Origin of the sequence: Gardnerella sp. DNF00753, assembly GCF_049244275.1 — a bacterium.
GTDB lineage: Bacteria > Actinomycetota > Actinomycetes > Actinomycetales > Bifidobacteriaceae > Bifidobacterium > Bifidobacterium greenwoodii.
Window position 1 is genome coordinate 1153081 of record NZ_CP058393.1, and the last position, 57671, is coordinate 1210751.

A 57671-nucleotide genomic window follows, 5' to 3' on the forward strand; every position below is an offset into this window, starting at 1 on the left:
TTGCACAGCTTCTTCAATATTGTGCGTAACAATAAGCACAGACTTAATATCGCGCTCCTCGCTAGACCAAAGCTTAAGCACTTCCTGACGCAAGTTTTCTGCAGTAAGAACATCGAGTGCGGAGAACGGCTCATCCATAAAAAGCGCATCCGGTCGCAAAACCAACGCACGCGCAATACCTACGCGCTGACGCATACCGCCGGAAAGCTCCTTTGGATAAGCTGTTTCAAAGCCGTCCAAACCGATTGCATCAATTGCAGCGAGCGCAAGTTCAGTGCGCTTTTCTTTGCTAACACCTCTAGCTCGCAAACCAAGCTCCACATTGTCTTGCACGGTAAGCCACGGCATAAGAGCAAAGGTTTGAAATACGATTGCAACCCCCGGGTTTGGGCCTGTAAGCTCACGACCACGATACGTTACTGTGCCTTCTGTTGGCTGCACAAGACCAGCCATTGTGCGAAGGAAAGTTGATTTTCCAGCACCGGAACGTCCCAAAATTGCTACGATTTCGCCTTCTCGAAGAGTGAAAGAAATATCGTGCAAAACATGCTGAGTTGTGCCGCTGTCGGAAGTGAAGCTTTGACTGATGTGCTTTGCGTCGATAATATCGCTTGTAATTGAGGATTGCACTGTTTTTGCATTGCTTTTCAAAGTATTCATAATTTTGCCAATCTGTTTTATAAAATTTGTTATTTTAGCTGATTCAGTTAGATGATTTAATTAGTTGATTTAATTCAGCTAATTCAATACGTAGCGTTTTTCGGAAATACGTTGTAGAGGCGACCAGAATAGTCGATTACTTAAAACAACAATTAAGCTCATGACAGTTACGCCAACCAGAGTGCGAGCAGTATCTCCCATAGTAGTTGCGTTGGTAATATAAGCACCCAAACCTGCAGTAGACATATGATGCTTACCGTATTCAACGATTTCCGACACAATCGAAGCGTTCCAAGCGCCGCCTGCAGCTGTAATACCGCCAGTGCACCAAGAACCGAAAATAGAAGGCAAAATAAGCGTCTTCCAACGTAAAACTCGAGCCAGCCTAAAGCTGCGTGTCATTTCACGCAAATCATCTGGAATAGCGCTAGCGCCAGCAATAACATTGAAAAGAATGTACCATTGCGTGCCAAGAGCCATCAAAATAATACTTCCCCAACCCAAGTCAATGTGCCAAGCCATAAACAAAGCCATTGCAAATGGGAATATAAAGTTTGCTGGGAAGCTGGCAAGAATCTGCACAATAGGCTGCATAATTCTAGAAATCTTTGGATTCATGCCAATTAAAACACCAACTGGAACCCAAATAAGCGAGCTAATAAGAATCAAAACAGCAACTCGCACAAAAGTAATTCCGCCAAGCATGCCTGCTGTAATAAACTCTTGCAACCCTGCAGTTGTATGCACAAAGTAAAGCATATGCACTACACCTGCTGCAACAATAAGGAACATTAAAACGTTAAACGCCCAGTCTCCAAACTTGCGCTGCGAAGCTTTATGAGGCCACTTAGCTCCTGTGCAGCCAAGCGGACGAGTAATCTTTTCTAGCCACTCTCTAATTGGCAAGAAAAGCTTGCTAATAACCTCATCCGCGTGAGAATGACGAATAAGCGTCAAAATAGCGCTGTGACGCTCATCGTCCGAAGCACTCTGCGTAATGCGGAAACGCTCAGCCCATGCAGTAAGCGGCTTCCACAAGAAGAAGTCAAGCGCCAAAACAACCACAACCATAGAAGCAATAGCCCACCAAATATTCCCGAGCTTATTATCTGCAGCAGATTGCGCAACAAAGCTACCGATACCAGGAAGAGCGTAAGTGTGGTTATTTACGGAAATCATTTCCGAAGCGGTAAGGAAGAACCATCCGCCACCAACAGACATCATGCAGTTCCAAAGCAGCGGAATCATTGCGTTTGGCATATCTAGCACCCAGAAGCGCTGCCAATGCGTAAGTTGCAAGCTGCGCACAGCCTCGTCCAGCTCCTTAGGCTCACTTAAAAGCGAGCGGTGGAACGAGAAAGTCATATTCCATGCTTGGCTTGTAAAAATAGCGAAAATCGAAGCCGCTTCAACGCCGAGCATCGATCCAGGGAAAATCACCAACCAAATGGTAACAGTCGCCGAAAGGAAGCCCAGAATTGGCACGGACTGCAAAATATCCAAAAGCGGAATAAGCACCTTGCCAAGTCTTCGACTTCGAGCTGCAAGAGAGCCATAAACAATAGTAAAAATAAGAGATGCCACTAGCGCAAGAAGCATACGAAATACTGAGCGCAAAGTGTAGTAAGGAAGATTAATTAAGTCGGTAGACACTTTAGAAGGAATACCGCTTGGGCCAATCGGCTGATTTATGCGCTGAATAAGGAAAGCAGTTACGCCAAAAACAGCAATAATGCCTACGCACACAATAATATCGGACCAGAAGCGAGTGTTCTCGTCAACCTGTGCGCCTGCGCCTTCCTTGCGCGAAGTTGTGAATACGGTCATAATAAAGTCCTCTGATAGGAGCTAAAGGTTTATTGCCTTTACTTATATTTTCTTAAATCTTTTTCAGATTTAGTTGCAGATCTATTTTCAGATCTATTTTCAGATTGATTTATGTAGCCGTATCACCATTGATTGCTTTTTAGGCTCAAAAAATTGCAGCTTACTTTTTATTTTTGCAAGTTTCCAAGTAAGTTTTGCAGATTTCGTAAGTTTTATTTTTGCAATCTTTGCAACCTAAATGCGGTGATTGCCGGCTTCATATATTCAGGAGGAACGTCCGAACTACTACTGCCAATAGTGTCAGAACCTTCACTCGTAGTGCGAGTACTAGAATTATGACTGTTACTGTCATGTTTCACGGCAAATCACCTCCTTAACGCCGTGCCAATTATAAATAACGATTAAACCTGTGTCAAGGCACGCTACGCACAGAGGAATCTTAAACAAAGCTATTTATTCTGTAATAAACAAAGCTTGTAATTCAGGCAACAAAGCTCGCAAAGCGTGGCCGCGGTGAGAAATACTATTCTTCTCTTCCTGAGTAAGCTCAGCGCTAGTTAAACCTTCCATTTGAACGCCGTTACGAATAGGCTGCTCGTCTGGAACAAAAATAGGATCGTAACCAAAACCGTTATTTCCACGCTCTTCGCGAAGAAGATGACCAATCATCTCCCCCATTCTAACCGTTTCAAAACCGTGAGTGTGCAGCATAACACTGCCTTCAGGAACTTCGCTACAAGCATCTGGAATAGCAAGAGCAGCAGCACAACGAAAACGCGCTGTTAAGAATCGATCCGGAATATCCGAAAGCTGCTTAAGAAGAAGAGCATTATTAGCTTTATCGTCACCATGAACTCCGCTCCAACGAGCAGACAAAATTCCAGGAGCGCCGCCCAAAATATCAACAATAATACCGGAATCATCCGCAATAGCAGGCAAGCCAGTTCTTGAAGCAACATCTCTAGCTTTAAGCAACGCATTCTGCTCAAAAGTAACTCCTGTTTCCACAGGATCTGGCAAACCAAGAGAACCAGCAGTAATCAGTTCGAACCTATCTGCTAGTTGAGCTAACTGTTCAGCTAAAATACGCTTAATTTCAACGAGTTTTCCCTCATTATGTGTTGCCACAACAAGTTTCACGCCCGCTCTCCTTCAATCTGTTTACTATTTGGCTAAAGCAGCTTTTTGCGCTTTCTGCAGCTCACGATTACCTTTTGTTGCTAAATCAAGCAAAGTATTTAATTCGTCGCGATTAAACGGACGATGCTCAGCAGTTCCCTGAATTTCAATAAACGTGCCAGAACCAGTCATAGCAACGTTCATATCTGTCATAGCCTGACTGTCTTCAACATAAGGCAAATCAAGCATAGGCGTGCCATTAATAACGCCAACCGAAACTGCCGAAACAGCATCTTTAAGAACGCTTGCAGCGGAACGAATATGACCATTCTTTTCCGCCCAATTAAGCGCATCTACCAATGCTACGTAAGCTCCAGTTACGGAAGCTGTGCGAGTTCCACCATCTGCCTGTAAAACATCGCAGTCGATTTGAATCTGGCACTCGCCCATTGCTTTCATATCGACAACTCCGCGCAAGCAGCGACCAATAAGACGGCTAATTTCATGCGTGCGACCGCCAATTTTTCCGCGCACAGATTCGCGGTCGGTACGCTCAGCAGTAGCTCGAGGAAGCATAGAATATTCGGCAGTTACCCAGCCTAAGCCGGAATCCCTGCGCCAACGAGGAACACCAACAGTAAAAGTTGCAGTGCACATAACGCGCGTATTTCCGCACTCAATAAGCACAGAGCCTTCAGGAACATCAGTAAATTTACGCGTAATTCGCACAGGGCGAAGCTCGTCAACTTCACGACCGTCTACGCGAATTGGTTTTACAGATTCCAGCATATCCTTGATTTGAGCCATAACTCACAAATTTAGCACGTGGCTGTTATCTTCTAATCACTGCAGCTGCTCAGAAAGTTCCATCCACTCTTCTTCAAGATCGCTAGTTTCTTGCGCATTCTGCTGCAATTCTTCGTTAAGAGCTTGAAGACCTACGAAGTCACTTGGATCGTGAGAAGCCATTTGAGACTCAATATTTGATTTTTGATCTTCAAGTTTTGTAAGTTTTCGCTCAATTGCTGCCACGCGTCTTGTGGCATCGTGATAGGCTTTGCCGGTAAGTTTGGGCTCAATTACTGTACTTTCTGAACTTTCTTTAGTTGTAGAATTTGCAGCACTCGAAGCATTCGCAGTACTTGAAGCGCCAACAGTACCAGTAGTACCACTACTATTTTCGTGATCGCGTTGCAATTTTTCTACAATTTGCAAATACTCGTCTACACCGCCAGGAAGATGACGGATTTTGCCGTCAATAAGCGCAAACTGCTGGTCAGTTACGCGCTCAAGCAAGTAGCGATCGTGCGAAACCACAATCAGCGTGCCAGGCCACGTGTCAAGCAAATCTTCCATAACAGCGAGCATATCGGTGTCAAGATCGTTTCCAGGCTCGTCCATAATCAGCACATTTGGCTCGTTTAGAAGAATCAAAAGCAGTTGCATGCGTCGCTTTTGACCGCCCGAAAGATCCGCAATCGGCGTCATAAGCTGCTCAGGCTTAAAACCAAGACGCTCCATAAGCTGACCGGGAGTAACTTCTTTCCCGTCAATAATGTAGCTCGGTTTATAGCGGCTTAAAACTTCCTTAACCTTATATTTTCCAAGCTTTTCAAGCTCTTCAAGGCGCTGCGAAAGCACAGCAAATTTTACAGTTTTGCCAATGTTTACGCGGCCAACCGTAGGTTTTAGCGAACCGTCAATAATGCTTAATAGCGTTGATTTTCCAGCACCGTTTGCGCCAACAATTCCGAAACGATCTCCAGGGCCGATTAGCCATGTTGCATCGTCGAGAATCATGCGGCCGGTAATAGTTTTTCGTTCTGCTGCAGCAGTTTCCGGATTTTCTTCAGAAAGATTTTCTTGATTTTCGTCGACTGCAATCGTAACGCTTCCTACGTGAGTTGGTTGCGCAAAAGCAGATTCTACAATGTCAACTTTATTTGATTTTTCTGAAGTAGCAGCGCTTTCTGCAATATCTGGATCAATATTTTTTAGCTGATTAGCATCGTCAAAAATTTGCGTAACATCAATCAAATCAACAACTTGCTTGCCAAGACGAGAAGTTGCCATTTTCTTTAATTCCAAAGTATCGCGCATTGGAGGCACGTCTGCAATAAGCTCGCGAGCCTGCTTTACGTGGAACTTCTGCTTAGTAGAACGCGCACGAGCACCGCGCGAAAGCCACGCCAACTCTTTTCTGGCCAAATTTCTGCGACGCTCCTCGCGCACATCAGCCTGACGCTCCCTTTCAACTCGCTGAAGCATGTACGCGCTGTAGCCGCCTTCAAACGGATCTATTACGCCGTCGTGAACTTCCCACATCGAAGTGCAAACCTCATCTAAGAACCAGCGATCGTGAGTCACAATTAAAAGAGCACCCTGGCCGTCCTGCCAGCGGTGAAGAAGATGCTCTGCAAGCCAGTGAATTGTCACAACATCCAAATGGTTCGTAGGCTCATCCAAAGCCAAAATATCCCAGTCATGAAGAAGCAATCTTGCCAAATCAGCTCGCCTGCGCTGACCGCCAGAAAGCGTACCAACTTTTGCTTCCAAATTGATTCCGCCAAGAAGAGCTTCCACGATTTCGCGAGAGCGCGGGTCTGCAGCCCACTCGTAATCCTCGCGATTTTCCAAAGCAGCCTTACGCACAGTTGCGTTATCATCTAAAGGATCGCGCTGGTCTAGCATGCCAAAAGTAAGCCCTCCGCGCTTAGTTACGCGACCGGAATCAGGCTGCATTTTACCGGCAAGCATTCGAAGTAGCGTTGACTTTCCGTCGCCATTTCGACCAACAATACCAATCCTGTCGCCTTCAAAAACACCTTGAGTTACATCAGTAAAAATCGTTTTTGTAGCAAACTCTAGCGAAACTCGTTCTAATCCCAAATCATACGTAGGCATAATGCATAAATATAGCTGCAGACTTCTACGAACAGATTTAATCTAACTTAATCTAAAAGCGTGCGTGTTGGCAATGTGGACTATAATAGTACTGTTATGAAGACTCAAAATAATCAAGAAAATCAGCACGATACGAAGAGTGCGCATAAAGCAAGTGGAGTTTTAAGATTAGACGACGGAGAGGCTCGCTCTGGGGATCCAACTCAGGAGCTTTTAGACGCTTTAGGCACAACTATTTCGCCGGATCTTTTGGTAGAAGCGCTTACGCATCGCTCGTTTTCGCACGAGCATCCAGGTACGCGAAATTATGAGCGACTTGAGTTTTTGGGAGATGCTGTTTTAGAGCTCGTATCTACAGAAACGCTATTTTCTGCGCATCCAGACATGACTGAAGGTCAACTTGCGAAGATGCGAGCGAAAGCTGTGTCTGAATGGGCGCTTTCTGCTGTTGCGCGCGAAAAGCTGCATGTTGGACCATATATTCTGCTCGGCCGCGGCGAAATGGAGCAGGGCGGAAATAATAAAGATTCGATTCTTTGCGATATTGTTGAGGCGCTTATTGGCGCAACTTTTGTTGAACACGGTATTGATGAGGCGCGCGCTGTTGTGCATCGTTTGATTGATGACACTTTGGCGGAAGTTTTGACCGAAGGTCCAGCACTTGATTGGAAGACTTCACTTACGGTTAAGGCGCACGATATGGGCTTGGAAGATCCGGAGTATCGTATGGCTGTTTCTGGACCTGAATATGCTCCAGTTTTTGAGGCGCGCGCAGTTCTTGCACACAAGGACGGCGACGAAGTTCTTGGCGTTGGAAGCGGATCTAGCAAACGTAAAGCGCAACTTGCGGCTGCAGAAGTCGCTTGGCACGCGCTCGACGCGCGTAAGTAACACCCAACCTCACAGCCATATAAACTAAAACAATACGAAAGAAAAAAAGAAAACCCTGCCACCCGTCGATGGCAGGGTTTTTCAATACAACCTAGTTGTTGTGCGCCGAGCGAATAGCTTCGCGGTACACACGACCGCGGAAGGTTCCGCAGGATGGGCAAGCCATGTGTGGGAATGCCTCAGAACCGCAGTTCGGGCAAGTCACAGTCTGCACGGCAGACGCCTTCCAATTAGCGCGACGCGAATGCGTATTAGCACGCGAGGTCTTGTATTTAGGCAGTGCCATAGTTTTTCCTCTATTTCGTTCAAACGATTGAGCTTAAGCGTTCTGTATATTACAGCACGCACCGTACAATTGCGTAATTTGCTCGCAATCTAGCGCGGCATAAACTACTCACGCGAGTAAAATTAATGCCGTTTTTCAGCATTCTCAAGTTGCGCTTTTAATCCTTCCAAAGCCGCGAATCGAATATCAGTAACATCGTGATGATGCTCCGGATGCTCGTTAAGATTTTCGCCACACTGAGAGCAAAGTCCGCGGCAATCTGGCTCACACAACGGCTGCAAAGGAAGCTCGCTTACCATCGTGTCGCGAATAAGCGCCTCAATATCAGCAAAATCGCCGCCACCAACCAGCGGATACACGTTTCCCGACTCGTCATTATCTTCCCAAATTTGAGATTCGTCTTCGTCAACATCTTTGCGATTCTTGCGATTATCCGCATGTTGCGAGCGCTCATCTACATAAGGGAAGAAAACGCACACATCTACTTTCCAATCACGACGAAGCGGCATCAAGCAACGCGTGCACTCGGCGTGCACTGGAGCTGTAATACTTCCCTGGAACATTAGGCCGTCAACAACAGCATCAAAGTCACCATCAACATGCACATCGCTGCCTGGCTTTACACCAATAACGTAATCTCCAATGCCTTCCGGAGCTGGAAATACGCGGTGTAACGCCATGCTGCTACCAGCGCGCGCAGCCATTTGCGCTACTGGAATCGCCCATGGTGATTGGGAAGGATGCGAAGTCATTTAATCATTCCTTTCGTCTTCGTCGTTATTATCGTATAAAGATTCTTTAATCTCGTCTTGTGCTCGCTTTGCAGACCTGCGTCGCTCTTCCAACACTCTGCGACCAGCTTGCACGTCTTGTTCCAACTTATCGAGCTGCGTCTTTAAGCCTTCCATAACATTAGCGCAATACTGATCTGCACCCTGGGTAAGCTTGTCTGACTTAGCTTGAGCAGTATCGAGAATATCGCGAGCTTTCTGCTTTGCCAAAGCTGTAACGTTTTCTTGACCTGCCAAGAATTGCGCACGCTCCTGAGCTTCTTCAATAATTTCTGCAGACTGCGACTGAGCAGAAGAAACAATGGAATTTGCTTGAGCTTGAGCCGTGCGCAAGCGTCGTTCCGCTTCACGCATTAATGCAGACGCGCGTTCCAACTGAACTGGGAGCATATCTTTCAAACGAGCTAACTGATCAACAAATTCGTCGCGATCAATTTTTACCATTCCAGCAGCAAATAACACGTTTTTTGCTTCCGAAAGCGTTGTTTCCATGGAGTCAATAATGTCGTAAACAGTAGTAAATTCTGCACGACTCTTTGAACGTACTTCTTCACTTACTTTAGTTGTTTGCGCAGCTAAAGGAGCTTCATCTTCTTCAAAATCTATTGCACCACCGTCTTCACGCTCTCGCAAATCCGGTAGAGGAAAAGCAGAAAATGCCGATGCTGCAGAAGCTTTTTTGTCACTTTTATCTTTACTTGCCTTATCTGCTGCAACGTCACGAACATCATTCGCATCAGAAACATTTCCAACTGCTGCAACAGATGAAGTTTCTGTGTTATCAGCATCTAAATCAACTAGTAAATCACCTTTAGGAAGATTCTGCTCTTCAGCAGCTGTTGTATTTATAACCTCATCTTGTGCATCTTCTTCGTCGGCAAGAATAGGATGAAGCGGAAGTTTTGCGTTATCTTCAGCGCGATTGTCCTCTGCTTGCTCGCTCACAATGCTGGATAATCCAGAGGTTTCAGTGTTAAGTTCATCTTTATTTGTCATTTCTACTCTCCTGTCTCAATTGTTCAGCGTAACTGAATTATTGTTTTGATCTGACGATTGTTCAGCAAAAAGCTTTTGTAATAAGGGTATTACGTTATCTGGAACCATGCCAGTAACATTTCCTCCGTGACGCGCAACGTCTTTAACTACGGAGCTTGAAACATGCTCAAGTATTGGATCTGCCGGCAAGAAAAGCGTTTCAATTCCAGCTAATTTGCGATTCACTAAAGCCATTCCAAGTTCAGCTTCATAGTCGCCGTTTTGACGCAAGCCTTTGACGATTGCCGTTGCACCTACTTTTTTGCAATAGTCGGTGATTAAGCCTGTTGTTGAGGAAACAACTATTTTTCCTGCGTTATTGCAGGAACAAGTATCAGCGCTAGTATCAGCGCAATTACTATGCGTATTACGCAAATTTTTCACAGCTTCGCGAATAATCTGCACACGCTCAGACTCTGAAAACAACGGTGTTTTTGCGGCGTTCACCGCAACAAGCACGTGTACTTCATCAAATAGATGCGTACAGCGTTGTATTACGTCTAAATGGCCGGCAGTGACTGGATCATACGAGCCGGGGCACACAGCTATAGTCATGCTTTTAGATTATCACCCACATAGCTCATAGTGAAACGCATACAACAATACAGTGCGGAAGTTTTCGTGCGTTTGTTGCAATAATGCTTTATGCTAGTTAATACTGACGTTTGATTGAGTCTGATTGAATTTAGTTTGATTAGGTTTGATTAGGTTTGATTTTATTAGATTTAGTCAGGCATGATTATAGAAAGGGATGCGCAATGCTTTCAACGTTATTAGCAGATAGCACACTTAATGCAATTATGGAAGCCGATTCGCAATCCTCTAATCCAGATTCCGGTTCAGGTACATCTACTTCCGTACTTGAGCGTCCGGAAGTAGATGAAGATGCTCGTTTAGACGACGGTGGAAATGCGGACCGATTTGCACACTACGTTTCTAAAGATCGCGTTGAAGAGTCGCGCTTAACAGGGCGACCGGTAGTCGCGTTATGCGGAAAAGTGTGGATTCCTCGCCACGAAGCAAACGACTATCCGGTATGCCCTGAGTGCAAGCGCATTTATGACGAAATGGGCAAGCTCAACTTCTAGCAATCAGCGCTACTAGTAAACGATACTAGCAAACTACTAACAAACTCTGCTGCTAAGCTGCTTTTCGCAAATGCGCAATTTATAAAACGCGTACTTCAGTTGGGATTGCAGGATCTCCACGCATCAAACTTTGCGCAGCCAACGGCAATCGGCTTAAAGCAGAAGCACAATAATCCTGGGCGCGCATAATCGCATCGTGACCCATAAACTGTTCGTCAGCTTCACCATCAACCATGTAATCAACCAGCAGATTCTCCCACGAATCCTCAGGCTTAAACTGAGCGAGTGCAACTTCCGAACCGGAAATCACGCGTTCGCAATCTGCCACTCCGCAAGAATCACTGCTGTAATCGTATGAACGATACGCCAACTTACGTCCAGGCACAGTCGCTTTATTCTTAGACCTCTTAGCAACAGGCTGCATTACACCGTCCGCTCCTTCGCGCTCAGTAAGCTTATAAACCATTGCGCAAGTAGGAGCGCCAGAGCCGGTTACAAGCATTGTGCCGATGCCGTAAGAATCCACAGGAGCGGTTTGTAAGGAAGCCAAAGCATACTCGTCCAAATCATTCGTCACTGTAATCTTTGTGTTTTTAGCACCCAACTCGTCAAGCTGATTTCTAACGCGACGAGCCAAAGCGCACAAATCTCCAGAATCAATACGAATTCCGCCAAGATCAGGTCCCGCAACTTCCACGGCTGTCTTTACAGCTTCCTCAATATTGTATGTGTCAACAAGAAGCGTAGTGCCTTTGCCGAGAGCTGCAATTTGAGAAGTAAAAGCGTCGCGCTCAGTGTCGTGAACAAGAGTGAAGCAGTGAGCCGCGGTACCAATTGCCTTCAATCCGTAAAGTTTCGCCGCAAGCAGGTTTGCAGTTCCCTTAAAACCGCCAATTACAGCGGCGCGAGACGCAGCAACTGCAGAATATTCGTTCGTACGACGGCCGCCCATATCCATGCAAGGACGTCCTGCGGAGGCAGAAACCATGCGAGCTGCGGCAGACGCAACCGCGCAATCGTAATTAAGAACAGAAAGCAGCAAAGTTTCAAGCAAAGTACATTCACCAAAAGTGCCTTCTACCTGCAAAATTGGCGAATTCGGGAAGAACATCTCCCCCTCACGATAACCGGAAATTTTACCGTGGAATCGGAAATTTTCCAGCCATTTAATAGTTTCAGCGCTAACAATTTTACGATCACTTAAGAAACGCAAATCATCTTCCGAAAGATGGAATTTTTGCAGCTCTTCCAAAATGCGACCCGTTCCGGCAACAACGCCATAGCGACGACCCTGAGGCAAATGGCGAGTAAAAATTTCAAAAACGCACTTACGATTTGCAGTGCCGTCCTTAAGAGCAGCGTCAAGCATAGTGTATTCATACATGTCCGTCATAAGAGCAGATGAAATCTCAGCCATGATATTCCTTTCAGTAACGAACAAAATAAAAACAGCTAGGTAATAGATTGGTTCAATAAAGCTAAATCTAAAACCAAATCGCAATAATTGTATCGCTAACTAAAGAGCCTGGGCACGAAATGCAACTTCTCAAGTCGCTCTGAGTATGAAGAAGCATTTATAATGGCAATTATGCTTAATAAGACTTTGAATGAAGAGACTGCAAAACTTAGTGAAGCCGCGCAAAACTTGCGCTTATACAACACAGCTTCACACAAAACAAGCGTGTTTAAGCCTGCAAAACCTGGGCAAGTTGGCATGTATGTTTGCGGCGCTACAGTGCAAAGCTCACCGCATATTGGACACATTCGCGCGGCAATCGCATTCGACGTAGTACGCCGATGGATGTTGCGTCTTGGCTACAAAGTTACGTTCGTTAGAAACGTCACAGACATTGACGACAAAATCATGAAAAAAGCTAGCGAAGCCGGACAAACTTGGTGGGAGCGCGCATACATTTATGAGCGCGAATTTACTGAAGCTTACAACACTTTGGGAGTTTTGCCACCAACGGTTGAGCCGCGCGCTACCGGCCATATTACGGATATGGTTGAGCTGATTGAGCGCTTAATTGAACGCGGTCACGCATATGTTATTAAAGACAGCGCCGGGAATCCTACTGGAAACGTCTATTTTGATGTGCCAAGCTGGGAGCATTACGGTGAGCTTACGCACCAAAATCAAAATCGTAATGAAATTGATGGTGACGAAGCTTCCGCAATTGCAGACGAAAAAGGCCCAAGTGTTGACTCAGCAGGAAACGATATTTACAACCCAACCGACCCCGCAGACGCTTCCCCAGACAAGCACGACCCTAGGGATTTTGCGCTTTGGAAAGCACCTTGCGATTTCGACCAGCCGGATGCGCGCTGGAAAACACCTTTTGGCGAAGGACGCCCAGGTTGGCATATTGAATGCTCGGCTATGAGCCACCGCTATCTTGGCGACGATTTTGATATTCACGGCGGCGGATTAGATTTGCGATTCCCACATCACGAAAACGAGATGGCACAAACAACTGCCGCAGGCTGGAAAAGCGCAAATGTGTGGATGCATTCCGCGTGGGTTACAGCCAAGGGTGAAAAAATGTCTAAATCTTTAGGAAATGGCCTCTCCGTACCAGTTGTTTTAGCGAATAATTCAGCTTGGGTTGTGCGTTACGCACTTGGAGCCGTGCAATACCGCGCAATGTTGGAATGGTCCGACCAGGCTTTAGTAGAAGCAAAATCTGCTTACGATCGCATTACAAACTTCCTTGAGCGAGCTGGCAGATTGCTTGAAAATACGCCAACTCGAGAAGAAGTGCAATCTGTAGATGCAGACTTGCTTCCGGAAGATTTTACGCGCGCAATGAACGACGATATTAACGTCTCTGGCGCAAACGCGGCAATCTTTACAGCAATCCGTCAAGGTAATGCAATTCTTGACGACTGCGCACAAGCACAAAACAGTAGCACGCAAAAACTGCTATATACAGCCGTTTTACAAGTGCGCGCTATGCTAGACGCGCTTGGATTGGACCCTTATGCAGATCCTTGGACTTCTAACGCAAATAAATCTTCTGCAACCGGAGCAAACGGAGAAAGCAGTAAGGAATGCGCGGCTTTGGACGCTTTAATCGCTTTGCAGCTTCAGGCTAGAGCAGATGCTAGAAAGGCAAAAGATTTTTCTACAGCAGACGCAATTAGAGATGCACTGAATAACGCCGGAATCGTAATTGAAGACGGCGCTAAAGGATCTTCGTGGCATTTGCAGTAAAAACATCAACCAAACAACCACAAAGCTAAACGGATATACAAATACACAGCTACACAACCACACAACCACACAGCTACACAACGTTAGTAACAGCGGGTAGAATAGGAAAATTATGGCAGCATTTAGTTCGTTAACAGACCGCCTTTCTAGTGCTTTCAAGCATTTGCGTAGTAAAGGCAAGCTTTCAGAATCGGATATTGACGGCACAATCCGCGAGATTCGCCGTGCGCTTCTTGATGCCGACGTTGCTCTCGAAGTTGTACGCTCCTTTACAGCGCAGATTCGCGAGCGCGCTCTTGGCGAAGAAGTGTCTAAAGCGCTTAACCCTGCTCAGCAAGTTGTGAAAATTGTTAACGACGAGTTGACTAAAGTGCTTGGCTCTGGAGTTGATAGGCCACTTAATTTTGCGAAATACCCGCCTACTGTGATTATGCTTGCCGGTTTGCAAGGCGCTGGTAAGACTACTCTTGCCGGAAAACTTGGCTACTGGCTTAAAGATTCCGGACACACTCCTTTGCTTGTGGCTGCAGATTTGCAACGTCCTAACGCTGTTACGCAGCTGCAGGTTGTTGGCGAACGCGCGGGAGTTCCTGTTTTTGCGCCTGAAAAGGGCGTACAAAATGGCGGAAATGCAATTTCTTTGCCATGGTTTACTAAAGGCGATCCTGTTAAAGTTGCTCGCGATTCTATTGATTATGCGCGCGAAAAAATGTACGACACTGTGATTATTGATACCGCAGGTCGTTTGGGCGTGGATGAGGATTTGATGAAGCAGGCGCGCAATATTCGCGATGCTGTAAATCCTCAGGAAGTGCTGTTTGTTATTGACGCGATGATTGGCCAGGACGCTGTTCGCACAGCTCAGGCTTTTAACGACGGCGTTAACTTTACTGGCGTTGTACTTTCTAAGCTCGACGGCGATGCTCGAGGCGGTGCTGCACTTTCGGTAGCAAGCGTTACTGGAAAGCCAATTTTGTTCGCTTCTACAGGCGAAGGTTTGAAGGATTTTGAGATTTTCCATCCGGACCGAATGGCTTCCAGAATCCTAGATATGGGCGATATTTTAACGCTTATTGAGCATGCTCAGAAGCAGTTCGACGAGGAAGAATCGCGCAAGGCTGCCGAAAAGATTGCTGAAGGAAGCTTTGGTTTAGACGACTTTTTGGAGCAGCTTCAGCAGGTTCGTAAGCTTGGTTCAATGAAGAAGCTTTTGGGAATGATGCCAGGAATGGCCGCTCACCGCCAGGAGCTTGAACAGTTTGACGATAAGGAAATCGACCGCACTGAGGCAATTATTCGCTCTATGACTCCGGCTGAGCGCAGGGACACGAAGATTATTGATGGATCTCGCCGCGCGCGAATTGCGGCTGGTGCTGGCGTGAGTGTTTCTAAGGTTAACGCGCTTTTGCAACGCTTTGAGCAGGCCGCCAAAATGATGAAGCGTATGAGTGGCGGCACTGGAATGCCTGGAATGGGTGGTATTCCTGGATTTGGCGGCCCTGGCGGAAAGTCGAAGCGCAAGGATAAAAAGTCGAAGAAGAAGGGCGGAAAGTCTGGAAATCCAATGCGCCGCGAGGCTGAGGAGCGCGCGTTGCGTGAGCGACTTTCTGGAGAATCTTCCGGAAGCGAAAGTAACGACGTTGCTGGCTCCGCTTTTGCAAAGCCACAGCAGCCAAATCTGCAGAATCTTCCTGAAGGCTTACAAGAGCTTATGAATTCGGAAAATTCGAATCAAGATAATCAACTTCCACCTAACTTTGGCGGCGGATTAGCCGGATTATTCGGGAAATAAGCGGTTATTCGGAAGATGAGTTTTGTATTAGCAATTCTGTGGGTTATATTTGCGGCGCTTCTTTGCTGGCAGTTGCTTCGGTGGCTGCCGGCGGGCGCGGATAAATATAACCCACTTCCGTATATTATTGCGCTTCTTTCGCTTTCGACTTATGTTGTAGGAGCGCTGCTTTTATTCAGTATTTTCGCTACAGAATGGCAAGTGCTGTACGCATCTAAAAATCCGCAATCGTATAATTTCGCTCAATCTTACGCATATTTATGCATTGCTTACGCGGTACTATTTTTGATTTCACTTAAGTCATATACGCCGTACTGGTTTGGAAGATTTAGAAGCGCGCGAAAACAAACGCCGGAAAATTACCAGGAAATCCGCGTAATGACACTAAATTGCAGATACGGAAAAGCAAACGCATCTCAAATAATCGAAACTGCGAAAAAATACAACGTAAACACGTTACTTTTACAAGAATTAAGCGAATCCTTAGTAAAAAATCTTGAAAAACTAGGTATTTACGAAATTTTTCCGACTTCTTGCGTAGGTAGCAAAAGCGAGCACAATAACGGCGGATTCAACGCGATTTTTACACAATATTCCGCGATTTCTACTTGCAATAATGCCATAAAAATTGAGGCAGCAAGCGTGCCGAGCGTTACAACTTGCTTAGATTTTGGCGCGTCTACAAACGTTTTCGTAAACTTTGCTTCCGCACACCCAAAGTCGCCTATGCGCGGGTGCAAAGCTTGGAGCGAGGGAATCCGCTCGTTGGCAAATCTTGTGAAAATTTCAAAAAGTACTGAAAATACAAGCACTGCAGAAACGTGCGAATTATCTACCCTAACAATTCTTACAGGAGATTTGAACTCCACAATCGATCACCCAAGTTTTCGTTCGCTTTTAAAATCCGGATTTTTAGACGCTTCTATTTGTCTTGGAAAGCGCCTAAAAACTTGGCCTACTTGGCTTAAATGGCCAAATCTTACTCTTGATCACATTCTATTTTGCGCAAAAAATTTGCACGCCGAAGCCGTGTGGCAAAAAAACGCCGTAATAGACGGCACTGATCACCTTGCATACATCGCATCAATCGCCCTATATACGCTGGAATAAAAACGTCCAAGCGCGCAGGCATAATGGATAAGTTATTCGCGTGAATCGGCGCCCTCTTCCCGACCACGTGAGGAACATGTGGAAGCTCGTAAGGAGTGCCCCACACCCGAACGAAATTCCACGACTCTAGTTATAAGGAGAGCCATTTTGGCAACCAAGATTCGTCTTAAGCGACTCGGCAAGAAGTTCTATGCCTTCTACCGCGTAGTCATTTCTGATTCGCGCAACAAGCGCAACGGCAAGTCCATTGAAGAGATCGGCGTTTACGATCCAAACAAGCAGCCATCTATGATTCAGATTGATTCTGAGCGCGCACAGTACTGGCTTGGTGTTGGCGCACAGCCAACCGAACCAGTGTTGAAGCTTTTGAAGATTACCGGCGACTGGCAGAAGTTCAAGGGTCTTGACGGTGCTGAAGGTACTTTGAAGACTTCCGAAGCTGGCCCAGATGCACAGGCTCGCGTTGAGGCTGTTGAAGCTGAAGCTCAGAAGTTGAAGGCTGCTAAGTCTGAAGCCGCTGCTAAGGCTCAGGCTGCAGCAGAAGCTGCTGCAAACGAAGCTGAAGAAGCTCCAGCTGAAGCACCAGCAGAGGCCGCCGAAGCTGCCGAAGCCGAGGAAAAGGCTGAGTAATCATGCTGGCTCAAGCTGTGGAACATCTCATTAAAAACATCGTGGATTTTCCAGATGATGTGTCGGTGCGTTCTCACGAAAACGCTCGCGGCGAACTGCTGCGCGTGCGCGTGAATCCTGAAGACATTGGCCGTGTAATCGGCCGAAACGGTCGTACTGCTAATGCTATTCGCATTGTTGTGCAAGCCTTAAGCAATCACAATGTGCGCGTAGACATTATGGACGTACGTAAGTGAGATGAACGTGGCCTTAGACCAACAATCTTTTGACAACCCTCAGCAAAGTCGTAATGACCTGCTGAGGGTTTGTCGTATCGGAAAAGCCCAAGGTTTAAAGGGTGAAGTGACTGTACAAGTCTTTACCGACGAACCTTACGAGCGTTTCGAACCTGGAAACGTGTTATGCACTGCCGACGGCACGCGCGAGTTTGTTATTGAGAACGCAAGAACGTTCAAAAATCGTTGGATTTTACTATTCGAAGAATCACAAAATCGCAACGACGCTGAAGCTCTTAATGGCATTGAATTGTATGTGCCTGCGGAAGATGCGCAAGAGCTTGCTGCCGAAAATGCTTGGTATATTAAGGATTTGGTCGGTTTGCAAGCGCGTCTTTGCAATGAAAATCAGCTTGGGCTTCCGGCTGAGACTATTGGAAAAGTTGTGGATGTGCTCGATGGCGCGCAATCTCTGCTAAAAATCCGATTAAATAATCCGATTGACGACGATAATAAGACTGCGCTTGTGCCATTTGTTGAGGCGCTTGTGCCGGAGGTTGACGTCGATGAAGGGTATTTGACTATTGACCCTCCAGGCGGCTTAATTCCAGGTCTTTCGCAATAGAGTGCATTATGATGGACATCGATATTGTTTCCGTATTCCCAGAGTATTTTCAAATGCTCGATCTGAGCCTACTTGGCAAGGCGCAAAATAACGGCTTACTTAAGATTCACGCGCACAATTTGCGAAAGTGGACTCACGACGTGCATCAATCAGTTGATGACACTCCTGTTGGCGGCGGCGCCGGGATGGTTATGAAGCCGGAAGTTTGGGCTGAATGCTTAGACGAGCTGCTAAATCTGCCGAATCAGAAAAATGCGCAGGATTCTCAAAATACGCAGAATCTACCAATTCTTATTTTCCCAAACCCTTCTGCCCCACTATTTACGCAAAAAGATGCAACGGAATTAAGTCACGCTAATCATTTGCTATTTGGATGCGGAAGATATGAGGGTTACGACGCTAGAATTCCGGAATATTACCGCGCAAAAGGCATCGACGTGCGCGAATATTCGATTGGTGACTACGTGCTTAACGGCGGCGAAGTGGCAGTAAGCGTTATGCTTGAGGCGATTACACGCCTAATTCCAGGGTTTATGGGCAATCCTGAGTCGATTGTTGAAGAGTCGTATACTGGTGCGGACGCGCTTTTGGAACATCATCAATACACGCGTCCAACTACTTGGCGCGGTATAAGCGTTCCGGAAGTTCTGACTTCTGGAAATCATGCGAAGGTAGACAGATTCCGCCGAGACGAAGCGATTTCGCGTACTAGCGAAATTCGGCCTGATTTGATTGAAAAATTGGACTGCCACAAACTAGATAAAGCGGATCGAAAAACACTCATGGCTCTCGGATGGGAAGTTTCATGCGATCATCCGCGCAAAAACTTATGAAAAATAAGATTAGTCGCGAGAAGGCTGAATAAACAAAACAGAAGTTTCACCGTAATTGCGCGTGTCAAACAGCTCCCAACCCTCAGGAACCGCGGGAGCTACGCTACGCGCGCTGCGTTCAAGCACAATCAGCGTGTCGGCCGCAACGCTAGCAACGCCGCTAGAAATCATCGAAGCCAATAAACTTTCACAATCCGCAGTTTCGTAAGCATAAGGCGGATCAATAAAAATAAGTTCGAACGCTTCCCCACTATAATCTGCAACGAACTGCTCCGCACGCTTGCGAATCACCCTCATAGAAAGCGCAGAATCCCAAGACTTTGAACTCTGCAGTACTTTCAACGTACGAAGTATAAGAGCCGCTGCTTGCGAATTTGCTTCAACAGACACAAGCTCGCGCGCGCCACGAGATAGCGCCTCAATTCCTAACGCACCTGTGCCGGCAAATAAATCAAGAACGCGAGCATTGTGCATAACATCCCACGAATCAAGGCGCGAAAAAATTGCCTCCTTCGTGCGATCTGTGGTCGGCCGCGTGCAAGATTGCGCCGAAGTGAGAGGCAGAGATTTAAAACGTCCCGCAATAATATGCATACTTCTAGCTTAGCTGTAACCTCAAACGCAAACAAACGCCGCGCATTTTCCTGCAAATGTTCCTGTAGCTTTGCAGTATTGCGCTGCTTACGTTGAGTATTTATTGCTTAAAAGAACACTAGCATCATTGCTACTGCACACATCACGCCAAGCACACATACAACACACCAACCCACAGTTTGTTTTGCGACTTCAGTATACGAATACCAGTGTGGTAGAGATTTGAGATTTTTCGCACCGAGCGAGGCGAACGTCAGAGCCGAAGGCTGCTGATTCGTCGAGCGAAGAAGAAAAATCGAAAAATCTCTGCGATTAGCACGGTTATTAACGAATTAGCATGCAGAGTTTGGTGGATTTATTTACGAGCACTAAAAGAGGACTGAGAAGCTACATTCTTTAAGAAAGGCGAACACGCTAAACTCTTTTAACAGCCAGAGCGCCCGAAGGACGGGACGTGCGAGGAGAGAAATCCACCAAAACTCGCGCCACATTAAGCAAGCGCGAAAGCAGGTCGTCACGCAACAACAAACGCCGGAGAAAATTCCCCGGCGTTTGCAGTCAAAAACAACCCTACTTAATTTACTTATTTACTTCTTCAGGATTCGGAATCAAGAAGGAGCAAACAAACGCAAGTGCAAGCAACACAATGCCCGCAACCATCGAAGCCATGTATCCGCCTGTTGCACCATTAGTTCCTGCAACATTCGTCATCACAGCGTAGAGAATTGCAAAGCTCAAACCGGCACCCAAGTTAAACGCTCCAGCATTCATGCCTGGCAAATAGCCTGGATTATCTTTTGGAGAAAGCACAATACCAAGTCCGTTAAGCATAATGTTGGCAATACCAGCGTAGCTTACGCCCATAGCGAGCGAAAGCACCACAAGAGCCCACACAGAAGGCACTCCAGCAACGTAAATGCCAAAAAGCACACCAACCATGCTCAGCAAAATACCCACACGAAGCACCAAACGGTATCCAAACTTTGCGGCCAAAATACCAGCAATAGGTCCGAACAGGAATCCAATAATTGCGTAAGGGGTAAGCGTTGCAAAGCTCACAACATCAGCTCCCAAATGTGCACCAGCCTTCGCATCCTGCGCAAGCTGCGGCACAACGCCGTTCATCAAAGCGAATACGCCAGTCATCGTCAAAAGCGTGCAAGAAAGAAGACCCCACGTACGACGCTGCTTCATGTAATGCGTAGAAACAAGCGGAGCTGCACTATTGCCCTCAATCTTCCAGAACACAACGAAGAACACAACAGCCACAACCACGAGTCCTGCAATCATAGTCAAGTTTGCAGAAGCAAGCTTATCAATCTCATTAATTGCAAGGTATGCTGCCAAGAACGCAATGCCAAGGGTTATAACGCCAAGCCAATCCATTCGCGGCGTTTCTTCAGCGTGAGATTCATCCGCAGCAAGAATAACCATAACAACTGCAACAACAGCAATACCTGCCATAGTCCAAAAGACGGAACGGAATCCATAATTGCCAGCAAGCCATCCGCCAAGAAGGGCATCAACGCCTGCAATACCGCCGTTTACGGAAGTTAAGATTGCCATCAACCTTGCGTAACGCTTTTCTTCCGTCACGCGAACGCGCAACATAATCAAGCACATTGGAACCACAGGACCAGACGCACCTTGCAAAATACGGCCAATCATCAAAATATTCACGTCTGGAGCGAGAGCTGAAACAACGCAACCTAAAATCGTAGAAATTAAAATGCCAATAAGCACCTTTTTACGACCAACTAAATCAGCTAATCGCGGCAAAAACAGCGAGAACAAAGCTGCTGCGGTGAAGAATACCGTTTGAGTTAAGCCGATTTGCGTATCGGTTGTGTGAAGCTCTTTCGTCATCGTTGCCAATGCAGGAGACAGCATTGAAGCGTTAAGCTGGAATGCAAAAATTGCCACAAGAAGCGCCGTCATTAGCGCTACAATTGAGCGGCCGCCTTTATCTAACATGGAAGGCGCTGGAGATGAAACCTCAGTCATAATAACCTCGTATCAAAATTTGATAATACTTGGAAAATATCCGCAATAATTCTAGTACAATTAGCCAATACGCTTAAGCGCGTCGACAATCAAATCCCAGAATTTATCAAAATCAAGCTTCGTAGCAACCTGAGTATGGCACTCTTCAGCCGAAGGCTCAGGTCCGCGCAAATCCGCAACTGTCATACCAAGCGTCAAATCACCCTTAATTTCAACGTCAAGTGGGCAGCGACGAGTTTGAACAACACTGTGATCAATCAAATACGCAATCGTGCAAGGATCGTGCACAGGCGGATCAATAAAGTCCTGATTATTCTGGTATGCCTTGCGGAAGAAGTCCATTAAACCGCTAGCAAACGCCGCAAGAGGCGTTCCGACTGCGTCAATCTTTGCTTGAGCTTCCGGCGTGCAAAGAGCCTGATGCGTTAAATCAAGGCCAACCATTGTAATAGGCCACGCCTCGTTAAACACAACATGCGCAGCTTCCGGATCCGTCTTAATATTAAACTCCGCAACCGCGCTCCAATTTCCAACGTGGTACCCGCCGCCCATAAGCACGACTTCCTTAACGCGGCTAACAATTCGCGGCTCCATGCGCACAGCCATAGCAATATTCGTAAGCGGGCCGGTTGGAACAAGAGTAATCGTGCCAGGCTCGTGGCTCATAATCGTGTCAATAATCCAATTTACAGCATGGCCTTCGTCCAATGGGCGCGTCGGTTCCGGAAGAGTTACGCCGTCCAAACCTGTTTCGCCATGGACTGCAGCCGCAACTTCCAGCGGACGAATCATAGGGCGATCGCAGCCTGCGTGCACAGGAATATTAGTAGCATGCGCCATTTCCAGCGTTGCGCGCGCATTATACGTGACTTTTTCGAGACTTTGGTTGCCGCCAACAGTTGTTACGCCAATCAAATCGATATTCGGATTGCCAAGTGCTAACAAAATAGCCATGGCATCATCATGACCAGGATCGCAATCCAGGATTATGGAAGTCATTATTACTCCTTTGTAAACTGATTCATTTTTTCAAGTGCGACACTATAAGTCACATAACATTTGTTTATACACGTAAACAAATGACCAAAAATAAGTATAGCAGGACAACGCTTTATTGCAATAAAATTTCTGCACAATACAAAAGTGACATAAACTACTCACAGCTGAGTCGTTTCGGTCGGGATCGCAAGAAATCTGACGCAAACGGCATGAAAAAAGGGCTTCTAGCGATTTGCTAGAAGCCCTGCTTGCGGATGAGGCGAGATTCGAACTCGCGGTAGGTTTCCCTACAACGGTTTTCAAGACCGTCTCCTTAGACCGCTCGGACACCCATCCAATCTGCGAAGAAACGCAATAAACAATTAACACGCTTCAACGCACAAGGGTTAAGCATATCATCACGCTTGGAACGCGACTATCACGCTTCCCACTTCGTAGGCTCAATAACTTCCTTACCGCCCATATAAGCCTGCATTGCCTTTGGAATATCAATCGAACCGTCTTCATGCTGATGATTTTCCAAAATAGCCACAAGCCAGCGAGTAGTAGCCAAAGTACCGTTCAAAGTGCTTACTGGTCGAGTTCCGCCATCTTCCATGCGTTCGCGCACATTCAAGCGACGAGCCTGATACTCAGTGCAATTAGAAGTAGAAGTAAGCTCGCGATAACGGCCTTGCGTTGGAACCCAAGCTTCGCAATCAAACTTACGAGCAGCAGAAGAGCCAAGGTCGCCAGCAGCAGTATCAATAATGCGGTAAGGTACTTCCACCTTAGCCAGCATTTCCTGCTCCATGCCAAGCAACTTCTGATGCTCAGCGCGCGAATCTTCCTGCTTGCAGTAAACAAACATTTCAACCTTGTCGAATTGATGCACGCGAATAATTCCGGAAGTATCCTTACCAGCAGCGCCAGCCTCACGACGATAGCAGCTAGACCAGCCGCAGTAACGCAAAGCGCCGTTGCTTAAGTCAAGAATCTCATCCTCATGCATACCAGCCAAAGCAACTTCAGAAGTTCCAACCAAATACTGATCATCTGGCTCGCGAAGGCGGTAAATCTCGTCCGCGTGAGAATTCAAGAAGCCAGTTCCGCGCATAACTTCCGGACGCACAAGCGTTGGAGTAATCGCAAGCGTAAAACCGTGCTCTTCTGCTTGGTCTACAGCCATAGTAAGCATTGCGATTTGCAAGCGAGCCACAGCACCACGCAAGAAGTAGAAGCGAGAGCCTGCAACCTTTACACCGCGACGCATATCAATTCCAGCAACGCCGGTTCCAAGAGTTAAATGATCCTTTGGCTCGAAACCTTCAGCCGCAAAATCGCGAGGAGTACCAACCTTCTTAACAACCACGTAGTCGTCTTCGCCGCCTTCTGGAGCCTCATCTTCAACGATGTTAGAAAGCTTCCACATTGCGGTTGTGTAGTCGGCAGTAGCTTTTTCGGATTCAACCTTATACTCAGCCACCTTTTGAGCCAATTCCTTAGTTTCGGCAATAAGCGCAGCTTTTTCTTCCGCAGGAGCAGAAGCAACCTTCTTACCAATCGCCTTCTGCTCAGCGCGAGCAGCTTCAAAAGCCTTAAGAGCATCACGGCGCAAATCGTCATTGCGCAACACTTCATCGACGAGTTCAACGGACTCACCACGCTTGCGCTGCGATTCCTTAACTACGTCTGCATGTTCACGAATAAATTGAATATCAAGCATGCACTCTAGCCTAGTGCCGCAAGGCGACAGATAAATATACAGGCAAGTATGCAGATAAATATACAGATAAGTATGCAATAAATACATGGGGTATACTTATATAAACAGACTAAAGATAGGAGAAAAAATGGCAGTTATTCACGCAAGCCAGGAAGATTTTATGTCTATTATTAAGTCTAACGAAATCGTTTTCGTTGACTTTTGGGCAACATGGTGCGGTCCGTGCCGTTCATTTGGTCCAATTTTTGAATCTGTAAGCAATAATCATCCAGATATTGCTTTTGTTAAAATCGACATTGACGAAAATCAGCAAATAGCAGAAGAAGCAGAAATCCATTCTATTCCAACTATTCAGGTCATAAAAAATGGTGGATTGGTTTGGAATCACCAAGGTGCTATAACTGCTAACGAATTAGAGTTGGTAGTTTCAAAAGCAAAAGAACTTGTAACGGACGACGATTCAGAAGACTGAAATTAATAAACGTTGAAATAGCGCCCTTCTCTTTACGTGCTACTAGAATATTAATAACTTTGGTTATTTGCCAACTTGGTTATTCGCAGTCAAGCTCTCGATTGTGCTATTTATTTTGATTGCGTTTACTCAACAAAGGGAGATTTATGGCCACCAGTCACCGCAAGCATACCGTTACGCTTAGTTCGCTCAGTTTACGTCAGTGGGCTAAGTTTGGTGCGATTATTGTGAGCTCCGTATCTTTGGTGGCACTCGGCTTTACTTCCCGCGGCTTTTACACTTCATCTAAAGAGCACGCAGCACCTGTCACTTCGTATTCTGCAACTGATTCCACGCAAGTTTCTCGTGGCGCTGCTCGAGATGTTTTCACTAAAAGCGCAACTTCATATATAAACGTTGTTATAAACGGACATCATCGCACGATTTTAGGCACTAATTTTACCGACGTAAAATCAGTTTTAGACGCTGGCGATATTACTCTTGAACCGCACGATGTTGTAACGCCTTCACTTAACACAAAAGTTGACGAATCAACCGTTATTACAATCAATCGCGCCGGAGCAAAGCTCGAAACTTCCGACGATCCGATTGCTTTTAACGTTGTGAAAAAAGAAACAGCAGCTCTTCCAAAAGGTACTGAAAAAGTGCAAAGCCAGGGCGCTGACGGCGTTATGGAAACAGCAAAAATAGTTACGCGCACAAAAGGTAAAGTTGTTTCTTCCAACGTTTTTGCTTCCTACGTAAAGAAAGCTCCAAAAGACAAGGTTATTCTTGTTGGAACTGGTGGCGCTTCGGCAAATCTTGGATTAGCTGCTTCTATTGGGACTACAGTTCCAGCTGGCGAAATGCAGCAATGGGCTCACGACTGGCTTATTTCCAACGGTTATAGCGAAGCAGACTTTACAGCTACAGTGTTCATTATTTCTCATGAATCAGGCTGGAGAGTAAATGCTATGAATCCTTCTGGAGCTTACGGCTTGCCTCAAGCTTTGCCGGGCGGAAAGATGGCTTCTGCGGGTGCTGACTGGGCCACGAATTACCAGACTCAGCTTCGCTGGTTCTGGAATTACTGCAACGGCCGCTACGGTTCTATTCAGGGAGCTTATCAGCACTGGCTTTCCTACCGCAGCTACTGATTTAAGCAATTTTAATTTTTGAACATACTTTGCACTAAAACAAGTCGGTTCCGCAAGTCGGTTACGCAAGTCGGTTCCGCAAGGCAGTCACGCAAGTCGGTTTTTACGCTAACTGTGTAATCTGACTACGTACTCTTGTTTAGCGCGTTGATTTTACACGTTGGTTTTACACGCTTTCTAGCTTTAGAACAGAAAAGGATCTTATTGTGGCAATAGCAAATTGGCTATCTTCTGAAAGCCGTAATCTCAGCCATGCTTTGGCAGGAGAAGAAGCATACCGCAATAATCGTCTTACTAAACCTGCACTAATTTCCCTTGCAATTCTTACATTTATTACCTTCATAGGCAATTTTGCACAACTGCAACTTACGGCAGCTCTTCCAACAATTGTGCAAGAATTTGGCATAAGTGTTACAACAGGCCAGTGGCTAACCTCTATTTTCCAGCTGATTATGGCAATTATGGTGCCGCTTACAGCGTTCTTAACTCGCCGCTTTTCAACGCGTCAAATTGTTATTACTTCCATGCTTCTTTTTACAATCGGCTCAGTTCTTGCGTGGCTAAGTAACGATTTTATGATGGCACTTATTGGCCGCGCTCTCGAAGCGATTGGCACTGGCGTAATGTGGCCTGTTTTGCAAATAACCGTCTTCTCCGTATTCCCTGTTACACGACGCGGCATGGCCATGGGTAGTGTCGGTATGGCAATGAGCATTGCTCCAGCAATCGGCCCTACTATTGGTGGTTTGCAAACTGATATTAACGGATGGCGATCAATCTTCTTCTCTCTTACGATTATCGGCATAATCTCCGTGATTTTATCGGTTCTTTTCTTGCATAATTTTGGAGAACACGATCCTAACGCTCACGCCGACTTCTTCTCGGTTGGACTTTCAATTATTGGTTTTGGCGGACTTATGTTCGGCTTCACTAATATTGAAGGATGTGGAATTGCGAATCCGCTTTCTTGGGTTCCTATGGTTGTTGGCGCTTTTGGAATTTCTTGGTTTGTTATAAGACAGTTGCGAGCACAGAAGAGTGGGCGTATACCTCTTCTAGGTATTGGCGTGCTTAAGAATCGTTACTTTATGATTGGCACAATTTGCGCATGCTTAACTTTCTTCGCTTTTAGCTCGATTATGGTGCTTATTCCGCTTTATATTCAGTCTGACCGCGGTTTTTCTGCCACGATGAGCGGCCTAATTCTACTTCCAGGTGCTTTTGGAATGGCGATTTCGCAATATTTTGGCGGACGCATGCTGGATCGTTTTGGCGTTAGACCAGTTGCAATGGCAGGCTCTATTATTCTGCTTTTTGGCACTGTAATGATGAGTCTTATTGACATGAATACGTGGATTTGGTGGATTTCTATTTGGCAATTCACACGCCAAATTGGTATGGGGTTCTTGCTTATGCCAATAACAACCTGGTCGCTTAATTGCTTGCGTCCAGAAGAGCTTGGCGATGGTTCTGCAGTAACTAATACTATGCGTCAGCTTTGGGGTGCGATTGGCGCTCCTGTGCTAGTAGTTACTATGACGGTTCTAACAACGTGGCATCATACTGTTACTGGCACCGGTCACGCAGCAGATGTTGCTGCCAGCATTTTTGGCGTGCAGTGGACGCTACGTATTAGCGCGATTATTACAGCTGTTATGGCACTACTGGTCATTTTTGGTGTTAAAGGTGAAGGAACAGGATCAGCGCATAATCTTGCGCGCAGGGCAATCAATCGAATGCGCGTTATGCATATTCCTCACGCAACAGAGCATCACGATGTTATGCACGATCACACGCATCATCAATACTAAATAGCTCGCAGGCGACCAAAACTACTCACGACTGCGCTGTTTAGGTCGCCTTTCGTTTTAAGACACGTGATTTACTGCACAAATCCAAGATGATGCTGAGTAGCACCAGAGTCTTCGTTGTCAAACTCCCCCGCATCTGCAGCATCAACCAACGTCATGGCAGCATCCGCAAGATCCGGTCGCAACGCGTCCAACCAGTGAATTCGCGCATCTCGCCCAAACCAACCCATTTGTTTGCGCGCTAGCCTACGAGTTTTCTGCGCAATATCCTCAAAAGCCGCATCCTCGCTCCATACGCCATCCAAATAATCCATAATCTGCTGGTAGCCGAGAGCACGAGCCGCCGTAACCCCCAAACGCCCTCGAATTGCACGCACTTCGTCCACAAAACCCTGCTCGCGCATCAACTGCGTACGCAAATTCACACGCTTATCTAAATCGTCACGCTTTAAATCTAAACCAATTTGCAAGCAATCAATCACATACTTATAGCGCGGAAGCGTTGCAGAATAAGGCTTTCCTGTAAGCTCAATCACTTCAAGCGCGCGTATTGTTCGGCGAGGATTGCGCGCATCCATATGAGCTGCAGCAACCGGGTCCTTCCGCTGCAACTCCGCAAAAAGCGCACCCGCACCCTCTTTGCGCTCGCGCTCCTCCAAAGCCGCACGAATAGTCGCATCCGTACCAGGAAAAGTAATATCATCCACGGCAGCGCGCGCATACAATCCAGAACCGCCAACTAAAATCGGCCTAACACCGCGCGACTGCAACTCACGAATGCACTTTCTCGCAAGATCTTGAAAGCGCGCGACTGTCATAGTCTCCTCTGGATCGATAATATCCAGCAAATGATGCGGCACTTCCGCCTGCTCCTGAGCGCTTGCCTTCGCTGTACCAATATCCATATGCCGGTACATTTGATACGCATCTGCATTGATGATTTCCGCGCGCACTCCGCGTTCAGCTAATTTTTTTGCCAGCGCAATACCAAGACCTGTTTTGCCGGAAGCTGTAGGGCCTACGATTGAGATCACTTTTGGCACGTGATTTTGCTTATTTTCTGCCACGTCACGCTCCTTCAACACGTCACGCTCCTCAACTTACGCGCATACAAATCAGATTTATCTTAAATATTATAGATTAACCTACAGTTTAGCAGTTTCTCGAGTATTATAGAAAGACGTGATACTTGATCGTCATAATCGCGTAAACGCAGCAGAATTGTACGCCCGCCTTCACAGCAACGAAGCAATTAGTGAGCAGGGCGTCGAAAACAATACCTATATAGATAACAATACAAATACGCACGAGCAACACGAACACGAGCACGCACACACCACTAATTGCCCAAACTGCGGCAAATCCAACTCCCCAATGCTGCCGGAAGATCAAATCGACGAATTCGTAAACATGATGCAAGTTTACGAAGGCGCAATGTACGAAATAAGCACAAAGCTTGAGATTCTCGACAGCGAATTCCAGGTGCGCTTCTCTCACGACCCAATTCACCACATGGAGCGCAGACTTAAATCGGTCCACTCTATTTTTGAAAAGCTGCAGCGCCGCAATCTGGAAATTTCTACGCGTTCTATACGCGACAATCTTTTCGACGTTGCTGGCATTCGCGTCATCTGCAATTATTGCGACGACGTGTACTCCGTAGCTCAGTACCTTTCTAAACAAACAGATATTCAGGTGCTGCGAGTAAAGGATTATATTAAAAATCCTAAGCAGAACGGATACCGCAGTTTGCATGTGATTTACGCCGTGCCTGTGTTCTTGTCGTCGGGCGCGCATTATACGCCGGTTGAAGTGCAGTTCCGCACAATTGCAATGGATTATTGGGCTAGTTTGGAACATGCTTTGCGATATAAGTCCGGTTTGCCGGACGCAAAGTTGGCCGAGCACTCGCAGACTTTGCTTGATTGCGCACGCAGTTTGCAAAATATTGAGGCGCAGATGCAGGGCATTCACCGCGACATTAACGGCGCTCCTCGCGCTGAAGAAGCACCAAATAGCAGGGCGTAAGAATAGTTGCGTTAAGGCGCACGCACATACTTGCTTTGTGCAAACGTACTAAATTACGTTACAATTTTTAGCATTTTTTAAGATGCATCAGCTAAAATATTATGAGAACGTTGTCTTGACAGCGTTTTATTTCATAGCTGTTAAGGAGAAATTATGACAAACTTTACGCAAGATTATTACGGAGCGAGCGCTCCTGAAGTAATCGACACTAATGCTACTTACGCTTTTGAAAAAGCAAAAAGAATTTCTGTAGGTCGCACTTACGGTGAAATGACAATTGGTCTTGCTGTGACTGCACTAGTTGCAATGTTTACGCAAACCAGTAATTTATTCTTGCAATTTATGCTTGCAACTCGCGGCTGGGGTTGGATTTTGCTAATCGGCGCGCAAATTATCATATCCGTTTTTATGGGCACTCGCATCATGAAAATGAGCACTACTACAGCGCGCGTTCTGTTTTACGTTTATTCTGCTCTAACCGGTTTTACGCTCAGCACTATTTTTATGGTGTTTAGCTTAGGTTCGATTGCGCTCGTATTTGCGTTAACTGCAGGATTCTTCCTTTGCTTAACTATGCTTGCGCTTACTACGAAGATGAATCTACTTAAAGCTGGACCAATTCTTATGGTTGCGCTTATTGCGTTAGTTATTACGCAAGTTATTTTGATGTTCGTCGCTCCTGGTGCGGGCGTATTGCGAATTGTTGCGGCTATTGGAATCCTGATTTTTGCTGGTCTAACCGCTTACGATGCGCAAGCAACGCGTTCTCTTCTTGAACAGTACGCAAATCAGCCAGAAATGGTTAAGAAGCTGTCGATTTTCTGCGCTTTCCAGCTTTATTTGGACTTCATTAACATGTTCATTTATTTGCTGCAGCTGCTTGGGAATAACAGAGATTAGTAGTTCTGATTTTCTAAACATAAAAACCCTGCTGATTCGTTCGGCAGGGTTTTTATTATGCACTCTTTTATGCAATTGTTCCAGACAGTTACTAAAATAACAGTTAGCAGCTGGTGGCTGTACTTACGGACTAGTATTTATTTGAGATTGTTGAATAAGAAGGTTGAGTTTATGCCTGGGATTATTGGCATGTTAGTTAATCGTATTAAAAGTGGTTTAAATCTTAAAGTTTTTAAGCTAATTGTTGGTTCAATTATTTCTAGCTGCATGATTTTTGGCATGATACCTGCTTATGCGGCTTTTGCGCAAAATACGCTTGGGGGGGGGCTGCGTTAACTAAGCCTTCTGCATCTAGTACCGGTAGTGACAGTGTAGCCAAGCCAGAAGATCCAAACAATTTATTTGCTAATAACCCAAAACTTAAGAGAGACTTGTATAACAGCTTGTCTTACTCTCAAAACGATGGTTTTACTTTACCTGATTCTGTTGAAAAGTGGCATCCAACAAAAACAGATATGGAGAAAATCAAAAAGCTTGGTTTAAGCATTGAAGACATTAGTGACATCAGCTTTTTAAAGTATTTTCCAAATCTTGAAGAATTGAAATTAGATCACAATAATATTTCTGATTTAAAGCCGCTTTCTACTCTTACAAATCTTAAAACATTGGATTTGAGTGATAATAATATAAGTGATATTTCTAAATTGGCTGGTTTAACAAATCTTAAAAATTTGAATTTGAGTGGGAATAATATAAGTGATATTTCTAAATTAGCCAGTTTAACAAATCTTGAATCTTTGGACATAAGTATAAACAAAGTTAGTAATGTAGATAGTCTTGTTAGTCTTTGTAATGGCAAGCTTATAAGCATTAAGGCTGAAGAAAATAGTATTAGAAACGTTGATAAGATTTACGCTATTGCTGCTGTAAAAAGCGATAAATTGTTTGCTGATGCCAAAAAAGATCCGTATTCGTATGTGTTATATTCAAAATCCAAATACGATAGTTTGTATGATTTTTCTAACCAGCATATTGAAGAAAATATAACTACTCAGCAGGCTAAAGATGGGTATGAATATACTAAGCTTTTGGCGTCAACTATTAAAGATAAAGATTACAACTTTACTTATAAGTACGTTTATAGATATGTTCCCACTCCATTTATGCGGCCAACTTATATAAATGATAAAACTATTACAATAAACGAAAATGATGGAGTTAAATTAATAAATTTTGACCTAAATAAAACATTAGGATTTGAGTTCTATTCTCATACAGGTGGAGGAAATGTTCATGTTGGTCCTAATTTTTTGTTTAATGGAGAATTGTTGATTCGTCAACATAAGATACAAGATTTTAATATTGAACTTGGATTTGGTGAGGGAAGAGGGATTGATATATCATCTCTAAAATCCAAAGTTGTAATAGACGGATTTAAAAAGGGCACGGATTATTTTGATTTTTCATATTGGGATGCCTGGAATGAAAATATTAATACTGATGGTGCAATTAGCAGGAATGCATATCTGCCTGGCGAATACAATTTTGCTGCAGCTTTAAAATATACACAAGGAGAAGCAAAAGACAACAAGATAATCGGGTATGATTCTGTTGATAACTTTAATATTCACGTTAAAGTAAAAACAATGGCTGAAACGTGGCCTGCTAAAAGTAGTGATGTGAAAATTAATGATATTGATTCGTCTAGTGCTACGCAGTCTAGTAGCAAACCGACTGTGAAATCGATTAGTGATGATGTTAAAAATCAGGTTGAGGGATTATTTGTAACAGGTGGAAAACGTAAATATCCTGCAATTCCTGCTGGTTTAAAGCCTACTGCATGTGATTATTGTGATCCAGAGGATGATGATTGTAATAAGAGAAATTGTGGTAACGAAACAAGCGCTTATTCATTCTATTTGTATGGGCCAATGAATCCTGAACGGACTATTTTCAAAAAAGTAGGAGATTTTTGTGCATATACGAATGATGATGATGTTGATGTTGCATATTATTACAAGGCGCCTACGGTTACGATAGGTGATGATTTTAAAAAAATACCTGACGCAACTGATAAAGATCAAACTGTTAATGTTCCTGTTACGGTTACTTATCTTGATGGATCGCAGTGTAAGTTTTATGCGAGCTTTACTGTAAAGGCAAAGCCAAAGCCGAATCCTGATCCAACGCCGACTCCGCCAACGCCGCCGCAGCCGCAGCCAGAGCCTCAACCTCAACCTCAGCCTCAGCCAGCTCCGCAGCCAACACCAACGCCTGTGCCAACGCCAGATTCGCAGGATCCGTCTGTCACGCCTACACCTGCGCCAATTCCAGATCAGCCTGGAACCCCTTCGAATCAATCGCACATAACGGAACCAGAGATATTACCTAAGCCGTATTTGAAAATAGACGTAACGCCTGATCCAAACATAGGCACAACGCCTAATACTGGTTCAGAAAATATCAATACGACTAATCCGTACATTAATCAAAAGCCAGATGCTGCTAAAAATAATGCCGCTCAAAATGGCGTATCCCAAAATAATGCATCTCAAAATGGCGCAAATTCCTCAAATACGTCTAAGTCAGGCAACAAGGCTAATACAGGCAAAACTGCAAACAAATCAAGCAATAAACGTCACAAGTTATCTAATACTGGAACGGATACATACTGCGTAATCATTGCATCCTTCAGCTTATTAGTGCTTGGATTGCTTGTTGCAATTTCAGCAAGACGCAAAAATGTTGGATCTCAAGAATCTAACAAAATCTAACGAGCTACTATAAAAACCCTGCTGATTCGTCGGCAGGGTTTTTATTTATGTGTTCTACGCTCCAAACATGAGACCAGTCGCGCGCATTTGGAGCGACAAACAACCCCAAACTCTCCAAACGCCGGAAAAATACACGGCAAATGTGGTCAGCCAAGGCAAAAACGACAACAAATGCCAGAGAACTACACGTCGAATGTTTCCCAAACAGGCAACCAGAGACCCTAACGCAGTACGCAATCTGCACTAATGTCCAATAATCTACAATCAGAGAACCTAACGCAGTAACCCATCTGCACCAGTGCCCAAAAATGGGCAAAATGAGACACTCGCGCAGAAAACAGGTCATCGCTCGCAATGCATCGCTCAAGCAGGTCGTCGCGCCAACGTGAAACCAGTCGCGCGCGTTTGGAGCGCAAAACCGCCTCCAACCCTCCAAACGCGAGATGAATTACCCGCATTTGGAGCGATACGCCAGAGCAAACCCTCCAAAAGCGAGCATCAAATCCCGCATTTGGAGCAAGCGCGAAACAACAAAAGACCCCACGAGTTTCCTCGCGGGGTCTTTGTTAAGCCTTAGCTAATACTTTCAGTTAAGAAAATACTAGGCAAGAATCTTGGTCACACGACCGGAACCAACGGTACGGCCACCTTCACGAACTGCGAAGGTCAAGCCCTCTTCCATTGCGATGGCCTGGATCAACTCAACAGTGAATGTTGCGTGATCGCCTGGCTGAACCATCTCAACGCCGTCTGGCAAGGTGATAACGCCGGTGACGTCGGTGGTGCGGAAGTAGAACTGTGGACGGTAGTTGGAGAAGAACGGCGAGTGACGGCCACCTTCGTCCTTGGTCAAGACGTAAACTTCGCCTTCGAACTTGGTGTGTGGGGTCACAGAACCTGGAGCAGCCACAACCTGGCCACGCTCAACGTCGGTACGGGTGATACCACGGAGAAGAAGACCAGTGTTATCGCCAGCTTCGGCCTCATCCATCTGCTTGTGGAAGGTCTCAATGGAGGTAACGGTGGTGGTCTGGGTGTCACGCAAACCAACGATCTCAACTGGGGTGTTGATTGGGAGCTTACCACGCTCAACACGACCGGTAACAACGGTACCACGACCGGAGATGGTGAACACATCCTCGATTGGCATCAAGAATGGCTTATCAAGATCGTGAGTTGGGGTTGGGATGTACTCGTCAACAGCCTTCATGAGTTCCTTGACGGTCTCTACCCACTTGTCGTGATCTGGAGCGTCATCATGCAAAGCACCGTAAGCAGAGGTGCGGATGACTGGGCAGTCGCGATCGAAGCCGTTTTCGTCGAGGAGGTCACGGACCTCTTCTTCAACGAGGTCAATAAGCTCTGGGTCATCAACCATATCGCACTTGTTCAAAGCAACGAGGATCTTCGGGACACCGACCTGCTTAGCGAGCAAAACGTGCTCACGGGTCTGAGCCATAGGACCATCGGTAGCAGCAACCACGAGGATTGCGCCATCCATCTGAGCAGCACCGGTGATCATGTTCTTAACGTAATCAGCGTGGCCTGGAGCGTCCACGTGAGCGTAGTGACGTGCTTCAGTCTGATACTCGATGTGTGCGATGTTGATGGTAATACCGCGTTCCTTCTCTTCTGGAGCGGCATCAATCTGATCGAAGTCATACTGAGGGTTCAAATCAGGATATTCGCTGTGCAGCACCTTGGAGATAGCCGCGGTCAGAGTAGTCTTGCCGTGATCAACGTGACCAATGGTACCAATGTTGACATGCGGCTTAGTACGCTCGTACTTTTCCTTTGCCATGTGTTTGTCCTCCTGGACGTCTCGTAGTTTGCTTCACACGAATGTGTAAAGTCTTTCGCTACATATTTACTGGGTTTCTGGGTTAGGTGCCACTTCGGTGCCAGAACCCAGTCAACGTAGAAATTCTAGCGTTGACCGGGGACAGAAAACACCGAAGTAGCGTGCGCTTTATTCGCCGCGCTGAGCCTTAATAATCTCGTCCGAAACAGCCTTCGGGACCTCTGCGTAAGAGTCCATCTGCATGGTGAACATTGCGCGGCCCTGAGTCTTGGAACGAAGATCGCCGATGTAGCCGAACATTTCGCTCAGCGGCACCTTTGCGTCAATAACCTTAACGCCGGTTGCATCAGTCATAGACTGGATGTTACCGCGGCGAGAGTTCAAATCGCCCATGACATCGCCCATGTACTCTTCTGGAGTACGGACTTCGACTGCCATAATTGGTTCGAGAATTACCGGATTAGCCTTTGGTGCAGCTTCCTTGAAGCACATGGAACCTGCAATCTTGAAGGCCATTTCCGAAGAATCGACATCGTGAGTCTGACCGTCGGTGACGGTTGCTTTTACGCCCACAACTGGGAAGCCAGCCAACACGCCGGATTCCATAGCTTCCTGCACACCTGCGTCGATAGAAGGAATGAATTCCTTGGTAATGTGGCCGCCGGTAACTTCGTTGACGAACTGATAAGTTTCGCCAGATTCTGTGTCGAGAGGCTCGAAGTTCATCAAAACCTTTGCGAACTGACCAGAACCACCGGTCTGCTTCTTGTGAGTGTATTCCTGGTTCATAACAGCCTTACGAATGGTTTCGCGGTAAGCAACCTGCGGCTTACCAACATTCGCTTCGACCTTGAACTCGCGGCGCATACGATCAACGATAATGTCAAGCTGAAGCTCGCCCATACCGGAAATCAAAGTCTGGCCGGATTCCTCATCGGTCTTAACCTGGAAGGTAGGATCCTCGTCAGAAAGCTTAGCCAAAGCCAAGCTCATCTTTTCCTGATCAGCCTTCGTCTTTGGCTCCACAGCCACCTCGATAACAGGATCTGGGAAGGTCATGGATTCCAAGGAAATTGGGTTCTTCTCGTCGCACAAGGTATCACCAGTGCTGACGTTCTTCAAACCAACGAAGGTGTAGATGTTACCAGCTTCTGCGGAATCTACAGGATTTTCCTTATCAGCATGCATCTGGAAGATCTTGCCGACGCGTTCCTTCTTGGACTTGGTGGAATCGTACACGGAATCGCCTGGCTTAACTTCGCCAGAGTAAACGCGCACGAACACGAGCTTGCCATAGAACGGATGGGTGGAAATCTTGAAGACCAAAGCTGCAAATGGATCGGTGTTCACTGGCTTGCGGTCAATTTCAACGGATTCGTCGCCTGGCTTGAAGCCCTTAATGGATGGAACATCCTCTGGGCTTGGAAGGAAGTCAACAACAGCATCCAGCATTGGCTGAACACCCTTATCCTTGAATGCAGAACCGCAGGTTACAGGGAAGGCTTTGCGTTCGATTGTAAGCTTACGAATACCAGCGCGCATTTCTTCTTCAGTAAGTTCGCCAGTTTCGAGATACTTCTCAACCAATTCGTCGTCAGCTTCAGCAACCTGATCCATGAGTTCAGCACGATACTCTTCTGCACGATCCTGCAAATCTGCAGGAATGTCAACGGTGTCGTAGTGAGCACCCATATCGTCCTTAACGTCATTCCAGACGTAAGCCTTCATACGAATCAAGTCAACAACGCCAGTGAAGTCGTTTTCAGCACCGATTGGGAGCTGAATAACGAGTGGAGTTGCGCCGAGCTTCTCTTTGATGGTCTTGACGGAGTAGTAGAAATCAGCGCCAAGCTTATCCATCTTGTTAATGAAGCAAATACGTGGAACGCTATACTTATCTGCCTGACGCCACACGGTTTCAGACTGAGGCTCCACGCCTTCCTTACCATCGAAGACTGCAACAGCACCGTCGAGAACACGAAGGGAACGTTCCACCTCAGCGGTGAAGTCCACGTGGCCTGGGGTATCGATGATGTTGATCTGATAGCGGTCATCAACGTCGTGAGTCTGACGCTTCCAGAAGCAGGTGGTTGCAGCAGACTGAATAGTAATACCGCGTTCCTGCTCCTGAGCCATGAAGTCCATGGTAGAAGCACCATCATGAGTTTCACCGATCTTGTAATTCTTACCAGTGTAGTAAAGAATACGTTCGGTTGTAGTAGTCTTACCAGCATCGATGTGCGCCATGATGCCGATGTTACGAACCATATTCAGGTCGTTAAGCACATCTTGTGCCATATTCTTATCCTTAGCTCTTTAAGATACCGATTATCTTGTGGATTACCAGCGATAGTGAGCAAAAGCCTTGTTTGCTTCTGCCATCTTGTGGGTATCCTCGCGGCGCTTCACGGAAGCACCCAAGCCATTGGAGGCATCGAGAATTTCGTTGGCCAAACGCTCAGCCATTGTCTTCTCACGACGAACGCGGGAGAAGTCAGTAAGCCAGCGAAGGGACAATGTGTTTGCACGAGCAGGCTTAACTTCGACTGGAACCTGGTAGGTTGCGCCACCGACGCGGCGGGAACGAACCTCGAGGCTTGGACGAATGTTATCGAGAGCGCGCTTCAAAACAGAAACTGGCTCCTGCTCGGTCTTTGCCTTCACCTGCTCAAGAGCGGTGTAGACGATGTTTTCTGCGATGGACTTCTTACCATCGAGAAGGATTTTGTTAATCAACTGAGCCACGACGGTCGAGCCGTAGATTGGATCAGGAAGCAACTGATGCTTTTTTGCAGGTCCTTTACGTGACATGTTTTACTTCGCCTTCTTTGCTCCATACAGGGAACGACCCTGCTTGCGGTCCTTGACACCCTGGGTATCGAGCGCGCCACGCACGATGTGGTAACGCACACCTGGGAGATCCTTCACACGGCCACCGCGCACAAGCACAATGGAGTGCTCCTGCAAGTTATGACCTTCGCCTGGAATATAGGCGGTTACTTCAATACCCGAGCTGAGGCGCACACGAGCAACCTTACGAAGCGCGGAATTTGGCTTCTTAGGAGTGGTGGTGTACACACGGGTGCACACGCCACGACGCAACGGGCTACCTTTCAAGGCCAAAGTCTTTGACTTCTTAGGCTTGGCCTGACGTCCCTTACGGACGAGTTGTTCAATCGTAGGCAACTTAAGTTCTCCGATTCATTGATATGTTCTGTTTGGTGAAAACCGCCACACTGCAGCACACCTTAAACCTGAATCGGTTAAAAGAGTAAAAGCCACAGTCCACCGGCCCGATGGCCCTTGCGCCTCCAGTCACGCATTACTGCGCGCTATCTTTGGCACTTGGGATATCCCAACCTGCACGCCTATCACATAAGGCACGCCGTTGGCACACACGAATTACTATTATACACCAAAGTTTGACAATGCTTCTAACTAAATCACAAAAGCAAAATCAAACCAAGCTCAAGCCCAACTCAAGCCAAGCTCAAACTCAATTAAAACCAAAATCTACTTAAGAATTGGTCGCACAGGAGCGGAAACATCGAGCCTATGCTTATCTCCTATTTTGCTAGGATCGTCAATAATTTTAGCAACAATAGCCTTTTTTAATTCAATTTGTGAAGAATTTCCCCAAACAATAGTTCGCTTTACGTCACCAAGTTCCGTTTCAACAGAATCCTGCGTTTTTGCACTAACTTTCGTAACTCTAGCGCGCATTGATTCCGGCAGCGAGCTTACGATTTTCACAGCTTCAAGAACGGCTCTATTGTTTAGGCTTCGTTGAATATCCCCTACTTCGATTACCGGAATACCTTTAATAGACGCCTGCGCTACGGCATTTAAAACTCTACCCTTTGCATCCACAGCTGTGAGCTTACTGCTTTCGCGAGTTTTAAGCATTGCTGCAGGACGCTGAGCTCTAACCGTAATTTGTAAACTATGCGGGAAATTTTTAGTAACTTTTGCTTCAGTTACGCCAGGAATATCTTTAAGCTGACCAATTACTTCTTGCGAAGATACCAAAAACAGCGATTTGTCTACTTGAGTAGACGCTATCGATTCGATTTTCTGCTCACTCACCCATTCGTTAGAACCAGAAATAGTAATATCGTCTAGCTGAAGACGAAATGCCGGTGAGAAAAACAGAAGCCATAAAAGCGCTGCAAGAACTGCAATAACAGCTATCACAGCTAAAACACGTTTAAGCGTAAACTTCAAATAAGCGGATTTACGTTCTTTTAAGCGCTCTTTGAAATTGACGATTCTAGGACGAGTCATCATTCCAAAAGATCCAGAAGTTTGACTTAACGTTTTCTTTATGAAGTCAAGACCTGGCAAGCGCCTAGCATCAACAAATTTGCCCTGATTTTTTTCTTCGCGATTAGGATTCGTATCTGCTAAATTAAGGCTTTTAACAGTGCGAGGATGCGGCTTATTTTCAGAAGAATCATTTGATTTACTAACAATCACGCGACCCATACCGCTCCTTTCTTCGTGAAGTTTAAGTTTCCTAAAGACTAGCAGATATTTCTTAATACTTCGTAAATTATTTTTATAACGCTTCTAGCATAACAGACGTCATATCAGTAATACTTCCAGCACCAACAGTAAGAAGAACATCTCCGAATTTTGCGCGCGCAGCCAGTTTCAACGCAGCCTCACGCATATTTTCCACAGCCTCAATTTGTACATTAAGATTCTGTGATTTTGCAGCCTCAACAATAGTTTCTGCATGAATATTAGGAAAATCTTCCTGCTTTTCGCGAGCTGGAAAAATGCCAGTAACAATCACATCGTCAGCCAAAGCCAAAGCATTAGCAAACTCACTGGCAAAAGCACGAGTCCTAGAGAACAAATGCGGCTGGAACAGCACACGCAATTTCGCTGAAGTATAGCGTCTTCTAGCAGCACGAAGTAAAGCTTCAATTTCCGTTGGATGATGCGCATAATCGTCAACAACAGTAACACCGTTAACGCATCCTCGAATATCGAATCTCCTAGAAGCTCCCCTAAAACTTTGAGCACCACGAGCCGCATCTTCCGGCTTCATTCCAAGCAATACTGCAGCAATAATAGCAGCCGAAGCGTTACGCGCATTGTGCAATCCTGGAATTAGCAAACTAACTTCTAAGCTTACTGAATCTTCTATTTTTCCAGCATTTCCGGCAAGATTTCCAGCAATATTTCCAGGCAAAACAAGCGTAAATACTTCTCGCCCACTTACAGCCTGCTCGCTTTCATGCTTAATACCAGCAAACTGCGCCAAATTTTGCACGCGAGCGCTAGTTGAAGCCCACGAATCGTAAGCACCGTAAGCAATTGTTGCGCGCAAAGTTTCATCCGACATTTTTTCAAGAACTTTTCTAGCACCTTCGTCATCAGCGCAAATTATTACGTGACTAATAGCGTGACTTACGTGCTCAACAAAAGCTTCACGGTAACGTTCGCTAGAACCGTAATGATCTAAGTGATCCGCTTCAGCATTTGTTACGATTGCAATACTCGGGCGATATTTTTCAAAGCTTCCGTCTGATTCGTCAGCTTCAGCAACCATAACGCTTCCCTTACCCGCGTGACCGCCATCAATAACAGTGCCATCTGCAGCCTGTATTGATCCGCCAATCGCGTAGCTTGGGTCTGAAAGTTTTCCAGTTCCAGCAACGCTTAGTATGTGAGAAAGAAGCGAGCTTGTGGTTGTTTTACCGTGAGCTCCTGCAACAGTAACCCCAGTTTTTGCGGCAAGAAGTAGCGCAAGAATATCGCTTCTATGCACGAGTTTTACACCATGGGCGTAAGCTGCCACAATTTCTGGATTATTCGGCTTAATTGCGCTTGAATACACGAGCACATCTGCGCTGCTAATATGAGAAGCGTTTTGCCCAATTTCTACCGCAATACCTAATTCTTCCAAACGCTTTGTGTGATCGTTTTCTTCGCGGTCGCATCCGCTAACACTCACGCCTTCTTCGTGAAGCATTTCTGCAAGAACACTCATTCCTGCTCCACCAATGCCAATAAAATGCACTCTTCCAAGAGTGGATGCGTTTTTAGAATCTTCAAATGCAGCTTTTATTGGATTTAGAGTGATTTTAGAGCATAGCAAATCCGCATTTTTGTAAGCTAAATCCGCATTTTTGTAAGCTAAATCCGCATTATTATTAACATTCGACATTATTTTCTGCTTCCTTTTGCGATTTCAAGAATACGCTTTGCCATAACGTCTGCCGCGTTACGAATACCATAATTCCATGATTCTTTTCGCATATTTTGCAAACGCTTACTATCTTCTAATAAATCTATTCCTTCAAGATTTAACCATTGAGCACTAAAATCGCAATCGTTTACCATAACTGCACCGCCAGCTTTTACAACCGGCTCAGCATTAAAACGCTGCTCACCGTTACCAATAGGAAGCGGCACATAAACTGCAGGCAATCCTAAAGCGGAAATTTCGGCAACAGTTCCAGCTCCAGCCCTGCAAATAACCAAGTCTGCACAAGCAAAAGCCCAGTCAATACGCTCTAAATATTCCGCAATATGATAATCGCCTTTTCCAGCATTTTCAGGACTAATATCGTTTATTTGCGATTCACCTACTTGCTTTGCAACTATGCTTCGCACTTCTTCCGCTTTTGCGCGACCAGTTAAATGTATGACTTGCGCATGCTGCAAAATTTCTTTAGAAGCTTTAGCCACAGCCAGATTGATGCTTTTTGCTCCTAAAGAGCCTCCAGTTACCAAAATAATTGGTCGCTTTGGATCTAATCCAAGCTTGCAAGCGCCTTCAACTGCAGCCGATCCTCTATCTTCTTCTAGTTTTTTGCACAATGTAGAAATAGCAGGGCGAAGCGGCAATCCTACTCTTTTTGCTTCAGCACCGTTTTTTGCGTGCAAACCAGTGGTATTGTACACAGTTCCTATTTCTTCAGCCCATTTAGCACCTAATTTATTTGCCATTCCGGCTTTAGCATTCTGCTCGTGAATCACAATAGGAATATGCTTAGAATGAGCTTTAAAATAGACTGGAGCAGAAGCGTAGCCGCCGAATCCAACTACAATATCTGCCTTTCGTTTTAATAAAATATTTTGAACTTTGCGTGTTTCTTTAATCCAGCGCAAAGGGAATTTTAGTGCGTCAAGATTTGGTTTTCTAGGAAAAGGCACTTTTTCTATAGTGTCAAGTTCGTATCCTGCTTCTGGAACAAGATCTTTTTCCAATCCAACAGCTGTACCAATTACGCTAATATAAGCGTTTGGTTCCATACGTTTTAATGCGTCCGCAACAGAAAGTAGTGGATTAACATGTCCTGCAGTTCCCCCTCCTGCAAGCACAATATGCACTTCTTCCTGATTAGCATTAGTTTGATTCATTATTTCCCCGATTCTTCAATTGTGCTACTATTTTTCCATTTTAAGCTGTGGGTTTGCTCGCATAAGACCATCAGCGACTCCTACTGCAACCAAACACATAACAAGCGAAGATCCGCCTGCAGACACAAACGGCATAGGAACTCCCATAACCGGCAATAGTTGCACTACTACAAGAATATTAACTAAGCCTTGACCTACAATCCACGTTGCTATGCACATTAAAGTTATTGAAATAAACTTAGATTTTGTTTGAAGCGCGGAAGAAAGCATGCACCAGCCGATTATTATGTACAAAATAACTACTGCAGCCGCAACCAAAAATCCCATTTCTTCGCCAATAATTGCAAAAATAAAATCGTTATGAGCGTAAGGTAAATAATTCCATTTTTCGCGCGAGTTACCAATGCCAACGCCTAAGAGTCCTCCGGAAGCCATTGCGTATTGTGCGTGAATTGCTTGGAAGCACACGCCTTTAGCTGCTTTAGCGTCGCAACCGTGCAATGTTGCGAGAATTCTTCGCATACGATTTTGACTTGTTAAAACCAAAAGAGCAACCATTATGCAAGCAATAAATATGCTTCCAACAAGCCATTTGGTTGGAAATCCACCTAAATAGAAAGCTATAAGAGCAATAAGAATAATAATTAAAGCAGTACCAAGATCTTTACCGGCAATAACTAGAAGCAAAGATACGCCTAATCCGGCTGCGGCGGGAATATAGGCTCGCATTTGAACACGCTTATACGCTTCTTTTGCGGCAAGAAGTGCGATTGGAAGCCAAATACACAAAGATAGTTTTGTGATTTCTGCAGGTTGCAAAGTAATAGGGCCAAAAGCAATCCAGCCCGCGTTACCATTAACCTCTCGACGCAAACCTGGCACAAAGGTTAAAAACTGAGCTACGGCCGCAACAGCATAAATAATCGCAACATATTTTCTGTAGTACGAAACAGGCACGCGAGAAGCAAAAATATAGCCAATCATGCCCAAAATGCAGTAAAGAGTTTGGTTTACACCCTGCCCCCAAGGTGCAACTCCGTAAGTAATCATTGTTACCGAGGAGCTAGAAAACACCATAAATAAGCCAAATATCGATAAAATAATTACCGATATTCTCATTCCGTATAAGCACCACAGAGGATTTGTTAAACTTTTCCACCCAAGATAATGCTTAAGCGCTAAATCTTGACCCTGCTCTTCACCACTTTTTTTGTGCACTAATGAGCGCAACCACTTAATCGGCTTATTGTTGTTTAATACCATGATTGTGTACCCATCGTTGAGATTCTTCAGCAAAGCGATTTCCACGATCAGCATACGAAACGAATTGATCCATAGAAGCACATGCTGGAGCAAGAAGCACAACATCACCAGGCTTAGCGTAACGCCCGGCAGCTTCTACAGTTTGTTGCATAACAGCTTCGCCGAATGAAGAATCAGCATTTATAAGCGAATTATGCTCAATCCGCGCGCAAACCGCATCGTCAATACCATTATACGATTCAGCACTAGAACCGTCTGGAGCAACAATAGTTACAGGAATATTTGGAGCAGAATTATGAAGAGCTTCAACAATAGGACGCTGGTCTACGCCAATAACAACAACAGCTTTAATCACATGAAGCTGATTTGCTACTAAATCTTCAAAACAACCGCCTTTTGCCAAGCCGCCAGCAATCCAAACTACCGAATTATTAGCAAAACTTGCTAAAGACGCGGCTGCAGCGTGAGCATTAGTTGCTTTAGAATCATCAACGAATCGAATAGAATGCGAAGGATTGCAATCTTGAGCCTGCAAAGTTGCAACAGTTTGAATTCGATGACCGCCTGGAGCAAACTCGCATAAAGCACGAACTGCAGCATCAACGTTTCCAGTTAAGCCAAGAGCCAAAGCCAATGCTGTAAGAGCGTCAGCCAACAAATGTGGGTAAACTGTGCCATCTGGCTCGCATAAATGCCGCAAATCACGCAAAGCAACAATAGGCTTCAATACTCCAGGATCTCCCCCAGCAACACCGCTGTTATCAACAATCCAACCGTCTTTAACACCAATTTCGCCCAAAGAAGGCTCAGCTAAAGTAAATCCAATACGCTTGCAACTCGAAGCCACTTTTGCAGTTTGAGCTAATGCTTTAACTCTTTCATCTTGAGCATTGTAAACTAAAGCTTTGCGAACATTATTAAAAACTTTTGACTTGTCGTGAGCATAAGCTTCCATGCCACCATGCCAATCTAAATGGTCGGCAGCAATATTCGTAATAGCAGCACAATCAAGAGCCAAAGAATCAGTAAAATGCAGCTGGAAGGAGCTTAATTCAACGCATAAAGCGTCGTGATCAGCTTCCAAAGCCGCATGAGAAACAGATTTTCCAATATTTCCCACAGCTGGAGCATCTAATCCACAAGCGGTTAACATTGCTGAAGTCATTTCTGTAGTGGAAGTTTTGCCATTAGTTCCGGTAATACCAATCCAATAAGCAGGTTTATTTGTGCGCTTAGAAGGAACGCGCAAACGCCACGCTAATTCAACTTCGCTCATTACTGGAATATTATGCGATTGAGCTTCTTGCAAAAATGGTGTACGCGGATTAAAAACCGGAGAAGTCACCACAGCGTCTATTTTAGACCAGTTAATTTCTTCAAAATTATGAATATCAGCTTCAGGCTTTTTTTCGTCTGCAGTTATAGGATTAGACCCAACAGCTCGCAAAACTTCAACAGCTCCACGTCCAGAAACACCGAGGCCTGCAACAAGAACATTTTTGAACGTGAACGTGCTACTGCACTCGCATGATGATAGTGAAACAGACGAATCAGAACTCTTAAGAGTACTCATATTGAAGCCTTCCAATTTTTATATTAAATAAGCAATCCAGAACGACCTGCCCAATCCGCGTAGAACATCATAAGCGCAGAAAGAACAAACATAAGCTCAATCATCCAAAAACGCACAACAACCTTTGTTTCCGTCCAACCGAGCAATTCAAAATGATGATGAATAGGAGCCATTTTGAAAACGCGTTTATGCGTTGCTTTAAAGAAGCCAACCTGAATAACATCACTTGCAGCTTCCATTACGAACAGTCCGCCCAAAATTACTGCCAAAAACTCTGTGTGCGTAGCAATAGAAATAGCAGCAAACAAGCCACCCAACGCAAGAGAGCCAGTGTCTCCCATAAATACTTGAGCAGGATTGGAATTAAACCACAAGAAACCGAAGCATGCAACAGCTGCACAAACGGAAATAATAGTTAAATCAAGAGGATCAGAAACAGCGTAAGAGAAGCCAAAATGACCGCCGCCGCGCACATGGTAGCTTTCCCAAAAAGCAATCAAAGCGTAACCTGCAAAAGCAATCATAGAAGAGCCAGAAGCTAATCCATCAAGACCATCGGTCAAATTTACAGCATTAGACCATGCAGCAACTAGGAAATTCACCCAAATAATAAACACAACAATTCCAACGCCCTTACCGAGTATTGAAAAATCAAAGAATGGTCGCTCAATAAAACTCATTCCAGGCTGAGCGCTAGCAATACCGGATTGCGTTGGAAGAAGCAAAGCAAGAATAGCGTAAATACTTGCAAAAACAATCTGCCCAATGAATTTAGCATGCACAGAAAGACCAAGATTCTGCTTTTTTCTAACCTTAGCAAAATCGTCAATGAAGCCAAGCAAACCCATAGAAAGCATGGCAAAAAGCACTAAAACAGCAGACCAGGAAGGTGCCCTTCCAACAGCCATGTAACGGTAAAGTGCAGAAGCAGCCCAGCCTGCAACAACGGCAAGATTAATAACAACACCGCCCATAGTTGGAGTTCCGCGCTTTACTAAATGAGATTGCGGTCCATCCTGACGAATGTACTGCCCATAATGCAAGCGGTGCACCAAACGAATAAGCAGAGGCGTGCCTATAATCGTCACAACTAGCGACACAACAATTCCGATAATAAGCGCAATCACCGCTTAACCTCCGTTTTATATTCCGTTTGCACTACTTATTAATACTGGCCCAACGTTCAGCCAACACACTTAATCCTGAGGCATGCGAACCTTTCAATAACACAACACTACTCGGATGGTCGGCCACAATCTTCCAAACAAGTTCATTAGCCTCATAAGAGCTATGAGCTAAATGCACTGCATCATTGGCTGAAAGCTTTTTATTTTCCCAAGAATTGCGAGCGCCGTGCGCAATACACTGGGCTAAATTGTCTAAATCAGAATCCGTTTTTGAGCCAACAGCTATAACAGCATCAACATTTGACTTAGCAGCATATGAGCCAATATTTTCATGCAATTCGCACTCATTTTTGCCGAGTTCAAGCATTGAACCTAAAACAGCAATTCGGAAAACATTAGACTTCTTTGCATTGTCTTTACTTTCGTAAGCACATAAGCCGTCAAGTCCAGCTTTCATAGAATCAGGGTTAGCATTAAAGGAATCGTCAATAAGCGTAAACTCTTTGCCATCATAAGAAACGGTACTAAGCTGCATGCGATGCGGACTAATATGTGAAACTTTGCCAAGAACATCCGCAATATTTTCTAAAGGCATACCAAAATAGCGAGCAACATTTGCTGCAGCAAGAGCGTTCATAACATTATGCTCGCCTTGTATAGCAAGATGAACTTGCGTTTTATTCGTGCATTCAGAAGAATCTTCAGAAGATTTTTCAGAAGATTTTTCGTATTCGCTAAGCGTAAAAGTTGGCTTCCCAAAAGAATCAAGTTCTACGCAACTCGCACAAAGTTGATACTCGCTTTTAGGAGCTGATTCAAGCAAACCATTTTTAAGATTTCTGCCAAAGTAACGAACATGATCTTTGTCTGCAAGATTACTCATTGCAAAAACCCTAAAATCGTCCGCGTTTAACACTGCAATACCATGCGGCACAAGCCCTTGCACAATCTCACTTTTTGCCTGAGCAATGCGCTCAACTGAACCAAACTCTCCCAAGTGAGCAACACCAACTTTAAGCACAACCGCAATATCTGGTGGAGCAATTTTTGTTAAATTCGCAATTTCGCCAACATGGTTAGCACCCATTTCTGCTACTAAGAATCTAGTAGATGGGCCAACTTTTAAAGAGGTTAAAGGCAAGCCGATTTCGTTATTAAAAGATCCAACAGGAGCAACAGTTTCACCCAAAGTGCTAAGCAATGATTTAAGCATATCTTTAGTTGTTGTTTTTCCAACAGAACCAGTAATCCCAACAATTGTAAACGGCTGCTGTAATTCGCGTCTACGCTGCAAATTATGTTTAGCAAGCAATCCTAAAGCTTCAACGGAATTTTTAACAACAATCTGAGTAATATAAACGTCTTTTACAAAATGCTCAACAATTGCTAATACGGCCCCAGATTTTTCAGCGCTTTTTACATAGTCGTGACCGTCAACATGTTCACCAGCGATTGCAACAAAAACGGATCCTTCACGAACTTCACGAGAATCAGTAAAAACGGATGTAGCAGTAATGTTTTCTTGCTTTGTATTAGAGGAATTATTTTGATTACTAACATGCACAGTGCCATCGACTGCAGAAGCAATTTCAAAAACACTCATAGGCATCATGCTATTTTGCGTCTTCGCTTCACTAATTGCCTCATGGTTTTGATCACAACTCATAAAATCCTCCTAAATGCTCCGCATGCTTAAAACACTCAAAGCCCAAATCCAAAGTCCAAAATCCAAGTCTAAAACATCCGCTCAAAGTAGTTTGCACAACTAAAACACATATGCAAACTACCTATTTAACGCAATTCGTGAGAAACACGCAATGCACTTTTAATAGTTCCACGACGCACTCCAGCAGCCAATACCATTGCGATTGCTAGTGAAAGATGACGCTTAATATTTTGTCCGCCAATTTCGTCTGCTAATTGCGCTAATTCGTCAGATTCAGTAGATCTTGTAACGCAATACGAGTGATCTCTGCTACTAAAACCGTAGCGTTGTCGCAAAGAATAAAAACTTATATTGTTAGTTGCAGTTGCAGTGGCATTGTTAGTTGACTTGGCAGTTGACTTAGAGTCGTCGTCTACTTGAGATTTCTCAGCGCCTAAAACGTCAATATTTACCGACTGTAACGCATTTTTCGACAAAGTCGCGCTATTAAGTGCAATAACTACTGCAGCAGCACCATCTTCTGCACAAACTGACAGAGTATGCTGAACATCAGCAATATTTAACGGATATTCCAGCGAAAGTTCACGCTGCAAAGAAGACGAACCGGCATCACTAATAACACCAACAGGATTACCAAGCATGTGTAAAAAGTCTGCCAATCGCAAAACATTAGCATGAATTTCATCATCATCGTCACCTGCAACAGCAAAAGTTGCGATGCAAGAAGAAGGATCGAAATTAATATCGCAAGCAAGCTTTCCAAGAGCAACAGGATTAGCAGAAGATACAAGTAGCGGTATTCCTAAATCCACAGCTTCATTACGAAACTCCGGTGGAACTAGCGCAGCATACGCTCCAGCATCTCTAGCAGCCTCAAGTTGACGACGATCAACGTGGCCGAGCGGCACAAACAGGCAACCAGGATGCACTTGACGCACATCATGAGCAATAGAAGTAACAGTTACCTCAGATGCAAACGCTGGCACAACTTCAAAACCGTAGTTTTTTGCAGCAAAACCTAAAGTAACTCTTACTCTTGAATATTCATCAACCACATTCATTGCACACCCTACTTAGTATTAAACAACATTGTAATGCGCTCATTACCAATTTACCGCAACAGGGTTCGTGCGTGCAGCAGAAGTTGGAACATCGTACTTTTGCATAAGGAATTCGCCGATTGTTTTGAACAATGGGCCTGCAGTCATACCACCGTAAACGCCTTGCGGATCTTTTAGCACAACGGTTACGATGAATCGAGGATTATCCGCCGGAATAGCACCAGACCAGTCGCTAATTGTGGAGCTAAGACGGCCATCAGGTCCCGCAACTTCTGCAGTACCACTCTTTGCAGCAACACGGTAACCATCAACACCTGCGAAACGGTGATAATGCTCACCTGAGTTTTCAAGAGCGTTCATCATTTGAGCTGCAACATTCTCATCAATAACTCGCGTTCCTTGAGCACGCCCAGCCTTAGTTACATGACCATCAGAATCAATAACAGACTTAATCAAAGTTTGACGCAGTTTCACGCCTTTATTCGCAATAGTTGCCATAGCATTAGTAAGCTGCAAAGCGTTCACAGCATAACCCTGGCCGAAGAGAACAGTATCCTTCTTACGACCATCCCAAGATTGCATGCTAGGAAGCAAGCCGCGAGATTCACCCTGCAAATTCAATCCGGTATACTGGCCAAGACCAAACTTATAAAGATATTCGTAGCGCTTATCTAACGGATACCTTTCGCCAGCCATAACCATACCAACGTTTGAAGATTCAGCAAGAATACCAGCCAAAGTCCAATGTTCAACACCATGATCAACAGCATCATGATATGTTTGACCATTCTTATTAATGCTGTAAGGAACCGCAAACTGATCGCTAAGCTTGTGAGCGCCGGTTTGCAACATACCAGCCATTGCAAAAGCCTTACCAATAGAACCTGGTTCAAAGGTTTGACTTACTACGCGAGACACGTTTACTTTGGATTGCGTGCTACCAGCTTTAATATCGTCAGTATCTTCCAAAGCAAGAATTTCGCCAGTTCGAACATCCTGAACTACTGCAACACCCCATGCTGCACGATATTGTTTCTTTCCGTCAAGAAGAACCTTCTTAACATACCAATCAACATCGCTATCAATCGTAAGCTTAATATCACTGCCGTTTACAGCAGGTTTAGATTCTGTTACAGTTCCTGGAATCTTCTCATTTCCAACATTATTACCTTGATAACGCTGGTAGCCGTCTACACCGTTTAAGGTGGAGTCATGAGTTAGCTCAAGTCCAGAAACACCAACTTCGCCCTTGCGATTCTTTAAGTCTTTACGATTAACTTCATCCGCATTCGAAACGGCACCAATTACAGAACCAAGAATTGGGCCGCTAGAATACACTCGCTCACTACTATTTTCTGCATAAATGCATCCGGAAAGATTAAGATTGTCAATAGCGCGCTTAACTGCAGGAGTTACGTTACGCTTCAACAAAACGTAACGACCAACGCCAGCTAATTTTCCGCCAAGCTCTACAGAACTCATGTGAAGAATCGGAGCGAGCAAACGAGCAACCGCCACAGCGCCCGTGCCCTCTACCGGTTTACCATTTAGCATATGGCAATTATCTTCAGTCTGCTTAGTGCATGGCGTAGGCTTAAAAGCCTGAGCGTTAAGAGGGTCTCCAATAATATTGAATCGCTCAACGCTTTGTGCAAGAACAGCACCATTTGCATCCAAAATCTTGCCACGACGAGCAAGAATTGGGCGCACTCTGCTGCGTTCTGCTTGAGCTGCCTGTGCAGTAGAGCGTGCGTTAATTAGCTGAATATAGCTAAGCTTTGCAATGGCACAAATGCCTATGAAAGCGAAAACTATAGCAATAACAGCGCATTTACGAACAAAGTTTTGTTCTCTGGCGAAACGTTGTTTAAAAATGTGGCGCATCAATGTTTCTCCTGTTTTGTTTGTTGTGACTGTTGTTTTTGTTGCTGTTCTTTAGTTTTATTTTTAGGTTTATTTTTAGTTTTGTTTTTAGCTTTATCCTGCGTATTATTTTGCGAATTATTATTTTTTGGAACTTCTTTTTTGTTCTTTTGATTATGCTTTCGTTTAGCCGCATAATCACTTAAATCAATCGCAATAGAACCTTGCTGCGGTATCATCCCCATGCGTTGCGCTTTCGAAGGAAGCTCAGCATCCAAAGTATCGAGCTTTGCTTGCTTAGCCTCAACATCTTGACGCAAGCGTGAAATACGAGATTGCGTAGCAGTCTGCTCAAAAGAAAGCTCAGCCATTTGCGTACGAAGCATAAGCGAAGTAGACAAAGTCACAACCATGAAAATCACAATAATCATGAAATTTATGATTGGAACTTTGCGCGTATTACTCCAGTTCATAACTTTCTGCAAACGATTAAGAACCACGGAAGTTTGACGCTTAGCAGCACCAAATACTGCTGTGGAGGAATTTCGCGAATAATCTTTACGAGTTGACGAATCCTTAACACGACCTGCAGGAGCGGAAGTAGAAGAAGCCGAACGCAATACGCGATTTTTAGTATTCAATACCATTTTTATCGGCCTCCTTTACGAGGCTCTAAGCCATAAGCTTCATCTTTAAGCCTATTAAGCCAACGATTAGGAATAGGACGGCACAATTCAACAGCGCGCAAACGAACTGAGGAAGAGCGAGTATTATGCTCAATCTCCTCTTTAGATGCTTTCATTGCGCCTCTTGTAAGAGACTTAAAGAAAGGCTGAGCATCTTCAGGAATAACAGGCATATTCGCTGGAACGTCAACAGTTAAGCCCTTATTCATAAAGCGCTTAACAGTTGTGTCTTCCAAAGAATGGTAAGACTCAACTACAAGACGGCCATGTTCACGAAGATGCAAAGCAATCTTTGGAAGCGTGCGCTGAAGCTTATCTAACTCACCATTTACTTCAATACGCAAAGCCTGGAAAACGCGCTTAGCTGGATTTCCAGTAGCGCGATGAGCCTTAGGAATCACATCGTCAACTAAACGAACAAGCTGTAGGGAAGTTAAAAGAGGCTGGTCTTCGCGAGTTTCAACAATTCTACGCGCAATAAGAGACGCAAAACGCTCTTCGCCATACTCGCGGAAAATCTTAGTTAATTCGCGAGCATCATATGTTGCTAAAATCGTTGCCGCAGTAGTAGATTGCGTAGTATCCATACGCATATCAAGAGCGGTGTCGTGAGAGTAGGAGAAGCCGCGATCTGCTTCGTCAATTTGCAGGCTAGAAAGACCCAAATCCATAAAAGCTGCGTCAATTGAATCAATATTATGCGCGTTTAAGACTGAGTCAATTTCGTCAAAAGCTGCGTGAGCCGGAATAAAACGATTTTCCAAACCTTCGTTACGCATGCGTTCTGTAGCTAAAGACAGCGCCTCAGAATCTCGATCAATTCCAATAAGAGTTGCAAAAGGAGCTGCTTTAAGAAATGCTGTAGCATGGCCGGCAAGACCTAGTGTGCAATCCACTACAACCGCGTCTTTATGCTGCAAAGCAGGAGTTACTAAATCGACGCAATCTTGCAATAAAACCGGGGCGTGTATGGTTGTAATATCTTGCATTACATCACCGCCGGAAGTACATCGTCAGCAATATCGGAATAACCTTGCTCACGATCAGCAAGATAAGCTTCCCAAGCCGACTTATTCCAAATTTCAGCACGCGTACCAACACCAATAACAACGATTTCGTTACCTAAACTGGCGTAATCCCTAAGCATTGTCGGCACAACAATACGACCTTGCTTATCTGGCTCTTCGTCAACAGCGCCAGAAAGAAAGACGCGCAAATAATCACGAGCAGACTTATTGCTCATAGAAGTGCGCTGAATTTGCGTGGTCATGCGCTGAAACTCAGTCATTGGAAGCACGTAAACGCAACGCTCTTGGCCACGAGCCATAACAAAACCGCTTCCAAGTTGAGCGCGGAATTTTGCAGGAAGAGCCACGCGACCCTTATCGTCGATTTTCGGAGTGTAAGTTCCAAGCAAAATAGGAGCTAATGGCGAAACAGCAGGATTTTGCACATACTGAACAGGCTGCTGCATTGGCTGAACTGGCTGCTGAACTGGCTGCTGAACATTAGAGAACGGTGCAATTGGCATAGCTGCAGCTTGAGTAGCTGAATTATAAGCACCGGATGGAGTGGAGGTGAATGTCGGCGCTTGAATTGCTTGCTGAACAGCTGGCATAGAAGTTGAAGACACTCCGTAAGAGCCCTGAGCTTGCTGCGAATACTGAGGTTGAACAGGCTGAACATATGACGTCGGAATCTGCGGGGGTTCAGCTTGCAGTGGCATCTGCGTTTGCTGAGACATATCAGATTCAGTGGAGAAACCAGCCTGATTTACGGAATGCACAGAGGCAGAATTGGCTTTATTCCGCGGTTGCTTATTAGCAGCACGACGTGCCATACTCCACCTCCTAAATCAACGCACACTATGCCATTTGCACGTTAGTCACCATTTTACCCCATTCCTCCCCAAAAATCCCCACTTTTTTGCAAAATTTTTGATTTTTTTTCAAAAAAGCACCACCAGAAATAAAAATGAGACACTCGCGCAGAACGCAAACTGCAGCAGTGTCCCAAAACAAGCAAAATAAGACCCTCGCGCAGAACGCAAACTGCAGCAGTGTCCCAAAACAAGCAAAATAAGACCCTCGCGCAGAACGTTTACTGCACGAGGGTCTCTAAAGCGCTAAAAAGCACCAAAAGCGCAAGAGCGACTATAATTACAAGCGCGGCAAATACTTCTCCAGCTCGAAAGGCGTAACCTGTCGGCGGTACTCTTCCCATTCCTGGTGCTTATTACGCAAGAAATACTCAAAAGCATGCTCGCCTAATACGCTTGCCACAAAGTCCGAGCGCTCCATAATCTTCAAAGCCTCGTCCAAGGATTCCGGCAATGGCTGAATTCCCATAGCCTGACGCTCAGCATCAGTAAGCTCCCACACGTCGTCACTTGTTGGATCGCACAAAGTCATTTGCTTTTCAATGCCATCCAAGCCTGCAGCCAAAAGCACAGAGTAAGCAAGATATGGGTTCGCCACAGGATCCAAAGCACGGAATTCCATCCTGCAAGAATTGCCCTTACCAGGCTTGTACTGCGGCACGCGAAGAAGCGCGGAACGGTTGCTATGACCCCAGCACACGTAGCTAGGAGCTTCCGCCCCACCCCACAAGCGCTTGTAAGAGTTCACATACTGATCGGTTACAGCGCAAATTTCCGAAGCGTGGTGCAAAATGCCTGCCGCAAACTGACGCGCAATAAGAGACATATTAAACTCTTGACCAGCCTCATAGAAAGCGTTCGTATCTCCCTCAAACAAGCTCAAATGCGTGTGCATGCCAGATCCAGGCTGATCCGTTAGCGGCTTTGGCATAAAGCTTGCGTATATTCCGCGCTCAAGCGAAATTTCCTTGACTACAGTGCGGAAGGTCATAATATTGTCCGCGGTAGTAAGCGCATCTGCGTAACGCAAATCGATTTCGTTTTGACCAGGTCCGCCTTCGTGATGCGAGTATTCAACAGAAATACCCATCTGCTCAAGCATACTTACAGCATTCCTACGAAAGTCCATTGCCGAGCTTCTAGGAACGTGATCAAAGTAGCCGCCTTCGTCAATCGGCACAGGAGCTTTAGACCAATCATCTTGAGCTTCGAATAAGTAAAACTCAATTTCAGGATGCACGTAGAAAGTAAAGCCCTTTTCCTTCGCTTTTGCGAGCGCAGTCTTTAAAACGTGACGAGGGTCTCCCAGCGAAGGCTCGCCGTCAGGAGTTAAAACATCGCAGAACATTCGCGCTGTGCCTTCTGGGCCTCCGTGCCATGGAAGAATCTGGAAGGTTGATGGATCCGGCTTAACAATCATGTCGTCTTCCAAAACGCGCGTCATGCCTTCTATTGCCGAGCCGTCGAAGCCAATACCCTCTTCAAAAGCTGCCTCTAATTCAGCAGGGGCAATAGCAACGGATTTAAGCGTGCCAAGCACGTCCGTAAACCAGAGTCGAATAAAACGCACGTCTCGCTCTTCAACAGTACGTAGAGCAAACTCTTGTTGTCTATCCATAAATCAGCCCCTTGGGTAGCATTTACCGCGCTAATGTTAGCTTAAGCCAATTTGCGCAGTAATATTTATAAGCTCAATAAAATCAATAAGCTCGTTATGTATATTGTAGTGTATTCTTGCAAAATATTCTGCATGAATCTTAGCTATGAGCAATGAATTTACTTAATCGTAATGAATTGCAAACTATATGCTTATATTTATTCGCTAGTTTATTTTGCCGTATTTTTGGAATATTTTGTATGCTTCTAAGTCACTTAAGTCGTCACTGTTGAACATTTCTAATCCACGTTTTTCAAGACTATCGGCGTTTTCCATGCAAATAGCAAGATCTTCAACATCTCTTGACCAAACAGCTAGTGCCATTGGCGCCACGATTTCTTGAGGATCTTTTGCAGCCTGGTAGATTTTTGCAGTTATTTTATCTGCGCGATTTGTAATAAGCATTACGTCCATGCCGAGGAAGAACTCCACAAATTTTTTCACGTCGTCTTCTGGGCCGTTTCCTTCCAGATTTTTCAGCACTGCAACAGAGCCCTGTTCTTCCGAAAAGCATCGGGCGCTAACATTTGCCATTTTGCAGAAGGCCGCAAGCAATTTCGCTGGCTCAACGTATGTGACCATCATTGCAACTTTTGCTTTGTTTCCAAGTAAACCTTGTAAATCTTCCTCAAAATTAGCTTCTTCAATTCCGCGCATTGCTTCTTCAATAGAATTATTTTCTTGATTATTTCTATTGGAATCGTCTAATAAATCTTCAGTATTTGAATTACTTTGATTTTCGTTTTCTTGAAATTCTTTTTCAAAGCCTGCAAGCGCGTTATCTAATTCAGCATCAGTAAAAGAAGCGCGTACTGAATCATCATTGTTACGCTCATCGTCATTTTTGCGCTCGTCACCATTGTTTGACATATTCGTTGTTTCCTCCCCTTTCAATGTAACTTCTTAAAGCATATCTAGTTTTATATTTTACCAAACTAATACTGCATATTTTTACGCGCTCGGCAAGCAATTTGAGCCAAATACGATTTTCATTTCCGCAAACAGCGAAGTGTCACGCTTAACGCGGAAACGGTCGCCAAAAGTAAGAACTTGCGCACGTCCAGAATCGTCAAGTAAAGCCAAACGCACTTGGCAGCACCCAGGGTGACGACTTAAAATATTGCTCAACTCAGCCACATGACCTTTATCTAAAGCTTTGCGCGGAAGCACAATTGTTAACGGACGCTCATCAACCGACTCCAATGTTGGCACTTCAAACTCGGTTGCGCGCATAGACACAGTTTCATCACGCACCTCAACCTGACCGCGAATACGCACAACCTGGTCAATTGCAAGCTCCTGAGCCGAAGCTTCGTAAACTTTGCCAAAGAACATGCACTGTATTGAGCTTTCCATGTCTTCAACTGTGACAATCGCCCAAGCGTTACCTTTTCGAGACACTCGCCTATCTACGCTTGTAACCAGACCCGCGATAGTTACTTGCTGACCGTCGCTCATAGTTTTTGCGCGGTCAATTAGTTGAGCGATTGACATTTCTCGCAAATCTGCCAAAACTGCAGACAATCCGCTTAGTGGATGATCAGAAACGTACAATCCTAACATTTCGCGCTCAAAATTAAGCTTCGTTTTTTTATCCCACTCTTCAACATCCGGCACAGTGATTTGCATATCTCCCAAACCAGCGTCGTCAGATGAGTCAGAAGACGAGTCTACGTCTGCAAATAAATCAAACTGGCCTTCTGCCTGCTTGCGTTTAAGCGCAATCACAGAGTCTATTGCAGGGTCGCAAATTTGCAATAGAGCACGACGATTTGAATCAATCGAATCAAAAGCTCCAGCTTTAATAAGAGATTCCACTAAGCGACGATTCAGCGCGCTAATTGGCACGCGCTTTACAAAGTCCATAAAGTTTACGAATCTTCCGCGTCCAGCTTCACGCTCGGAAATAATGTCGTTTACAGCCTTGTCTCCAACGTTACGAATAGCACCCAAGCCAAAGCGCACAACATCTCCAACTGCAGAATATTCAAGAACGGACTCGTTAACATCCGGCTGCAAAACTTGAATACCCATGCGCCTTGCCTCGCCCAAATACAGTGCAGTTTTGTCTTTATTCGTGCGCTCGTTTTGTAGCAAAGCTGCCATAAATTCCACAGGATAATGCGTTTTTAAGTATGCCGTCCAGTAAGAAATTAATCCGTAAGCTGCAGAGTGAGCTTTGTTAAACGCGTATCCGGAGAACGGAACCAAAACATCCCACACTGCTTGCGCAGCTTCTTCAGAATATCCGTGCGCTTTCATACCTTCAAAGAAC

Annotated in this window: 50 protein-coding genes, 1 tRNA gene and 1 pseudogene (2 of these 52 only partly in view); 16 read left to right on the forward strand and 36 right to left on the reverse strand. The window is 45.2% G+C overall.

Features of this window, described 5'->3' with window-relative positions:
• The 6 genes and pseudogenes from HXT33_RS04745 to HXT33_RS04770 all read right to left on the reverse strand — a co-directional run.
• Positions 1-660, reverse strand: a pseudogene (locus HXT33_RS04745) (ABC transporter ATP-binding protein); its annotated part reaches 166 nt to the left of the window's first position; the annotation flags it as partial.
• A 78-nt stretch (positions 661-738) separates the two neighbouring features.
• Complete coding sequence (locus tag HXT33_RS04750; RefSeq protein WP_421776034.1) at positions 739-2487, reverse strand: ABC transporter permease; 1749 nt, start codon at positions 2485-2487, stop codon at positions 739-741.
• 212 nt (positions 2488-2699) lie between these two features.
• Positions 2700-2846 carry a hypothetical protein gene (locus HXT33_RS04755; RefSeq protein WP_176605909.1) on the reverse strand — a complete coding sequence of 49 codons (147 nt, stop codon included), beginning with the start codon at positions 2844-2846 and terminating at the stop codon, positions 2700-2702.
• 94 nt (positions 2847-2940) lie between these two features.
• Entirely contained in the window at positions 2941-3627 is a 687-nt protein-coding gene (locus HXT33_RS04760; protein ID WP_004135505.1) for a non-canonical purine NTP pyrophosphatase, read from the reverse strand.
• A 24-nt stretch (positions 3628-3651) separates the two neighbouring features.
• On the reverse strand, positions 3652-4413 hold the full coding sequence (rph, locus tag HXT33_RS04765; RefSeq protein WP_004135504.1) for a ribonuclease PH: 762 nt from the start codon (positions 4411-4413) through the stop codon (positions 3652-3654).
• 36 nt (positions 4414-4449) lie between these two features.
• The gene (locus tag HXT33_RS04770; RefSeq protein WP_421786779.1) at positions 4450-6510 is read right to left on the reverse strand and encodes an ABC-F family ATP-binding cassette domain-containing protein; all 2061 of its coding nucleotides are present in this window, start codon (positions 6508-6510) and stop codon (positions 4450-4452) included.
• A 96-nt stretch (positions 6511-6606) separates the two neighbouring features.
• Here HXT33_RS04770 and rnc point away from each other — a divergent pair, with 96 nt between their 5' ends.
• A complete protein-coding gene (rnc, locus tag HXT33_RS04775; RefSeq protein ID WP_419388855.1) occupies positions 6607-7401 on the forward strand; it encodes a ribonuclease III in 795 nt (264 codons plus the stop codon).
• Between the two features lie 91 nt (positions 7402-7492).
• On the opposite strand, the gene rpmF is transcribed toward rnc, so the two are convergent.
• The 4 genes from rpmF to coaD form a co-directional block, all read right to left on the reverse strand.
• Positions 7493-7687, reverse strand: coding sequence for a 50S ribosomal protein L32 (gene rpmF / locus HXT33_RS04780; RefSeq protein ID WP_004127492.1), 195 nt, complete (start codon positions 7685-7687; stop codon positions 7493-7495).
• 122 nt (positions 7688-7809) lie between these two features.
• On the reverse strand, positions 7810-8439 hold the full coding sequence (locus HXT33_RS04785) for a YceD family protein (RefSeq protein ID WP_308581841.1): 630 nt from the start codon (positions 8437-8439) through the stop codon (positions 7810-7812).
• The gene (locus HXT33_RS04790) at positions 8440-9474 is read right to left on the reverse strand and encodes a hypothetical protein (RefSeq protein ID WP_421786781.1); all 1035 of its coding nucleotides are present in this window, start codon (positions 9472-9474) and stop codon (positions 8440-8442) included.
• A 15-nt stretch (positions 9475-9489) separates the two neighbouring features.
• Complete coding sequence (gene coaD, locus HXT33_RS04795) at positions 9490-10068, reverse strand: pantetheine-phosphate adenylyltransferase (RefSeq protein ID WP_421776031.1); 579 nt, start codon at positions 10066-10068, stop codon at positions 9490-9492.
• A gap of 203 nt (positions 10069-10271) precedes the next feature.
• Here coaD and HXT33_RS04800 point away from each other — a divergent pair, with 203 nt between their 5' ends.
• Positions 10272-10601, forward strand: coding sequence for a DUF3039 domain-containing protein (locus tag HXT33_RS04800; RefSeq protein ID WP_004135497.1), 330 nt, complete (start codon positions 10272-10274; stop codon positions 10599-10601).
• 79 nt (positions 10602-10680) lie between these two features.
• Here the strand turns inward: HXT33_RS04800 and HXT33_RS04805 are convergent, their stop codons facing one another.
• Complete coding sequence (locus HXT33_RS04805) at positions 10681-12018, reverse strand: nicotinate phosphoribosyltransferase (RefSeq protein WP_116794195.1); 1338 nt, start codon at positions 12016-12018, stop codon at positions 10681-10683.
• A gap of 171 nt (positions 12019-12189) precedes the next feature.
• Between HXT33_RS04805 and cysS the strand changes: the two genes are divergently transcribed.
• The 7 genes from cysS to trmD all read left to right on the forward strand — a co-directional run bounded on the left by cysS (position 12190) and on the right by trmD (position 19020).
• Positions 12190-13815, forward strand: a complete 1626-nt coding sequence (cysS, locus tag HXT33_RS04810; protein ID WP_375169557.1) for a cysteine--tRNA ligase — start codon at positions 12190-12192, stop codon at positions 13813-13815.
• Between the two features lie 112 nt (positions 13816-13927).
• The gene (ffh, locus tag HXT33_RS04815; RefSeq protein ID WP_004136878.1) at positions 13928-15607 is read left to right on the forward strand and encodes a signal recognition particle protein; all 1680 of its coding nucleotides are present in this window, start codon (positions 13928-13930) and stop codon (positions 15605-15607) included.
• Between the two features lie 15 nt (positions 15608-15622).
• The gene (locus HXT33_RS04820) at positions 15623-16717 is read left to right on the forward strand and encodes an endonuclease/exonuclease/phosphatase family protein (RefSeq protein ID WP_421786784.1); all 1095 of its coding nucleotides are present in this window, start codon (positions 15623-15625) and stop codon (positions 16715-16717) included.
• Between the two features lie 147 nt (positions 16718-16864).
• Positions 16865-17347 carry a 30S ribosomal protein S16 gene (gene rpsP / locus HXT33_RS04825; RefSeq protein WP_004127517.1) on the forward strand — a complete coding sequence of 161 codons (483 nt, stop codon included), beginning with the start codon at positions 16865-16867 and terminating at the stop codon, positions 17345-17347.
• Between the two features lie 2 nt (positions 17348-17349).
• On the forward strand, positions 17350-17583 hold the full coding sequence (locus tag HXT33_RS04830; protein WP_004105376.1) for an RNA-binding protein: 234 nt from the start codon (positions 17350-17352) through the stop codon (positions 17581-17583).
• A 1-nt stretch (position 17584) separates the two neighbouring features.
• Entirely contained in the window at positions 17585-18187 is a 603-nt protein-coding gene (gene rimM, locus HXT33_RS04835; RefSeq protein WP_415690103.1) for a ribosome maturation factor RimM, read from the forward strand.
• An 11-nt stretch (positions 18188-18198) separates the two neighbouring features.
• Positions 18199-19020, forward strand: coding sequence for a tRNA (guanosine(37)-N1)-methyltransferase TrmD (trmD, locus tag HXT33_RS04840; RefSeq protein WP_421787603.1), 822 nt, complete (start codon positions 18199-18201; stop codon positions 19018-19020).
• A 9-nt stretch (positions 19021-19029) separates the two neighbouring features.
• Here the strand turns inward: trmD and rsmD are convergent, their stop codons facing one another.
• The 5 genes from rsmD to serS form a co-directional block, all read right to left on the reverse strand.
• On the reverse strand, positions 19030-19614 hold the full coding sequence (gene rsmD, locus HXT33_RS04845) for a 16S rRNA (guanine(966)-N(2))-methyltransferase RsmD (RefSeq protein WP_421786786.1): 585 nt from the start codon (positions 19612-19614) through the stop codon (positions 19030-19032).
• Positions 19615-20193: 579 nt separating this feature from the next.
• Complete coding sequence (locus HXT33_RS04850; RefSeq protein ID WP_421786788.1) at positions 20194-21618, reverse strand: MFS transporter; 1425 nt, start codon at positions 21616-21618, stop codon at positions 20194-20196.
• 60 nt (positions 21619-21678) lie between these two features.
• The gene (locus HXT33_RS04855; RefSeq protein WP_004136865.1) at positions 21679-22617 is read right to left on the reverse strand and encodes a nucleoside hydrolase; all 939 of its coding nucleotides are present in this window, start codon (positions 22615-22617) and stop codon (positions 21679-21681) included.
• 251 nt (positions 22618-22868) lie between these two features.
• Positions 22869-22953, reverse strand: a tRNA-Ser gene (locus HXT33_RS04860).
• A gap of 82 nt (positions 22954-23035) precedes the next feature.
• Complete coding sequence (gene serS / locus HXT33_RS04865) at positions 23036-24322, reverse strand: serine--tRNA ligase (protein WP_004127549.1); 1287 nt, start codon at positions 24320-24322, stop codon at positions 23036-23038.
• Positions 24323-24449: 127 nt separating this feature from the next.
• Between serS and trxA the strand changes: the two genes are divergently transcribed.
• The 3 genes from trxA to HXT33_RS04880 all read left to right on the forward strand — a co-directional run bounded on the left by trxA (position 24450) and on the right by HXT33_RS04880 (position 27741).
• Positions 24450-24794, forward strand: a complete 345-nt coding sequence (trxA, locus tag HXT33_RS04870; protein WP_004127552.1) for a thioredoxin — start codon at positions 24450-24452, stop codon at positions 24792-24794.
• Positions 24795-24940: 146 nt separating this feature from the next.
• A complete protein-coding gene (locus tag HXT33_RS04875) occupies positions 24941-25930 on the forward strand; it encodes a G5 domain-containing protein (protein WP_004136863.1) in 990 nt (329 codons plus the stop codon).
• Positions 25931-26136: 206 nt separating this feature from the next.
• Entirely contained in the window at positions 26137-27741 is a 1605-nt protein-coding gene (locus HXT33_RS04880) for an MDR family MFS transporter (RefSeq protein ID WP_421786791.1), read from the forward strand.
• A gap of 71 nt (positions 27742-27812) precedes the next feature.
• Here HXT33_RS04880 and miaA read toward each other — a convergent pair whose 3' ends face one another.
• Positions 27813-28808 carry a tRNA (adenosine(37)-N6)-dimethylallyltransferase MiaA gene (gene miaA / locus HXT33_RS04885; protein WP_421786793.1) on the reverse strand — a complete coding sequence of 332 codons (996 nt, stop codon included), beginning with the start codon at positions 28806-28808 and terminating at the stop codon, positions 27813-27815.
• A 115-nt stretch (positions 28809-28923) separates the two neighbouring features.
• On the opposite strand from miaA, the gene HXT33_RS04890 reads away from it, so the two are divergent.
• The 4 genes from HXT33_RS04890 (at position 28924) to HXT33_RS04905 (ending at position 33443) form a co-directional block, all read left to right on the forward strand.
• Positions 28924-29769, forward strand: coding sequence for a GTP pyrophosphokinase (locus HXT33_RS04890; protein WP_421786795.1), 846 nt, complete (start codon positions 28924-28926; stop codon positions 29767-29769).
• Between the two features lie 153 nt (positions 29770-29922).
• The gene (locus HXT33_RS04895) at positions 29923-30669 is read left to right on the forward strand and encodes a Bax inhibitor-1/YccA family protein (protein WP_410314467.1); all 747 of its coding nucleotides are present in this window, start codon (positions 29923-29925) and stop codon (positions 30667-30669) included.
• A 171-nt stretch (positions 30670-30840) separates the two neighbouring features.
• On the forward strand, positions 30841-31005 hold the full coding sequence (locus tag HXT33_RS04900) for a hypothetical protein (protein ID WP_410314468.1): 165 nt from the start codon (positions 30841-30843) through the stop codon (positions 31003-31005).
• Positions 31006-31100: 95 nt separating this feature from the next.
• Complete coding sequence (locus tag HXT33_RS04905) at positions 31101-33443, forward strand: leucine-rich repeat domain-containing protein (RefSeq protein ID WP_421786797.1); 2343 nt, start codon at positions 31101-31103, stop codon at positions 33441-33443.
• 601 nt (positions 33444-34044) lie between these two features.
• On the opposite strand, the gene tuf is transcribed toward HXT33_RS04905, so the two are convergent.
• The 19 genes from tuf to dnaE all read right to left on the reverse strand — a co-directional run.
• Positions 34045-35244, reverse strand: coding sequence for an elongation factor Tu (gene tuf, locus HXT33_RS04910; protein ID WP_004136843.1), 1200 nt, complete (start codon positions 35242-35244; stop codon positions 34045-34047).
• Between the two features lie 168 nt (positions 35245-35412).
• Entirely contained in the window at positions 35413-37542 is a 2130-nt protein-coding gene (fusA, locus tag HXT33_RS04915; protein WP_004135467.1) for an elongation factor G, read from the reverse strand.
• Positions 37543-37584: 42 nt separating this feature from the next.
• Positions 37585-38055, reverse strand: a complete 471-nt coding sequence (rpsG, locus tag HXT33_RS04920) for a 30S ribosomal protein S7 (RefSeq protein ID WP_004127577.1) — start codon at positions 38053-38055, stop codon at positions 37585-37587.
• Between the two features lie 3 nt (positions 38056-38058).
• Positions 38059-38430: a 30S ribosomal protein S12 gene (gene rpsL, locus HXT33_RS04925; protein WP_003813881.1), complete on the reverse strand. Its 372-nt coding sequence runs from the start codon at positions 38428-38430 to the stop codon at positions 38059-38061.
• Positions 38431-38757: 327 nt separating this feature from the next.
• Complete coding sequence (locus tag HXT33_RS04930; RefSeq protein ID WP_421786799.1) at positions 38758-39729, reverse strand: cell division protein FtsQ/DivIB; 972 nt, start codon at positions 39727-39729, stop codon at positions 38758-38760.
• A 73-nt stretch (positions 39730-39802) separates the two neighbouring features.
• Complete coding sequence (murC, locus tag HXT33_RS04935) at positions 39803-41422, reverse strand: UDP-N-acetylmuramate--L-alanine ligase (protein ID WP_421786801.1); 1620 nt, start codon at positions 41420-41422, stop codon at positions 39803-39805.
• Positions 41422-42621: a UDP-N-acetylglucosamine--N-acetylmuramyl-(pentapeptide) pyrophosphoryl-undecaprenol N-acetylglucosamine transferase gene (locus tag HXT33_RS04940; RefSeq protein ID WP_308582943.1), complete on the reverse strand. Its 1200-nt coding sequence runs from the start codon at positions 42619-42621 to the stop codon at positions 41422-41424. The genes murC and HXT33_RS04940 overlap by 1 nt, the downstream gene beginning before the upstream one ends.
• Before the next feature lie 27 nt (positions 42622-42648).
• Positions 42649-43884, reverse strand: coding sequence for a peptidoglycan glycosyltransferase FtsW (locus HXT33_RS04945; protein ID WP_421786804.1), 1236 nt, complete (start codon positions 43882-43884; stop codon positions 42649-42651).
• Entirely contained in the window at positions 43865-45457 is a 1593-nt protein-coding gene (murD, locus tag HXT33_RS04950; protein ID WP_421786806.1) for a UDP-N-acetylmuramoyl-L-alanine--D-glutamate ligase, read from the reverse strand. Before murD ends, HXT33_RS04945 begins: the two co-directional genes overlap by 20 nt.
• Before the next feature lie 23 nt (positions 45458-45480).
• Positions 45481-46584, reverse strand: a complete 1104-nt coding sequence (mraY, locus tag HXT33_RS04955; protein ID WP_004127598.1) for a phospho-N-acetylmuramoyl-pentapeptide-transferase — start codon at positions 46582-46584, stop codon at positions 45481-45483.
• 31 nt (positions 46585-46615) lie between these two features.
• Complete coding sequence (locus HXT33_RS04960) at positions 46616-48250, reverse strand: UDP-N-acetylmuramoyl-tripeptide--D-alanyl-D-alanine ligase (RefSeq protein WP_004136834.1); 1635 nt, start codon at positions 48248-48250, stop codon at positions 46616-46618.
• Between the two features lie 125 nt (positions 48251-48375).
• A complete protein-coding gene (locus HXT33_RS04965; RefSeq protein ID WP_004136833.1) occupies positions 48376-49311 on the reverse strand; it encodes a hypothetical protein in 936 nt (311 codons plus the stop codon).
• A gap of 42 nt (positions 49312-49353) precedes the next feature.
• Positions 49354-51195, reverse strand: a complete 1842-nt coding sequence (locus HXT33_RS04970; protein WP_421786809.1) for a peptidoglycan D,D-transpeptidase FtsI family protein — start codon at positions 51193-51195, stop codon at positions 49354-49356.
• On the reverse strand, positions 51195-51821 hold the full coding sequence (locus HXT33_RS04975) for a hypothetical protein (RefSeq protein ID WP_004136828.1): 627 nt from the start codon (positions 51819-51821) through the stop codon (positions 51195-51197). Before HXT33_RS04975 ends, HXT33_RS04970 begins: the two co-directional genes overlap by 1 nt.
• Before the next feature lie 2 nt (positions 51822-51823).
• Positions 51824-52849, reverse strand: coding sequence for a 16S rRNA (cytosine(1402)-N(4))-methyltransferase RsmH (rsmH, locus tag HXT33_RS04980; RefSeq protein ID WP_004136826.1), 1026 nt, complete (start codon positions 52847-52849; stop codon positions 51824-51826).
• Positions 52849-53700: a division/cell wall cluster transcriptional repressor MraZ gene (gene mraZ, locus HXT33_RS04985; protein WP_421786811.1), complete on the reverse strand. Its 852-nt coding sequence runs from the start codon at positions 53698-53700 to the stop codon at positions 52849-52851. The genes rsmH and mraZ overlap by 1 nt, the downstream gene beginning before the upstream one ends.
• 319 nt (positions 53701-54019) lie before the next feature.
• Positions 54020-55357, reverse strand: coding sequence for a type I glutamate--ammonia ligase (glnA, locus tag HXT33_RS04990; protein WP_004127624.1), 1338 nt, complete (start codon positions 55355-55357; stop codon positions 54020-54022).
• Between the two features lie 204 nt (positions 55358-55561).
• Positions 55562-56266: a hypothetical protein gene (locus HXT33_RS04995; protein WP_421786813.1), complete on the reverse strand. Its 705-nt coding sequence runs from the start codon at positions 56264-56266 to the stop codon at positions 55562-55564.
• 81 nt (positions 56267-56347) lie between these two features.
• Positions 56348-57671 carry the final stretch of a DNA polymerase III subunit alpha gene (dnaE, locus tag HXT33_RS05000; protein WP_421786815.1) on the reverse strand. Its footprint extends 2243 nt past the window's final position, so only the last 1324 of its 3567 coding nucleotides appear in the window; its start codon lies off the right edge, out of view; it ends in the stop codon at positions 56348-56350.

Coding starts and splice junctions, on each gene's coding strand:
- HXT33_RS04750 (WP_421776034.1), bottom strand. CDS start 2,487: ATGACCGTATTCACAACTTCGCGCAAGGAAGGCGCAGGCGCACAGGTT.
- rph (WP_004135504.1), bottom strand. CDS start 4,413: ATGGCTCAAATCAAGGATATGCTGGAATCTGTAAAACCAATTCGCGTA.
- HXT33_RS04770 (WP_421786779.1), bottom strand. CDS start 6,510: ATGCCTACGTATGATTTGGGATTAGAACGAGTTTCGCTAGAGTTTGCT.
- rnc (WP_419388855.1), top strand. CDS start 6,607: ATGAAGACTCAAAATAATCAAGAAAATCAGCACGATACGAAGAGTGCG.
- rpmF (WP_004127492.1), bottom strand. CDS start 7,687: ATGGCACTGCCTAAATACAAGACCTCGCGTGCTAATACGCATTCGCGT.
- HXT33_RS04785 (WP_308581841.1), bottom strand. CDS start 8,439: ATGACTTCGCATCCTTCCCAATCACCATGGGCGATTCCAGTAGCGCAA.
- HXT33_RS04790 (WP_421786781.1), bottom strand. CDS start 9,474: ATGACAAATAAAGATGAACTTAACACTGAAACCTCTGGATTATCCAGC.
- coaD (WP_421776031.1), bottom strand. CDS start 10,068: ATGACTATAGCTGTGTGCCCCGGCTCGTATGATCCAGTCACTGCCGGC.
- HXT33_RS04800 (WP_004135497.1), top strand. CDS start 10,272: ATGCTTTCAACGTTATTAGCAGATAGCACACTTAATGCAATTATGGAA.
- HXT33_RS04805 (WP_116794195.1), bottom strand. CDS start 12,018: ATGGCTGAGATTTCATCTGCTCTTATGACGGACATGTATGAATACACT.
- cysS (WP_375169557.1), top strand. CDS start 12,190: ATGCTTAATAAGACTTTGAATGAAGAGACTGCAAAACTTAGTGAAGCC.
- ffh (WP_004136878.1), top strand. CDS start 13,928: ATGGCAGCATTTAGTTCGTTAACAGACCGCCTTTCTAGTGCTTTCAAG.
- HXT33_RS04820 (WP_421786784.1), top strand. CDS start 15,623: ATGAGTTTTGTATTAGCAATTCTGTGGGTTATATTTGCGGCGCTTCTT.
- HXT33_RS04830 (WP_004105376.1), top strand. CDS start 17,350: ATGCTGGCTCAAGCTGTGGAACATCTCATTAAAAACATCGTGGATTTT.
- rimM (WP_415690103.1), top strand. CDS start 17,585: ATGAACGTGGCCTTAGACCAACAATCTTTTGACAACCCTCAGCAAAGT.
- trmD (WP_421787603.1), top strand. CDS start 18,199: ATGGACATCGATATTGTTTCCGTATTCCCAGAGTATTTTCAAATGCTC.
- rsmD (WP_421786786.1), bottom strand. CDS start 19,614: ATGCATATTATTGCGGGACGTTTTAAATCTCTGCCTCTCACTTCGGCG.
- HXT33_RS04850 (WP_421786788.1), bottom strand. CDS start 21,618: ATGACTGAGGTTTCATCTCCAGCGCCTTCCATGTTAGATAAAGGCGGC.
- HXT33_RS04855 (WP_004136865.1), bottom strand. CDS start 22,617: ATGACTTCCATAATCCTGGATTGCGATCCTGGTCATGATGATGCCATG.
- serS (WP_004127549.1), bottom strand. CDS start 24,322: ATGCTTGATATTCAATTTATTCGTGAACATGCAGACGTAGTTAAGGAA.
- trxA (WP_004127552.1), top strand. CDS start 24,450: ATGGCAGTTATTCACGCAAGCCAGGAAGATTTTATGTCTATTATTAAG.
- HXT33_RS04875 (WP_004136863.1), top strand. CDS start 24,941: ATGGCCACCAGTCACCGCAAGCATACCGTTACGCTTAGTTCGCTCAGT.
- HXT33_RS04895 (WP_410314467.1), top strand. CDS start 29,923: ATGACAAACTTTACGCAAGATTATTACGGAGCGAGCGCTCCTGAAGTA.
- HXT33_RS04900 (WP_410314468.1), top strand. CDS start 30,841: ATGCCTGGGATTATTGGCATGTTAGTTAATCGTATTAAAAGTGGTTTA.
- tuf (WP_004136843.1), bottom strand. CDS start 35,244: ATGGCAAAGGAAAAGTACGAGCGTACTAAGCCGCATGTCAACATTGGT.
- fusA (WP_004135467.1), bottom strand. CDS start 37,542: ATGGCACAAGATGTGCTTAACGACCTGAATATGGTTCGTAACATCGGC.
- rpsG (WP_004127577.1), bottom strand. CDS start 38,055: ATGTCACGTAAAGGACCTGCAAAAAAGCATCAGTTGCTTCCTGATCCA.
- HXT33_RS04930 (WP_421786799.1), bottom strand. CDS start 39,729: ATGGGTCGCGTGATTGTTAGTAAATCAAATGATTCTTCTGAAAATAAG.
- murC (WP_421786801.1), bottom strand. CDS start 41,422: ATGTCGAATGTTAATAATAATGCGGATTTAGCTTACAAAAATGCGGAT.
- HXT33_RS04940 (WP_308582943.1), bottom strand. CDS start 42,621: ATGAATCAAACTAATGCTAATCAGGAAGAAGTGCATATTGTGCTTGCA.
- HXT33_RS04945 (WP_421786804.1), bottom strand. CDS start 43,884: ATGGTATTAAACAACAATAAGCCGATTAAGTGGTTGCGCTCATTAGTG.
- murD (WP_421786806.1), bottom strand. CDS start 45,457: ATGAGTACTCTTAAGAGTTCTGATTCGTCTGTTTCACTATCATCATGC.
- HXT33_RS04960 (WP_004136834.1), bottom strand. CDS start 48,250: ATGAGTTGTGATCAAAACCATGAGGCAATTAGTGAAGCGAAGACGCAA.
- HXT33_RS04965 (WP_004136833.1), bottom strand. CDS start 49,311: ATGAATGTGGTTGATGAATATTCAAGAGTAAGAGTTACTTTAGGTTTT.
- HXT33_RS04970 (WP_421786809.1), bottom strand. CDS start 51,195: ATGCGCCACATTTTTAAACAACGTTTCGCCAGAGAACAAAACTTTGTT.
- HXT33_RS04975 (WP_004136828.1), bottom strand. CDS start 51,821: ATGGTATTGAATACTAAAAATCGCGTATTGCGTTCGGCTTCTTCTACT.
- rsmH (WP_004136826.1), bottom strand. CDS start 52,849: ATGCAAGATATTACAACCATACACGCCCCGGTTTTATTGCAAGATTGC.
- mraZ (WP_421786811.1), bottom strand. CDS start 53,700: ATGGCACGTCGTGCTGCTAATAAGCAACCGCGGAATAAAGCCAATTCT.
- glnA (WP_004127624.1), bottom strand. CDS start 55,357: ATGGATAGACAACAAGAGTTTGCTCTACGTACTGTTGAAGAGCGAGAC.
- HXT33_RS04995 (WP_421786813.1), bottom strand. CDS start 56,266: ATGTCAAACAATGGTGACGAGCGCAAAAATGACGATGAGCGTAACAAT.